At 37.2% G+C, this 57,671-nt stretch carries 46 protein-coding genes and 1 pseudogene (1 of these 47 running past the window's edge); 3 read left to right on the top strand and 44 right to left on the bottom strand.

Translation table 11 applies throughout. The features are described from left to right. Window positions 1-51 precede the first annotated feature (51 nt). The 8 genes from glmS to BIV16_RS09165 form a co-directional block, all read right to left on the bottom strand. The gene (glmS, locus tag BIV16_RS09130; RefSeq protein WP_075681942.1) at window positions 52-1,878 is read right to left on the bottom strand and encodes a glutamine--fructose-6-phosphate transaminase (isomerizing); all 1,827 of its coding nucleotides are present in this window, start codon (window positions 1,876-1,878) and stop codon (window positions 52-54) included. 266 nt (window positions 1,879-2,144) lie between these two features. After that, complete coding sequence (locus BIV16_RS09135; RefSeq protein ID WP_242940412.1) at window positions 2,145-3,515, bottom strand: LCP family protein; 1,371 nt, start codon at window positions 3,513-3,515, stop codon at window positions 2,145-2,147. A 97-nt stretch (window positions 3,516-3,612) separates the two neighbouring features. Next, the gene (locus tag BIV16_RS09140; RefSeq protein WP_075681944.1) at window positions 3,613-4,344 is read right to left on the bottom strand and encodes a glycosyltransferase family 2 protein; all 732 of its coding nucleotides are present in this window, start codon (window positions 4,342-4,344) and stop codon (window positions 3,613-3,615) included. Further along, complete coding sequence (gene cps2T, locus BIV16_RS09145) at window positions 4,320-5,513, bottom strand: beta 1-4 rhamnosyltransferase Cps2T (protein ID WP_330546275.1); 1,194 nt, start codon at window positions 5,511-5,513, stop codon at window positions 4,320-4,322. Before cps2T ends, BIV16_RS09140 begins: the two co-directional genes overlap by 25 nt. A gap of 54 nt (window positions 5,514-5,567) precedes the next feature. Then, a complete protein-coding gene (locus BIV16_RS09150; RefSeq protein ID WP_075681946.1) occupies window positions 5,568-7,193 on the bottom strand; it encodes a glycosyltransferase in 1,626 nt (541 codons plus the stop codon). 3 nt (window positions 7,194-7,196) lie between these two features. After that, complete coding sequence (locus tag BIV16_RS09155; RefSeq protein ID WP_075681948.1) at window positions 7,197-8,606, bottom strand: sugar transferase; 1,410 nt, start codon at window positions 8,604-8,606, stop codon at window positions 7,197-7,199. 44 nt (window positions 8,607-8,650) lie between these two features. Continuing rightward, window positions 8,651-8,854, bottom strand: coding sequence for a DNA-directed RNA polymerase subunit M (locus BIV16_RS09160; protein ID WP_075681982.1), 204 nt, complete (start codon window positions 8,852-8,854; stop codon window positions 8,651-8,653). A gap of 111 nt (window positions 8,855-8,965) precedes the next feature. Continuing rightward, a complete protein-coding gene (locus BIV16_RS09165; protein WP_075681950.1) occupies window positions 8,966-9,748 on the bottom strand; it encodes a hypothetical protein in 783 nt (260 codons plus the stop codon). A gap of 187 nt (window positions 9,749-9,935) precedes the next feature. On the opposite strand from BIV16_RS09165, the gene BIV16_RS09170 reads away from it, so the two are divergent. Next, window positions 9,936-10,073 carry a hypothetical protein gene (locus BIV16_RS09170; RefSeq protein WP_159435956.1) on the top strand — a complete coding sequence of 46 codons (138 nt, stop codon included), beginning with the start codon at window positions 9,936-9,938 and terminating at the stop codon, window positions 10,071-10,073. Here the strand turns inward: BIV16_RS09170 and BIV16_RS09175 are convergent. From BIV16_RS09175 to BIV16_RS09200, 7 genes and pseudogenes are all read right to left on the bottom strand, one after another. Continuing rightward, a complete protein-coding gene (locus BIV16_RS09175) occupies window positions 10,070-10,984 on the bottom strand; it encodes a helix-turn-helix domain-containing protein (RefSeq protein WP_075681952.1) in 915 nt (304 codons plus the stop codon). The two genes, BIV16_RS09170 and BIV16_RS09175, sit on opposite strands and share 4 nt — an antisense overlap. 369 nt (window positions 10,985-11,353) lie before the next feature. Further along, window positions 11,354-12,550: a UTP--glucose-1-phosphate uridylyltransferase gene (locus BIV16_RS09180; protein WP_075681954.1), complete on the bottom strand. Its 1,197-nt coding sequence runs from the start codon at window positions 12,548-12,550 to the stop codon at window positions 11,354-11,356. 146 nt (window positions 12,551-12,696) lie between these two features. Further along, window positions 12,697-13,032, bottom strand: a complete 336-nt coding sequence (locus BIV16_RS09185; RefSeq protein WP_075681956.1) for an EamA family transporter — start codon at window positions 13,030-13,032, stop codon at window positions 12,697-12,699. Continuing rightward, window positions 13,025-13,387: an EamA family transporter gene (locus BIV16_RS09190; RefSeq protein WP_242940413.1), complete on the bottom strand. Its 363-nt coding sequence runs from the start codon at window positions 13,385-13,387 to the stop codon at window positions 13,025-13,027. Before BIV16_RS09190 ends, BIV16_RS09185 begins: the two co-directional genes overlap by 8 nt. A gap of 11 nt (window positions 13,388-13,398) precedes the next feature. After that, window positions 13,399-14,298: an ATP-grasp domain-containing protein gene (locus tag BIV16_RS15745; RefSeq protein WP_278335613.1), complete on the bottom strand. Its 900-nt coding sequence runs from the start codon at window positions 14,296-14,298 to the stop codon at window positions 13,399-13,401. A gap of 285 nt (window positions 14,299-14,583) precedes the next feature. Then, window positions 14,584-15,705 (bottom strand): annotated as a pseudogene (gene rffA, locus BIV16_RS15750) (dTDP-4-amino-4,6-dideoxygalactose transaminase); the annotation flags it as partial. Between the two features lie 15 nt (window positions 15,706-15,720). Next, window positions 15,721-17,118, bottom strand: coding sequence for an ArnT family glycosyltransferase (locus BIV16_RS09200; RefSeq protein WP_075681960.1), 1,398 nt, complete (start codon window positions 17,116-17,118; stop codon window positions 15,721-15,723). Between the two features lie 261 nt (window positions 17,119-17,379). On the opposite strand from BIV16_RS09200, the gene BIV16_RS09205 reads away from it, so the two are divergent. After that, entirely contained in the window at window positions 17,380-18,300 is a 921-nt protein-coding gene (locus tag BIV16_RS09205; protein ID WP_075681962.1) for a glycosyltransferase family 2 protein, read from the top strand. 40 nt (window positions 18,301-18,340) lie between these two features. On the opposite strand, the gene BIV16_RS09210 is transcribed toward BIV16_RS09205, so the two are convergent. The 3 genes from BIV16_RS09210 to BIV16_RS09220 are packed head-to-tail and all read right to left on the bottom strand — an operon-like array spanning window position 18,341 to window position 23,165. Next, window positions 18,341-18,763, bottom strand: coding sequence for a GtrA family protein (locus BIV16_RS09210; protein WP_075681984.1), 423 nt, complete (start codon window positions 18,761-18,763; stop codon window positions 18,341-18,343). A 4-nt stretch (window positions 18,764-18,767) separates the two neighbouring features. Continuing rightward, entirely contained in the window at window positions 18,768-20,708 is a 1,941-nt protein-coding gene (locus BIV16_RS09215; RefSeq protein WP_075681964.1) for a glycosyltransferase family 2 protein, read from the bottom strand. A 6-nt stretch (window positions 20,709-20,714) separates the two neighbouring features. After that, complete coding sequence (locus tag BIV16_RS09220; protein ID WP_075681966.1) at window positions 20,715-23,165, bottom strand: glycosyltransferase family 2 protein; 2,451 nt, start codon at window positions 23,163-23,165, stop codon at window positions 20,715-20,717. A gap of 213 nt (window positions 23,166-23,378) precedes the next feature. Between BIV16_RS09220 and BIV16_RS09225 the strand changes: the two genes are divergently transcribed. After that, the gene (locus BIV16_RS09225) at window positions 23,379-25,421 is read left to right on the top strand and encodes a DUF5722 domain-containing protein (protein WP_075681968.1); all 2,043 of its coding nucleotides are present in this window, start codon (window positions 23,379-23,381) and stop codon (window positions 25,419-25,421) included. Window positions 25,422-25,493: 72 nt separating this feature from the next. On the opposite strand, the gene BIV16_RS09230 is transcribed toward BIV16_RS09225, so the two are convergent. From BIV16_RS09230 to BIV16_RS09355, 26 genes are all read right to left on the bottom strand, one after another. Further along, a complete protein-coding gene (locus tag BIV16_RS09230) occupies window positions 25,494-26,993 on the bottom strand; it encodes a glycoside hydrolase family 25 protein (RefSeq protein WP_075681970.1) in 1,500 nt (499 codons plus the stop codon). A 19-nt stretch (window positions 26,994-27,012) separates the two neighbouring features. Beyond that, window positions 27,013-28,638: a transglutaminase domain-containing protein gene (locus BIV16_RS09235; protein ID WP_075681972.1), complete on the bottom strand. Its 1,626-nt coding sequence runs from the start codon at window positions 28,636-28,638 to the stop codon at window positions 27,013-27,015. A gap of 90 nt (window positions 28,639-28,728) precedes the next feature. Beyond that, window positions 28,729-30,330 carry an IS66 family transposase gene (tnpC, locus tag BIV16_RS09240; protein WP_075680494.1) on the bottom strand — a complete coding sequence of 534 codons (1,602 nt, stop codon included), beginning with the start codon at window positions 30,328-30,330 and terminating at the stop codon, window positions 28,729-28,731. Between the two features lie 279 nt (window positions 30,331-30,609). After that, a complete protein-coding gene (gene tnpB, locus BIV16_RS09245) occupies window positions 30,610-30,972 on the bottom strand; it encodes an IS66 family insertion sequence element accessory protein TnpB (protein WP_075680044.1) in 363 nt (120 codons plus the stop codon). Beyond that, window positions 30,962-31,351, bottom strand: a complete 390-nt coding sequence (locus tag BIV16_RS09250) for a hypothetical protein (RefSeq protein WP_075680043.1) — start codon at window positions 31,349-31,351, stop codon at window positions 30,962-30,964. Before BIV16_RS09250 ends, tnpB begins: the two co-directional genes overlap by 11 nt. A 210-nt stretch (window positions 31,352-31,561) precedes the next feature. Continuing rightward, window positions 31,562-35,965, bottom strand: a complete 4,404-nt coding sequence (locus BIV16_RS09255; protein ID WP_075680548.1) for a GBS Bsp-like repeat-containing protein — start codon at window positions 35,963-35,965, stop codon at window positions 31,562-31,564. A 118-nt stretch (window positions 35,966-36,083) separates the two neighbouring features. Then, on the bottom strand, window positions 36,084-37,109 hold the full coding sequence (locus BIV16_RS09260) for an acyltransferase family protein (RefSeq protein ID WP_075680549.1): 1,026 nt from the start codon (window positions 37,107-37,109) through the stop codon (window positions 36,084-36,086). A gap of 33 nt (window positions 37,110-37,142) precedes the next feature. Beyond that, entirely contained in the window at window positions 37,143-38,132 is a 990-nt protein-coding gene (locus BIV16_RS09265) for an acyltransferase family protein (RefSeq protein ID WP_075680550.1), read from the bottom strand. A gap of 44 nt (window positions 38,133-38,176) precedes the next feature. Beyond that, the gene (locus BIV16_RS09270; RefSeq protein WP_075680551.1) at window positions 38,177-39,937 is read right to left on the bottom strand and encodes a DUF6077 domain-containing protein; all 1,761 of its coding nucleotides are present in this window, start codon (window positions 39,935-39,937) and stop codon (window positions 38,177-38,179) included. A gap of 257 nt (window positions 39,938-40,194) precedes the next feature. Beyond that, the gene (locus tag BIV16_RS09275; protein ID WP_159435936.1) at window positions 40,195-40,401 is read right to left on the bottom strand and encodes a hypothetical protein; all 207 of its coding nucleotides are present in this window, start codon (window positions 40,399-40,401) and stop codon (window positions 40,195-40,197) included. Then, window positions 40,364-40,483, bottom strand: a complete 120-nt coding sequence (locus tag BIV16_RS09280) for an AAA family ATPase (RefSeq protein ID WP_202969656.1) — start codon at window positions 40,481-40,483, stop codon at window positions 40,364-40,366. The genes BIV16_RS09275 and BIV16_RS09280 overlap by 38 nt, the downstream gene beginning before the upstream one ends. A gap of 188 nt (window positions 40,484-40,671) precedes the next feature. Continuing rightward, complete coding sequence (locus BIV16_RS09285) at window positions 40,672-42,141, bottom strand: hypothetical protein (RefSeq protein ID WP_143524743.1); 1,470 nt, start codon at window positions 42,139-42,141, stop codon at window positions 40,672-40,674. 17 nt (window positions 42,142-42,158) lie between these two features. Next, a complete protein-coding gene (gene murJ, locus BIV16_RS09290) occupies window positions 42,159-43,682 on the bottom strand; it encodes a murein biosynthesis integral membrane protein MurJ (protein WP_075680554.1) in 1,524 nt (507 codons plus the stop codon). 11 nt (window positions 43,683-43,693) lie between these two features. Further along, window positions 43,694-44,800, bottom strand: a complete 1,107-nt coding sequence (locus BIV16_RS09295) for an O-antigen ligase family protein (RefSeq protein WP_143524744.1) — start codon at window positions 44,798-44,800, stop codon at window positions 43,694-43,696. A 109-nt stretch (window positions 44,801-44,909) separates the two neighbouring features. After that, window positions 44,910-46,004 (bottom strand): glycosyltransferase, encoded by a 1,095-nt coding sequence (locus BIV16_RS09300; RefSeq protein WP_075680556.1) that lies wholly within the window; start codon window positions 46,002-46,004, stop codon window positions 44,910-44,912. Then, window positions 46,005-47,078: a Gfo/Idh/MocA family protein gene (locus BIV16_RS09305; protein ID WP_075680557.1), complete on the bottom strand. Its 1,074-nt coding sequence runs from the start codon at window positions 47,076-47,078 to the stop codon at window positions 46,005-46,007. Between the two features lie 4 nt (window positions 47,079-47,082). Beyond that, a complete protein-coding gene (locus BIV16_RS09310; protein WP_075680558.1) occupies window positions 47,083-47,982 on the bottom strand; it encodes a DapH/DapD/GlmU-related protein in 900 nt (299 codons plus the stop codon). A gap of 9 nt (window positions 47,983-47,991) precedes the next feature. Next, on the bottom strand, window positions 47,992-49,167 hold the full coding sequence (locus BIV16_RS09315; RefSeq protein WP_075680559.1) for a DegT/DnrJ/EryC1/StrS family aminotransferase: 1,176 nt from the start codon (window positions 49,165-49,167) through the stop codon (window positions 47,992-47,994). Between the two features lie 11 nt (window positions 49,168-49,178). Continuing rightward, entirely contained in the window at window positions 49,179-50,393 is a 1,215-nt protein-coding gene (locus BIV16_RS09320) for a nucleotide sugar dehydrogenase (RefSeq protein ID WP_075680560.1), read from the bottom strand. A 15-nt stretch (window positions 50,394-50,408) separates the two neighbouring features. Beyond that, entirely contained in the window at window positions 50,409-51,677 is a 1,269-nt protein-coding gene (locus BIV16_RS09325; protein ID WP_075680561.1) for a glycosyltransferase family 4 protein, read from the bottom strand. A 46-nt stretch (window positions 51,678-51,723) separates the two neighbouring features. Further along, window positions 51,724-52,242 (bottom strand): hypothetical protein, encoded by a 519-nt coding sequence (locus BIV16_RS09330; RefSeq protein WP_075680562.1) that lies wholly within the window; start codon window positions 52,240-52,242, stop codon window positions 51,724-51,726. A 168-nt stretch (window positions 52,243-52,410) separates the two neighbouring features. Further along, window positions 52,411-53,385: an ATP-grasp domain-containing protein gene (locus BIV16_RS09335; protein ID WP_075680563.1), complete on the bottom strand. Its 975-nt coding sequence runs from the start codon at window positions 53,383-53,385 to the stop codon at window positions 52,411-52,413. Between the two features lie 6 nt (window positions 53,386-53,391). Next, a complete protein-coding gene (locus tag BIV16_RS09340) occupies window positions 53,392-54,564 on the bottom strand; it encodes a diaminopimelate decarboxylase (RefSeq protein WP_083625203.1) in 1,173 nt (390 codons plus the stop codon). A 13-nt stretch (window positions 54,565-54,577) separates the two neighbouring features. Next, window positions 54,578-55,228 (bottom strand): sugar transferase, encoded by a 651-nt coding sequence (locus tag BIV16_RS09345; protein WP_083625205.1) that lies wholly within the window; start codon window positions 55,226-55,228, stop codon window positions 54,578-54,580. Window positions 55,229-55,252: 24 nt separating this feature from the next. Beyond that, window positions 55,253-56,527, bottom strand: coding sequence for a DegT/DnrJ/EryC1/StrS family aminotransferase (locus BIV16_RS09350; protein WP_143524745.1), 1,275 nt, complete (start codon window positions 56,525-56,527; stop codon window positions 55,253-55,255). Window positions 56,528-56,550: 23 nt separating this feature from the next. Next, window positions 56,551-57,671 carry the 3' portion of a polysaccharide biosynthesis protein gene (locus tag BIV16_RS09355; protein ID WP_075680565.1) on the bottom strand. It continues 742 nt past the right edge of the window, so 1,121 of the gene's 1,863 nt are visible here — the last part of the coding sequence; its start codon lies beyond the right edge, outside the window; its stop codon occupies window positions 56,551-56,553.

Raw genomic sequence — 57,671 nt, forward strand, 5'->3', positions numbered from 1 at the left:
ACTGGCATTACCAGAACTAGTGTTCCTTTATCAGAAACTTATTTTAGATTTTTATTCCACAGTAACCGATTTTGCGAGGTTACGTGGCTTATCAACGTCAAGTCCTCTTCCAACCGATACATAGTAGCTGAACAACTGCAACGGAATGATTGCAAGTGAGTTCGTAAAGTATTGGTTGGTGTGTGGAATATAAAGCACGCAATCTGCTGTTTTTTCCATCTCGACATTGTCTGCGTTCGTCACAGCTAACACATAAGCGCCTCTTGTACGAACTTCAACAATATTGCTGATGGTCTTTTTGTATAATTCTTCCTGTGTTACGACCGCAGTGACAAGTGTTCCATCTTCGATTAAGGAGATGGTTCCATGTTTTAACTCTCCTGCTGCGTACGCCTCAGAATGAATGTAAGAAATCTCTTTTAATTTCAAAGAACCTTCTAAGGAAATTGCGTAGTCGATTCCTCGTCCAATGAAAAATACATCTTTTGCAGACACATAACGGTTTGCAAATTTCTGGATTTTTTCTTTGTCTCCAAGCAAAAACTCAATCTGTGCCGGTAACTGCTGGAGATCTTTTAAGTATTCTGCGACCTGTTCGTCCGTGATTTTACCACGAACCTGTGCAAACTTGATGGCAAGCAAATATTCTGCTACAAGCTGGCAGCTGTATGCTTTTGTTGTTGCAACCGCAATCTCTGGACCTGCCCATGTATACATTACCTTATCTGCCTCACGTGCGATAGAGCTTCCTACTACATTGACAATGCCAAGTGTTGTGATTCCACGCTCTTTTGCAAGGCGGAGCGCTGCAAGAGAATCTGCTGTCTCACCAGACTGACTGATGATAATGACAAGTGCTCCCTCTTCCAGAATCGGGTTACGATAACGGAATTCGGATGCCAAATCCACTTCTACCGGAATTCTTGCCATTCCCTCAAAGACATACTTTGCTGTCACACCTGTATGGTATGCAGAACCACATGCTACGATATGAATCTTTTTGATTGCACGAATCTCATCATCTGTCATGCCAAGTTCTTCGATGACGACTTCATTTCCTTTGATACGAGGGCTTAAGGTATCGCGCACGGTCTTTGGCTGCTCGTAAATCTCTTTTAACATGAAATGCTCAAAACCGCCTTTTTCTGCGGCATTGATATCCCATTCAATTTTCTTGGACTGTTTTTCAATCGGTTCCCCATCTACATTGAAAAAGGTGATGGAGTCTTTGGTTAAGCATGCAATCTCTTCGTTTTCAATGAAATAAACGTCTCTTGTGTATTTTAAAACTGCAGGAACATCGGATGCGATTAAGTTACCTTCTTTTCCATGTCCTACAATCAAAGGGCTGTCTTTTCGCACGGAATACACCATATCCGGGTGGTCTGCAAAAATAATCCCCAGCGCATAGGAACCTTCCACACGATGCATCACTTTTGTGATTGCCTCAAGCGGATCTCCCTTGTAATAGTAATCTAACAAATGCGCTACGACCTCTGTATCTGTCTCAGAACGGAAGTGATAACCTTTGTCTGTCAGTTTTTTCTTTAACTTCATGTAATTCTCGATGATACCATTATGTACCACTGCGATTGTCTCATCCGCATTGTAATGAGGATGTGCATTCACATCGGATGGTTCACCATGTGTTGCCCATCTTGTATGTCCAATTCCTACACAGCCTGGCATTGTCTGTCCATCGTGTGTCAATTCACTCAATACCTTTAAACGTCCGGTCGCCTTTTTCACCTGAATCTTTTCTCCGTCATAGACCGCCATTCCAGCCGAGTCATATCCGCGGTATTCCAGTTTTGCCAATCCATCTAAAAGAATTGGTGCCGCCTGCTCATTTCCAATATATCCTACGATTCCACACATATTTTCTACTCCTATATTTTTGATTTTTAATTACATTTGTAGTTGTCATCTTTTTCCATACAGCTCTTTTTTTATAAGATTCTGGTGTCAAAAGGTTGTTCACCGTTTTCTTACTGGCAAAAAAGAACTGCAACTGTCGACATTATAACATACTCTCCCGGCAATTACAGTTCTTTTTTCATTTATTTCTGTTAACTTTTCTCTTTACGAAATTTCATCTGTTAGACTTTGTTTTCCATAATCCACATTACGGATAAAACTTTCCTCTACTTTGAAGTTTCCGAACTCTGGGTATCTTCTTCCGCATCTGGTGAATAATCCGCTGAGAACGTATTACCATCGCTCTCCGTCTTACCGGTATCATTGATAATCTTCTTACTCAGTTCCTCAATGGTAGAAGATGGCACATAATTATTTTCTCCGAACAGATAAGAATGTAATAATGAAACATTCGTCTCTAAGGTTGTCGGAACTACGATAGATCCTTTCTTTCCAAGTGTCATCGTACACTGTGAAAATGGGAATCCGGATGTGCTGGACAAGTCATACTGCGTTACAAATGCTGCAAGACCTAAAATCTCTTTTGACGTTAAACTGGTATCGATATCATCAAAAACAGCATCCACAATCTTATTAAGTGTGGTAAGTTTTGCATGTTTTGCTTTATCAAACATTGCATTTAAAACGATTCGTTGACGTTCTGCACGCTTGAAGTCATCTCCCTTGGTATAACGGACACGACAGTATGCGGTTGCCTGGATACCATCTAAGGTGCAGACTCCACCACCTTGTACATAGCTGGAAGACTTTCCGGTCACGCCCTGCATCTCGTCAATATAAACCTTCATGTAACCAGCCTCTTCCTCTGTAACTTCAATATCTACTCCGCCAAGCAGATCAATCACTTCAACCATCGCATTAAAATCAACGGCTACATAATCTTTGATATTTAAATCCAGATTCTGATTCAGCATTGCAACTGCGGATTCAACACCACCTTTTGCATAGGCAGCATTACACTTTTTAAAGGAATCATCATAAACATTCAAATAGGTATCACGGTAAACAGAAACTAATTTTACCTCTTTCGTATCATTGTTAATACTTGCAATCATGATACTATCACTGTTACCACCACCATAATTTCCATTGGATCTGTTATCAAGTCCAAACAGGGCAATGTTTGTATAACCATCTAGCAAATCCTTGGTAGCATCATCCAAATCATTGATGGAAAGCTTATCCTCATCCAACTTTCCGGTCTGGTTGATTTTTGCTAACTTCAACCAGAAGAATAAGACGATTAGCAATACAACAACTACTACAATCTCAGCAATCAGAATTCTTCTCTTTCTTTTTCTTCTCTGCTTCTTTGTCATACGCTTCTTGCCGGATGGATTCGGTCTGGAACCGTTCATCCCATCACTGCTGCGCACCGGACGTCCCTGCTGTGCTGTTCTTCCTGTTGATGCCTGTCCTCTATTTCCTGTTGTCTGACTCCGGCTCCCTGCCGACTGACCTCTGGATGCCTGACTTCTGGACGCCTGTCCTCTATTTCCCTGACCACGATTTGCAGATGCAGATCTACTTGCACTGCTGCTGCGAGCCGTAGTTCTTCTCTCTTCCTCTCTGCTCATGTTATTCTCCCATTTCTTTCCTGCTATTTTCCATAGCGACTGATTAAATATAATACAATTTCATTTGGGTGTCAATAAATACCAGGTAAAGGATTTCTTATCTTTTCCTTAATTTTTTCATCTGTGCCAATAACCGTTTTGCAAGCAATAAACGGATTTGAATCATTTTTAAAATGCCATGACGGGAAAAATCAGAATTATTCCGCTCATGCCTGCGGTATTTTAATAATGGTTCCTTTAAGAAAAATGATTTTCCAAAGTAATAATCACTTAAAATTCCAATCCATTGGTCATGCATCTGGATATCCCTTGGAATCGGAAAAATCTTAGAAAGCACCTCTCTTTTCAATGCCATTGCACAGCCCATATAGGTATTCTTGCAAAAGTTTTTAAATGATCCCGCACCGGAACCTCGATACGCAAAAAAAGATGGCATTAAAACCTGCTCTAACGATTCATTTCTGACTTCAACATCATGGATGACAAGTGAAACCTGCTCTTTTTCAAATTCCTGCATCACCTTTTCCACCTTGTCCTTTGCCCAGACATCATCCTGATCTGATAAAAACAAGTACGCGCCACGACACTCCTTTAAAGCATGCTCAAAATTGGCAATAATCCCTTGCTTTGGTCCATCCACGAGTCGGATTCTTGCATCCTTTTCCAGAAAAGAAGTTACAATCTCTCTGGTTCTATCCGTCGAACCATCATCCGAGACTACAATCTCATCCCGCTCTGATAAATTTTGCAGGATGGATTCTAACTGACTGGCTATGTATTTTTCTCCATTATAGGAGGCAAGTGCTACTGATATCCGAATTTGTTCCATAGTTCTTCGTACCGTCCTACAATATAATCCCAGCTATAATACGCTTTCATACGCGCTCTCGCCTTTTCGCAAAGTTCCATCCGGCGTGTTTCATCCAGCGACTCCGCTATCTTCATCAGATAGGAAAGACTTCCGGCATCCTTCGTCCAGTAAAGTGCACCGTCCTCTGCGACCTCCTCGTTAAAGCCTACCTTTAACAAAAGATTCAGCTCTGTTGTCGACAATGCCTCTAATAAAGATGGATTCGTGCCTCCCACCTCATGACCGTGGAAATACGCAAACGCATTTTTTCGAATCATTGTCAAAAGTTCCGAGTCATACACTGTTCCCACAAATTTGATACGGTCATCCTCGTCAAAATGTGTCTTTTGTTTTAATTCTTCGAAAAATTTATTTTGTTCCACATTTGTAATCAATACAAACTTTCTCTTTGTCTTTGATTTCATAAATTCTAAGAGCATTGTCTCGTAATTATTTTCCGGCACAAAACGTCCCACGACAAGATAATACTCTTTCTCTTTTAAGCCAAATTTCTGGTACCATTCCAAAAGTTTTTTTCGGCTTTCCGTTTTCTGTACCGTGGCATTTTCTGCCTCCTTGCTCTCGGTATTGGTTCCATAGGCAATAAAAGTGGTCTTTGGCTGATATTTCCCGTACTCCGCCTGAATATAATTTTCGATATTTTTCGAATCACAAACCAGAAGGTCTGCGTGTTTTACCATCAGTTTTTCGGAAAATTTCCAATATTTTCGAATGGCCGCATTCCATTTTGCGCGCATCCATTCATGCCCGTCGGGATTAACAAAAAGTGTTCCACCCATCCGCTTTAACTTTTTCTTTAAGGAACCGATAAACGGTCCGATTCGGCAGGCAAGCACATAAATGACCGGCTCTTTAATCTGTTCTTTTTTTATCACCGAAAGGCAATAACGGAATGCTGCAATGTCATAATAAACAGCCTTCGCCGGTCCAATGTTCGGAACCGGAATCTCAAAGCAGTCTGCCCCTAGATACTCAAAATTCTTTTTCTGATTCGACAGGCAGGCAACGTGATATTTCACATCATCCGATTTCTGGTTGCGCACCAGCTCCTCCACAAATGTCTCGAATCCGCCATATCGCGCCGGAATTCCCTTGCTTCCTATTATAAAAATATGTTTCATGTTCATAACCTTAACTTTCCGTAAAACAGGAAAGAATCTCGCCCCTTCTTTCTCTTTCACCTACTTCATGCTATTGGTGACATCTTTCAAATGATACGTCTTTTCGGGCTCTAATGCAAGATTTTGATTGTAAAAAGGATCTCCTTCCAGCAGATAATCATTCCAGCGTTCCCGCAAAACCTGTCTGGCTTTTTTTGCCTCCTGCTCATCCGGAAGCTCCATTCTAGAACATACCACACGGATTGTCGGGTCCAATATCACCTGATATCCCGCCTTTCTTAATCGAAATGCGAAATCCAAATCCCGATACGGTGTCGGCAGGGATTTATCGATTCCCCCAACCTCCTGATAAGCCTTTTTTTCAATCATGCAAAAGTCAAGAAGCCCCGCACTGATATTCTGCGGTGCAACTGCCCTCCGGTAATATCCTTTGAAAAAAGATGGCAGCCCCTTAAAAAGCGGCATCACATTTCCTTTCTCATCAAACGTCAACCCGCATGCGTACACTTTTGTTCCGCGGATTGCTTTTCCACAGACCATTCCGACTTTTTCTTTCTGAAAATACTGCATCATCTTCTGCTGCCAGTTTTTTGACGGATTCACAAAGCCATGCCCCTGCTTTACAATAAAAGCATTTTCTGCCTCTGCTTCCTCTCCAAACAAGGTATCCTTTTTCTGCTCCAATCCAATCTTTGGCAAATCATAGGATACCGCAAGCGTCTCTCTTCCTTTTACAGACTCCACTTTTGCCACGCAGCCAATACGCTCTAAGTGTGCCGCAACCGCCTGTTTTCCAGCTTCGTATGCGTAATCCTTACTGCCGGAATCTCCAGCCGTCGACAAAGAATGTACGCGCCAATGATACAAAATCTTTGGAATATGATAAATGCACTCTTCCGGTACAACCTCGGTGCAGCGCAGCACAAAATCATAATCCTGCGCTCCGTCGTAATCAGAATTCAACATTCCTGCCTTTTCTAGCAAACTACGATGAAACACTACAAAATGACAAATGTAGTTGTAATGATTCAACAGCTCAGGATTAAAATCCGGCTTGAAATGCGGTTCAAAATGCTGTGATAAATCTGCCGATACCTTATCCTCATCCGAGTAGAAAAACAACGGCATCCGCTCCGACACGACGAGATGCTTCTCATCCGACTGTTCTTCATAAACAAACTCATTTAACACCTTCACCACTTCATAAAGTGCATTCGGCGCTAACACATCATCGTGATCCAAAAGTCCGATATAATCGCCGGTTGCCGCACGAAATCCCTCGTTGGTATTCCCGGAAATGCCATAATTATGCTCCAGGTGAATCACTCGAATCCGCTCATCCTTTTCGTAAGGTTTCACAAGCGCCGTCACCTCGTCAGCAGGGCTTCCGTCTGCGAAACAAAGTTCCCAGTTCTCATAAGTCTGCGCTTTCACCGATGCAATCAGCTCTTCTAAAAACTCTTTTTTGGTACAATAAGCTGGCACTACCAGACTTATTTTCGGCAAATAGGAAAAAGCAGTTTCCCGCTCTTTTTCCTTTTCTTTTTCATCTGGTAAAAAGTGATGATACTGCTCTTTGTATACAAGATTAACCGGTTCACTTGTCTTTTCCTGAAATTTGACAGCGAACCCGATTATACCATGTTTCCTAATTAAATTGATAACTCGTTTTATCTTACTTTGCATATATTAGGACGCTCCTCTACCGGTCAGTACAACCTGAATCGTCTTAAAAATAATCTTGATATCAAGTCCTAATGACCAGTTTGAAATATATGTGGTGTCTAGGGCCACAACCTCTTCAAAATCTGTTACCTCATTTCGTCCACTAACCTGCCACATTCCCGTGAGTCCAGGCTTAATCCCAAGACGTGCCTTATGATGGAGTTCGTACTGTTCAAATTCATCTACGGTTGGTGGTCTTGTTCCAACAAGACTCATCTCCCCTTTCAAGATGTTCCAAAACTGTGGCAGTTCATCAATGGAAAATTTACGCATAAATTTTCCGATAGGAATGATTCTTGGGTCATCCTCCATCTTAAACATCTGTCCCTGCATCTCGTTTTGTGCTTCTAATTCCTTCTTTTTTGCCTCTGCATCCACAACCATTGTGCGGAATTTGTAAAACTTGAATTTTCTTCCATTTTTTCCAACACGGGTCTGCGCAAAAAAGACCGGCCCAGGCGACTGAATCTTGATAATTGGGGCAAAAATAAGAAATGCAATGCCCATTAAAACCAGACCTACCAGGCTGCCCAGTATATCCAGGCAACGCTTTGCAAAAAGTTCTCGTCTTGAAGCAATCTTCATACTCGTTGTCATAACAAGGTATCTTCCGCACTTCTCCACAACTTTATTCGGCCGCAGATATGACTCATGAACAAGTGAAAAATGCACCGTCACACCAAGTTCTAACAGTTCATCGGCAAGTGCCTCGCTGCTGGTTCTTGTGTTCCCAATGATAAATACCTCATCCACCACATTCATTTTCACATATTCCAAAAAGGAATCTGCACTGGCAACAACCGGAACTCCGCGCATTTTCCTGCCGCGGCAGTCCTTATCCACAATCACAATACCCGTGATTTCAAAATCACGATATGGAAGTCCTTCAAATTCTTTCAGACAGGAATATGCCTGATCTTCTGTCGTAACAATAATCATCGAGGACAAATTCTTCGCACGAATCATTCGTTTGCGAAGATATATTTTCAAAAGAACGTGGCCAATCATTTCAATTACGCCGCCTAAAATCCAGAATGTAAACAGTAACATTCGGGAATAGGTAAACGAAACCTTGACCGCATACATATAAACTACCAATCCAAGGAATACTGTTGTCACATGTGTTGCAACAGACCTTAGCTCTTTTAAGTTTCCTCTTCTTAAAATTCCTGTATAGGATTCACTTAAAAAAACAACGACAACATCAATCAATACCAATACAATCGCAAGACGCTCATAATCGTCATTTGCATACGGATTATCAAATCCAAGACGCATCCAGTACGCTAAAACTAGCGCAATCTGTAATGCAAGAATATCAATGATGGTGAAGTCGATATGCTTCATAAAGCTATTTTTTTCTCTTTTATACATTGATCCCTTATCCCTCTTAGTTTTTGTATGTGGCTTCTATTACATCACGATTTTGTGTCTTTTCTGTGTATATAGCGCCAGCTCTGCGAATAATCCAGCCGTTCCTGTTCCGACATGTCCGCATATTGGGCAAATGTCAGTTTCACTGGTGTCATCTGTTCTGTGCCGCATTTGAAGCATTCCACTTCTTTCCTTCTCGAAACTGTCCGAAGCCAACCGCAGTTCGGGCAGATATATACTTTCATCATAATCGTTCCCTCAATTCGATTTTTCCATACCTTATATGATACCATTAATGTAAAAAAAAGGCAAAGCAAAGCTTCACCTCTTTCGAAAAATTTAAGAAATATGTTCGTTTTCTATCTCTTTTTTACCTCAAAAGAATTCACCTTTATTGGAAACCCATTTAAATTGCTCTCAAACATCGCAAGAAATTCTTCTAAGTCCAGTTCTCTGCCTGAATTCTTACTGCTCTCTGAAATCCCGCCTTGTTCTGGCAGCCAGTACAAAAGGTCAACCATTAGTCCACCCTGCTCCTTGCACCGCACGAGCTGCACATATCCTTGATAAGGGCCTCTCTGGTTCATAAATTCCAACAGGGAAATAAAATAGTCCACCGGTTCAAATGCAAATTTCTGAATGTCTCCTTCTTCCCTTTGAATTTCAAAGAAATAGCCACCACAGGAAACCATAGCCGCTTTTTCATTCAGTTCCCAGCATATTTTATAGGAACGTTTTAGCTGGTACTCCAAATCCTGCTCATCATTCCAGCAAAACTCTGTCTCTTCCTTTGGAACTTTATCTAACTGTGCAAACTGAATCTTTCCACGCTCTATCATCTCCGGGAAGCCACAGTCCTGAAGCATAATTTCCAACAACTCATAAATACGCTTTCCTGTTTCCTCTTTCTGATAGCATACAATTACATTTGTATTTCTTTTCAATATTACATTTCTAAGCTGTGCAATCTCATCGGATGCAAGATAGCTGATAAACAGATACAATAATGTCCTCTTTGGGTTCTTCGTCAATCCCTGCTGTTCTTCTTCCATTTCCTTTTGTGCAAGCATCACGTTCTTTTTCCCTCTTCTTCTCACATAAAAGTAATGTCTGAACTCCGTTTCCTGTTCTGGTATCTCCACTTAATGCTGTTCCTCCTGTGATATTGGTCTGACGACTTACGTCTTTTAGCTATAAATATTTTGTATTATACGCTGTTATTGCAAAAAATCCCATGCGATATGACGTAAATTTATTTTTACATCAAATAGCATGGGGTTCTTTTTCTTCTCGTTTTATGATTAAGGAAAATATATGGAGGTTTTAATTATGAAAAAGAGAATTTTAGCATTTGCACTTTGTATGGTTTTGTTTGCTGCACCTGTTGTATCAAGCGTGGTGTCGGCTGGAGATGCAGGGATTTCGACGTATAAGTATATCTTTGATGATGTATATGAATGTGATTAAGTAATATCTACACCACATTTTTCTTTACACCAAGTAGCTGTTATATTTTTATACTCTGCTTCGCCTATACTATCAAATATAATAGCTGCTTGGTGGAAAAATTTTACAGCTTCTTCTTTCCTATCCAACTCCGCCAAGAAACTTGCTTTATTACAAATTAATAATGGAAAACATCGTAGACTTCCTGCCTTTATGCAAAAATCTATTCCTATATTTGCCACTTCTAGTGCATCTTCGAATCTCTTTCTGTCTCCCAACCAATTTGTTAAATTAAATACTATCATCGGATATTTTTTCTTCTTCTCATTTTCATCCATATTTCTTTTTTCAAGATATTCTTTTAACCAGAATCCCAACTTTAACGCTTCATTTATATGTTGCTGTTCTGCATGTAAACTTGCAATACAATTGATAATGGTAATCTCATCAAAAGTCAATAAATTATTTTCTAATGGAGTATAACCATCAAATTCTGGCAATGTAATATGAATCGCTTGCATATAGATTTTATATACACTCTGCAAGTCACCTCCCTGCGCCTTAAGCAGCACTCCCTTTGCATACCAATAATACTGCTGTTCAAAATCTGGTTTATTTTTCAATAATGGTTCTATCTCTTTCAAACATTTTTCCAACTCGTGATAATTTTTCTGTATGATTGACTCACGTATTTTCGTTGTCAGCTTATATACATTCATTTCTTCCACGCTGATAAACTCATTTATTGACTTATTTTCATACCCTAACCGTTCCAATAATGCATCTAATTTCTTGTAACCTGGTTTTTGAACCCCTGTCTCAATCCTCGATAATGATGCTGGGGTGCATATTCCATAACTTAGTTCTTCCTGCGTATACCCGCACCTTTCTCTCGTTTCTCGAATAAGTTCTCCTATGTAATACTTTGGCATATCTTACTCCACCTCTTCCTTTGTACTTCCTATTGTAGTATATTTTCCCACTTTTTCCTACTTTTATTCAAAACGCAAAGAAACAAGGCACCATACTGTATGCCTTGTTTCCTTTTCCTGTAAGTTTACGTTCTGTCAGTTCTATACTACTTTTGTGTTTATTCTTTGGTCTCCCATATCCACTAAGACCGATTGGATTATATATGGTTTTGTTATATTTTTCCATTCGATTTCACGTAAATTTTCAAAAATTTTATTATTTTTCTATACGATATATCTTCACTTACTCCAAATTTATAATTATTATATGTTTTTAAACGCAAAAATCCCTCCAGGCAACCTTGTATTTACCTGGAGGGGCTTTCTCTTTTATAACTCAATTCCATTCAGTTTTAACAGTTCTCTGGCTGTATCGATGGAATCAACACCCGTCTTATTTTTAATTGGTGCAAATTCCTTTGCTCTGTCTACCTCAAAGGACAGACAGTTTTCCATAAGGTGAACCATATCCAAAACAAGCGTTTCAAATTTGTATCCATTTGGCTGCTCTGGTTTGATATGATTTCCTTCTAAATCAATATATGGTATTTTTTTCTCTACCACGTGCAATGGCATTTTATTATCGACAATCTCTTCTAGCTTGTCAAGACGGAACAGATAATTTAAAATTACACCAAATCCGTACTCTAAGTCGCCTTTTTCATTGGTTGCCTCAGCCATTTCTTTTGTGAGCTCGTAATATTCCACGATAGATGGTTTTCCATCTTCCAGACAAAGCGCTCCAACCTTCTCATATGGATCTGCCTTGCGAACGACCTTTGCTCCACTCTGGCATCCGGCTTTTAACGTTGCACCAATAAAAACCGGATCTGCAATACGCTGTAATACATTATCTACTGCAAAGACATTCAACCATTCGATATTTCGTTTATGTAAGTCTTCCATCAGACCACATTTCTCCATGGACGAGAACCAGCCACCATTTCCATTCGGTGACATTGCAATCTTATCTGGTTCCTCCATATAAATTCTTCCTTCGTAGTCGACGGCAGGAACCATTTCCTGTACAAAAAATCTTACATATGATTTATCATATCCAAAATAAGAATGTTTCTCCCAGAACTGAATTGTCTCTTCATTGTTCTTCTCACTTGTCATAATGTAAAGCGGGACAAAAACTCCTGCCTTATCTATGACTTCCATCAGATTTTTCATCTGCTGCTCAAAAATAAAAAGTTCATGTGTCAAACCGATATTGAAAGTTCCCTTTGGATGTTCAAATCCAAGACGAGTGCCTTGCCCACCTGCAAGAAGTACTGCTCCTACTTTTCCTGCACGGATGGCTTCTAATCCTATTTTTTCAAATTCGTCTTTCTGCTCGGCAATCTCCTGTAAGTTCATAGCCCCAAGCGGTGCAAAAACACCACGCTTGTTTTCTTTATGCTGCAGCTTATCTAACAAAGACCAGTCTATTTCTTCTAGCGTTTGCTCCATTCTGGAACGCTGTTCCCCCGAAAGCTTGTCCAGATAATGGAGAAGATAAGTCTGTTTCTTGTCAATCTTCATATATAACCTCTACCTTACATAGTTTAGCCTTTTCCGTTTTTCAAAAAATGCTAGAAGTAGTATAACATACTTTTCCAATTTTAGCACCTTTATTTCTTTTTCTTAAAGGAATGTTAAAGAATTTTCATGTATACACCAGCTTTTCCCTACAAATTAAACACAACAATTCCAATCAGAATCAATGCATTCCCTAATATCTTCTTTTTTGTAATCTTTTCCTTCAAAAAAAGGTTGCCAAGAATCATCACGAAAAAGTAACCGAGCGATTCAATAATTGCCTCTTTCTTATAATCCATTCCACGAAGTGCCAGGATGGTTAGGATTGTGGAGACAACCATCATTCCATACCCGGCAATCACTTTGACATTCAGATATTCCCGCAAAAAGGATGCATGCTCCTCCGCCGCACTTGATTTTAAAACGATTTGGGAGCAGGATGCCACAAACACAGACAGAACCAAAATTAAAACATAACTATTCATCTTCACTATTCACAATCATTGTCCCGATAATGACAATGATGACTCCTATCGCATTTTGTAAATTGATTTTTTCCTGAAAAAATACAGTGGCAAAAAGAAGCGTCCACAAAAGCCCAATCGCACGGTTTGCGTATGCGACCGAAATCGGGAAACACTTAATCATTTGCTGCCAAAGGATTGCATAAATGCCTAATATGCCAATCTCTACCGCATAAAGCAGTAAAAACTGCCAGCTTAAAAAGGTCTGTCTGGATGCAAATTTTGCCACAACCGTGGAAAACGAATAAATTGCCACAATTGCCTGAATTGCTATTATCTGAAGAAAAAATTCGAATTTCTTTTTCGTCTGTTTCACATCACTCACCATTACATTTCATATTTCTCATCATCGTTTAGAAGCCACAAAAACTTGTCTTTCTTTTTGCAAGATAAGATATAATATCCTAATCTGCTTGAGCTGTCAACAATTGCATGAGCACCTGGTTTTTCTAACTCACTCACAAAACGAATACTCTCTGGTGCCTCGCATTTCACACGCTCTAGATTCTGCAAATCTTTCTCGTCAAAAATGAAACGAATGATAGCATGCTCAGGCTCCTTTTTTCTGGAAAAATCCGGTTCTATTCCCATTGCTGCTTCAATTACCATCTTCACAAAATCATAGCCGGTTGACAGGTAAACCAGGTCGGAACCGATGCAGTCACCTCCCATTCTTGCCCCAATCTCAATGATACGGACTTCACCTTCCGGTGTGATTTTGAACTCGGAATGGGTTGCACTATCGGTAATCCCCAAGGCATCCAGTGCTTTTGTAAGTTCTGCCTTTATTTTTTGCATCATCTCATCCGAAAGCCCCGCCGGCTCAATATGTCCATTTTCAATAAAATGTGGTGCACCTGTCGTGGATTTTCGTGTTGCAGTCAGAAAATGATGCGTTCCATGGTAAGTAATGCCTTCCATGCTGAATTCTTTTCCCTCGATATACTCTTCCACAATCGCTGCCTTTTCAAAAGAAACGGACATGGCAGCCTCTAGTGCCTGCTGCAACTCCTCTTTTCTTTCTACCTTCGTCACTGCCCTGCTTCCAGAACGATCCGTTGGTTTCACAATTACCGGAAATGTATTTATATTTGTCATTGCATCCTGAATATCAGAATACTTTTCAAATTTTGGTGTCGGAACGCCGGCCTTAAAAAATGCAGTTCTCATCAGAAACTTATTCGTGGATTTTTCTACACAGTCAAGTGAATTCCCCGGCAAATGCATCTTTTCTGCTACATAGTTTACCGTCACAGTTGCCAAATCTGATGCGATTGAGGTAATGCCATCAATTCCGATTTCCTGACACTTTTTTAAGATTTCTTCTTTTTCTATGATACTGATTGGATAAAAATAATCCGCTGTTTTTTCCCCGATATCTCCACATTTCCATGCAAAAACATGTGTCTCATAACCTAGTTCTTTTGCTTTTAAAATCAACGGATTCTGGAAACTGTTTGCACCGATGATGGCAAGTTTTTTCTTCTGCTGTGGTCTTTGATTCTTTTTTTTATAAAAGTCACGAACTGTCTGAATTACTTTTTCACAGTCCTCTTCTTTCATTCCATAATACATCGGAAGACGAAGCAGACGTTCGCTTTCTCTCGTGGTGTAAATATCTTCCCCGGCAAACCTGCCAAATTTCTTTCCTGCTTCCGAAGAATGCAATGGCACATAGTGGAATACTGCCTGTATTTCATGTTCCTTCAAATATGTAATAAGCGCCGTGCGCTCCTCTAGATCCTTTGCCTTTATGTAATACATATGGGCATTGTGCTCACAGCCTTCCGGAATATATGGTCTAGTAAGAAATCCTTCCTGCTCCAACTGTTCCAGACCCGCATGATAATGGTTCCAGGTTGCAAGACGGTTCTCATTGATTTCATCTGCGCAGTTAAGTTCCCCCCATAAATATGCTGCATTAATTTCACTTGGCAGATAGGAAGAGCCCTGATTTACCCAGGTGTATTTATCCACCTGTCCACGGAAAAATTTACTACGGTTTGTCCCTTTTTCACGCAAAATCTCCGCCTGTTCCACATCGTCCTGATTGTGAAGCAGGATGGCTCCACCCTCTCCCATACTATAATTTTTCGTCTCATGGAAACTAAAACAGCCAATATCGCCAATGGTTCCAAGTGCTTTTCCTTTATAGGTTGACATAACACCTTGTGCTGCATCCTCTATTACAAGAAGGTGATGTTTCTTTGCAATTGCTAAAATGGTGTCCATCTCACATGCCACACCAGCGTAATGCACCGGAACAATTGCCTTCGTCCGCTCTGTAATTGCTGCCTCAATCTTAGTTTCATCTAGGTTCATTGTATCTGGGCGGATATCCACAAACACAATAGATGCACCACGAAGTACAAACGCATTTGCTGTGGACGTAAACGTAAAGGATGGCATAATCACCTCGTCACCAGGCTTAATATCTGCAAGCAATGCTGCCATCTCCAGTGCCGATGAACCAGAAGTCGTAAGTAAGACTTTTTCACAGGAAAAACGCTTTTCCAGCCAGCCGCTGCATCTTTCCGTATAAGGTCCATCCCCACAAATCTTATGATGCTTAATTGCATCTTCCACATATTCTATCTCAGGTCCCACAAAAGGAGGGACATTAAACTCTATCATATCTATCATGCCTTTCTAAATTAAGTACAAATATTTTTTTAATAAAAATAGACAAAGTACCGGTCCAAGCATGCCACATAACAGTATCACACGATATACAACATCACGTATTTTCTCTTTCGTTGAAATTTTTTCCATAATTCCCTTCGTCGTCACAAAATCCACGAAAGTACACCCGCCCGTTGTCACAAAATACATCAGTGGAATTAACATTGGCATGATGTATCTGCCCTGTGGCTGAAAATCGTTGTAATACGAATAATACACGCTTAAAAGAACCGGAATCACCATGTTGATTCCAAATGTCACCTCAAGTAAAATGCGCTTCTTATCCCGGATTCTTGTCTTTCGAAAAGAGGAACTTCCGTATTGTAAGAGGCACATCAAGAGTGCGAATGCAATTGTAAAAATGTAGAGCCAGTACATTCTATTCAACGGAATAATTGCAAATGTACCCAATATACCAGAAAAGCTCATTAATGTTGTCTTAATCCATCTTCTTGTAATCAGCATTTCTGGCAGAGACTCTCCCACATTTTCCGAGTTTTCCAACTGTGATGGCTTAAATCCATCCATTGCATACTCTTGTGCATACTCATTCTCTGTCTGCATTCCCAGAAAATCGCCGTCATAAGTCATCGCATTATGAACAAACCACCACCCTGCTATTGCAACTGCAATTGCTGTGATTATAATACCTTTTTTCCAAAATGCATACCAATCTATATTTTTAGCGCCTTTTAAAAACCATGATACAATATATAAAATCACACTAGTAAGCAGGAATCCGTACGCATTATAATAGGATAATGCGCAGACTCCTATCCCCACTCCAAGCAAAATTACACTTTTCCAATTCCACTCACTCTCTAGCCCTGATATCCATGCATAGATAATCACAGAAATTGAGAAAAGTGCAAGCGAGTCATTGTTTAAATAACTGCCAAGATACACCACCTGCGGCAACATTGTTGCAGAAACAATAAATATCCATCTCTGCTTTGCACCGCAAAACAACTTATGACCAATTTTAATTACCATAACTGCCATTGCCGTTCCGCATAAAACACTCGTAAATCTTGCCGCCACATAAAGCGCCATCAAATCCGTTGTAAAATAAGATGCCATTTTCACAAAAACTGCGCTTATCATATAAGACAAAATTGGCATAAATGCATAGGATATCCCCCATATTCCATTTCGAATGGACGGATCTCCGCCATGTGGCAGTTTATGATTCTCCACCAAATACCGACAGATGTCCATCTTCATTTCCTCATCCGGGGCTCCCATCGCTGGAATCGAACAGGACCATGCCAAAAGCAGACCAAATACAAACACGACAAATAATCTCTCTAGATACTTTTCCTTTTTCTGATATTTTTTCATTTCAACAATATTTCCATTACCCATTTCACTCTATCTCCATACTTTACTACTTTCCTGCACCTCTAAGTATATATCCTTAATATGAAGAATTTTTTAAAATTTATATCTCATACTTTATCTCTATCTTTTTTGTGCTATAATGCTACGGTGATATATTATAAAACAATAAATTTTTAATTACAACAAACGATATCTTAGTATTTTATTAAAATTATATGACAAAATGTTACATTTCATATTGTTATCGTTATTTATCATTATATTGTAAGGAGTCTCTAACTAATTATGAAAAAATTATCTATTATTGTACCTGTTTACTATAATGCAGAAAATCTGCTTCCCCTATACAATGACCTCCGTGAAAAGGTCTTTGCGAAACTCACCTGGAATTATGAGCTCGTTCTTGTCGACGACGGTTCGAAAGATGCTTCTTATTCCGTCATGCAGGAGCTTGCAAAATTAGATTCCAAGATTGTTCTGGTAAAATTATCCCGTAACTTTGGCGAACATGCCGCCATTCTTGCAGGCCTTTCGAAATGCAGCGGCGACTGTGCTGTCAGAAAAGCAGCTGACCTTCAGGAACCATCCGAAATGATTCTTGACATGTTGGAAAAATATGAGACTGGAAATAAGGTCGTACTCGCAACACGTGCAGACCGCGATGAGCCAGCCACACAAAAGGCCCTCTCTTCATTGTATGCGACCATCATGCAAAAAATTGCACTTCCAACCATGCCAAAAGGCGGATTCGACAGTTTCCTAATTGACCGTCAGATTATTGACCTTCTCGTTGATATGCAGGAAAAAAACACTTCCCTTATGGGACAGGTACTATGGAGCGGTTTTCAGACTGCAACCGTTCCATATACCAGAAGAAAGCGAACCATTGGGACTTCAAGATGGACCTTTTCCAAAAAAGTGAAATTAGCGCTTGATTCCTTTTACGGTTTTTCCAGTTTTCCAATTAAGTTGGTCAGTGGCATCGGTATTCTAACTTCCTTTGCTTCTGTTATATTATTAATTGTAACCCTGGTTCATAAGTGCATGGGAATTATCACGGCGGAGGGCTATGCATCCTTACTTATCATTCTTTTGATGGGAATTGGACTTATTATGTTATCCCTTGGTGTTATTGGAGAGTATATCTGGCGAATCTATGATGCAACCAGGAAAAGACCTCCGTTTATTATTGATGAACAGAAATAAAAAAACGAGTTGCTGAAGGTTGTTCAGTAACTCGTTTTTCTTATGCATTCTTTTTCTTAAAAATTAACAGCTTGCTTGCCACATAATTTAAGACAATCACGATGACATTTGAAATAATCTTCATCCACATATCGTTGAACGACAGTACATCCACAAATACAAACATCAATGCAACATCTAGAAAACCTGTCAGCAATCTGCAGCTGAAAAAAGAAACAATCTCCTGTATAATCACTCCAACATCTGTGCTTTTACTCTCAAATACCCAAATCTTGTTGGTAACATAGGCAAATAATACAGACAAAATCCAGGCTACACAGGTGCTTGCAACCGTATTGATTCTGAGTGGGTGTGCGCAGACATAATAGGCAATAATATTAATAACTGTTGTTCCTACACCAAAAACCAGATATAATACAAGTTCTTTATATTTTTTCCATAAATCTATCATTTTTTCTTTCATTTTTCTAATCCATTCCATTTAAACTGTAATCATTTTTCACTCTTGAGAAGTTTGGATTATAATACGGATCTCCATATCTTAAAATATCGTTCCATTCTGTTCTCATATATTCAATCTCTGTCTGGAATCTTCGAACTTTTTCTTCGGAGTCTTCCTGTCCACGTGATTTTGACTCATAATGGTATGCTTCCACATATGGATCATATACAATGTCATATCCTGCTTTTCGCACTTTCAGGCACAAATCTACATCATTAAATGCAACAGACAGATACTCGGTAAAAGCACCAACCTCATCAAATACTGATTTGCGAATCATCATGCATGCAGCCGTCACCGCACTGTAATTCAATTGGATTGCTGCTTTATGAAGATACCCATCATGGATTCTACGACATCCCGTCAGCATGTTTGATGCTGCACCTCTTGCATGTCCACCAATTCCCACTACAATTCCTGCATGCTGTATAGAATCATCCGGGTAATAAAGTCTTGCACCTACAATAGCAACCTCCGGCCTCTGACAAGTTCCTAGCAATTCTTCCATCCAGTCTGGTGTCAAAATTTCAATATCATTATTTAATAAAATCAGATATTCTCCCTTTGCGAAACGTGCACCATAATTATTAATTGCGGAATAGTTGAAAATACCATCCGATTCCCATGTCACAACCTTAACTGGCATCACACTTCCATCCTGACGGTAAAAGTACTCTTTTCCAGGTACTTCTTTATCGGTACGAATCTTCTCATAATAAGAAAATGTTTCTTCTTTTTCACTATTATTCTCAATTACAATCACTTCATAGTTATGGTAGTTAGATTTTGCAATTGATTTCAGACATTTTTTTAAAGAATCGACTTCATCCTTACTCGGAATCAGAATTGAAATCATAGCTTCTTCCTTGACCGGATATTTTACACGGTAAAATCCAAGATTTGGTGTCAGTTCAACTTTTCCTGGAACATTCATTCTGTTTAAATGAGCCTGAACCACCTCTTGCCCAGCATTAAATGCATAGGATTTGCTGTCCTGGTTTGCTGCGGTAGAACCCTGATGCATTCTCCAATGATACAGGACTTTCGGAATATGCACCACCCTATGTGCCTGTTCTACACAGCGGAAAATAAAATCATAATCCTGTGCGCCATCAAACTCGCTGCGGAATCCTCCAACTTCTTGCACAATCTCCTTTTTTACTACAAAAAAGTGTGTAATATAATTATTGGAACGCAATAAATCCAGGCTAAAATCCGGTTTGAAATGAGGTGCATAATACTCTGCTAAATTCTCCGTCACCTTATCTTCATCCGAATAAAGGACATCTGGTGTACCTTTTTCTTCTAATTGAAAAGAACTAACCTCATTCCACTTCTGATTATAGGTCTCCCAATGAACACCAGACTGTACTATCTTTTCTGGTACAGTTATCGCTGATACCATTTCAAACAGTGCATTTGGAGCTAACAAATCATCATGGTCTAACAAGCCAATATAAGATCCTGTTGCAAGCTTGATTGCTTCATTTGTATTTTCTGCGATTCCGTCATTTTTTTCTAGCTTCTGATATTTGATTCTTGCATCTGTCTGTTGATATTTTTTTACATATTCTCCAACTTGCTTCTGATTGGACGCATCTGCAAGACATAACTCCCAGTTCGTGTAGGACTGATTCTGCACCGATTCTATCATCTGCGTCAAATATGTCTCCGGTGTGTTATACAGTGGAACCACAATACTAATACGTGGTCTATCTTTCCAAGAATCCGATTTTTTTCTTTGTTTTTCCAGCTCTTCTTTTCCCATCGAATGTTTTTTCAGCCATTCCATATAAGAAATGTCTTCCGGCTCACTTTTTTCCTTTAATCGAATGAGAAACTCATGGAATCCATAATGCTTTAGATAGCGGATTCCTTTTAAAATATTATATGGGGTTGGTTTCATTTTTTCTTATTCCTTTAACGAAAAATCTGCCTTATCCAATGTCAAATTAGGATTATAGTACGGATCTCCTGCTTCTAACTCCTTACTCCAACTTTCAATAAATCTTGCAACCTCAGAATTAAACCGTTCCACCTTCTCTGGTGTATCCTCTAATCCTCTTGACTTTGATTCATAATGATATAATTCTGCTGCCGGGTTATACACAATTAATTTGCCTAATGTGCGAACCTTCATGCAAAAATCAATGTCATTAAAAGCGACACGATATTCCTCTGTCAAGCCGCCTACTGCCTCGAAAATCTCTTTTTTGACCATCATACATGCAGCTGTTACAGCTGACAAATCCTGTGCACAAATAATTCTCGAAAAATAGCCATCATCAAATCTGGACAAACCTATGAATGCATGACCCGCCATTCCACCAAATCCAAGAATTACTCCTGCGTGCTGAATTGTATCATCCTCATAATATAATCTTGCTCCCACAATTCCCACATCATCGCGCATGCAATATCCTAGCATTTCTTTCAGACAATCTGGATTAATAATCTCTGTATCATTATTCAGGAGAAGAATATATTCTCCTTTAGCATTTTTTACACCATAATTATTAATTCTAGAAAAATTAAATTCACCTTCATAGTACAAAACTGTAACATTTTCTTTCTCTTCGATTTCTTTATAATAATCAAACGTTTCCTGTTCTGTACTATTGTTCTCAACAATAACGAACTCAAAATTTCGGTAGGTTGACTTTTCCTCTATTGAATCCATACATTTTTTCAAATCATCAACATGATCTTTATTTGGAATAACAATAGATATTAATGGCTGTCCTTCCCATAAAAATTTTGTTTTGTACATTCCATAAAACTGTCCATGTTCCACTTCTGCCGGAATCCCAATCCTGTCGTAATGCTCCTGAACCGCTTTTCTTCCGGCTTCAAAGGCATACATCTTGCTCTCTGGATTGGAAGCCGTAGAATTAATATGACATCTCCAATGATATAAAATCTTTGGAATATGCTTTATATTCTTTGCCACCTCCGTGCAGCGCAAAATGAAATCATGATCCTGCGCGCCGTCAAATTCCGAACGGAGCATACCGACTTTCTCGATAATTTCTTTTTTTACGACAAACAAATGACAGATATAATTCATGCTACATAAAAGGTCTATATTAAAATCAGATTTAAAATGTGGTTCAAAATATTTTTTCCCACTCATATCTACCTTGTCTTCATCTGAATAAATAATATCTATCGTAGCATCCTCATTTAATACTCTTGCACACTCAAACAGTGCATTTGCCGGCATAATATCATCATGGTCTGCTAACACGATAAACTCCCCTGCCGCCATTTCAATTGCAGCATTTGTATTCTTTGAAATTCCCTTATTCTCTTCTAATTCCTTGTATTCAATTCTTGAATCTTTCCGCGCGTACTCTTTCAAATATGGACTAAGTAAGCTTTTATCTTCCGAAGCATCCGCAAGACAAAGCTGCCAATTGGTATAGGTCTGTCCTATAATGGAATCCACCATTTCTTTTAAATACTTTGGTCTTGTATTGTAAAGTGGAATAACGATACTGAATGTTGGCTGATAAGCAAATGTTGTATTTCTCTGTTCTTCCAATTCCTCTTGCTTTACCCCATACTTTTGAATCCACTCTTTATATTTAAACTTTGCATCATCTACATCTTTTTCACCTAGCAATTTTGCCTTCGTTTTTATCAATGCAGCCGCCAATCCGTATCTTCTAAGGTAATTGATTCCTTTCACGAAAACACCTGGCTCTTTTCCATCTGCATTCAGACTGCGAATAGCTGTATCATATACAGATTCCTTCTCACCACACGACAAGAAAAGCTTTCCTCGATTAAATTTATTTACTGGTGCTTCAATTTTAAAACCACACATGTAATCATCATCAATCTCTTCAAATACAGCCTTTACATCTCTTCTGTAATTTCTAGTGATTTCATATTTAATCTCATTTCCTTTGTGATCTACCAGCCTATATTTTATCTCTCCATCTGCTACGGCCCAACCTGCCAGTATCAATTTTCCATCTACGTATTGATCTGTCTCCACATAACACTCTATACTATCACGTCTTCTTTGCAGCCAGTCTGACTTCAAAGCCATCGTTAATACCTTTTTGTCACCATTGACGCAGTAAATCCGTAATTCTTTTGCCTCTCTCCAGTTATCCGGCAAATGGACAATCCCCTGTATCTCCTCACTTACATTTGCCTTATAACGCAGGTACTTTTGTCTGACTGGTATTCCTGCCTGATTATGGTATTCTATTTCAAGTTTCTTTTTATCTAAAAATACTTCTAAGTATCTTTTTTCTGGGTTGTCATCACGATACCATCCAAAAAAGATAATCGTATTTTCTTCATATATATGAAATCTCAAATTTTCTAATATAAAATCGTAATTCTCCATCTTTTACCCTTTTCCATTCTTTTAAGCTAAGTTACGAGGATTATTCTAACATAAAAGTTGTATAAAGTCTATTTGCGCATATGATTTAATCTAAATAGCCGTTTTTCTCCATTTTTTTCCTGTTTTCGTATTATACCTGGATATCTTTTGAATCCCCACACATTCTGTGTTAAAATTAGTTGTAAATATTTAATAAATTTAGGAGGACGAGTTATGCACAAATTAAAACGTTTCTATGCATTATGCCTTACATTTATAATGTTCTTTTCATTATTTATTCCTGCACATAATGTATACGCATCTGATTCAGAAAATGAAACAGTTCCAATAGAGAACGATGCTTCCGAAACAGAAGACACTGTTTCTACCCCATCTGATGATATCAGTAATTTGAATGAAAATACTGCAGATGAGAGCTCAACTCAAATCATTTCAAAAGGAGCTTCCCAACACGCAACAACAGTAGTTTCATCTCCAACTGGGAAAAAAGGAATTATCGCATCTTATTGGACAGACCCTGGCACACCATACTACGATGATCCAATCGAACTTGGTGTTGATCACGCATTATTTAACATTGATGTAACTGAATTAGTCAGTACAAACGGCACTGGAGAGCCTTTCGTATACAATGGGAAAACCTACTACTATAACAATTACGAAGGACAACAGTTATACTATACATTCTTAAGAATGCAAGAAATTCGTGATAAAGGGATTACTTTAACAGCACAGGTAAACATGAGCTGGTCTGATGACCCTGCTCTGCAACAGCTTATTTTCCCTTCTGGTAGAGAAGCCGGCCATAATTATTATGCATTAAATACATCAACAGCAGAATCCCAGGAAATTCTTGCTGCAGCATTCCATTACCTTGTGACCAAGTGTCCTTATGTAAATAACTGGATTGTTGGCTGTGAGATTAACAGTCCTGAACAATGCAATTACTGTGGAACTATTGATGTCACAACAAATGTAATTATTGCTGCGCAAACCTACAACTTGATGTATAATGCCATTCAGGATGTAAATCCTTCTGCAAAAAATTATGTTTGTTTAGATAATATTTGGAACTTTGACAATGGAACCGGCATCCCATCCAAAACATTTCTAGAAGAATTTGCTAAATATGAAACAGATAAGAACTGGAACCTTGCTTTTCATCCATATCCTGTTCCATACGGCTCCACTGACAACCCATCTGATTGGCTTATGTGGTCAGAAAAATCTTCCCAAAATGGATATTTAACTCACAATGAATACACCGGTTTCCTTACTGGTGCAAACCTTGAAGTTTTGTCAAATTTTGTAAAAGACAACTATGGTTCCTCTCACCGTATCATATTAACAGAATTTGGATATGACTCAAGAGCTGGTGAAGCTAATCAGGCTGCATCCTTATATTACACATACAAGGCTGCAGAACGAGACAGTATGATCGACGCATGCATTTATCAACCATGGACCGACACTGGCTGGGATTTTAGAGAAATGGGAATTCTCGCTAAAGATGGTACCAAACGTCAAATTTATAACGTATTTAAATATATGGACAGCAATCCAGCCCTTGCCTCTGAAAGCTATTATTTAAATGTTCTTGGTATTTCAAATTGGACCGATAATATTATTTATAATTATTCAAGTACTACAAATGGTCCTGTCACTATCTCTGGCGTTTATATTCCAGACGATGACGGCAAACAAATAAGAGCTGGTGCTGTAATTGATACAAACAGTGAAGATCTAACCTATGAATGTACCGTAATTGACTATGATTATGCTGCTTATGGTACCTCTCCTTATCCAGAGGTAAAAACAACCAAAAACAAATATGATAACTGGATGACATATACACCATCCCACCCAGGAATGTATGGTTTTTGCTGGCGAGCTTATCGTAATGGTTCCATTGTTGCGGAGGCCGGTGCAACTCATGCATTTGGTACACCAAACGTCATCTCAAGTGCTAAAATTTATGTCCCTGATCGCAATGCTAATACCTTGAGATTTGGAATGGTATATGATGCATTAGATAGACAAAATGTAAGAATTCAATGGTTCTTATATCGCCCAGATGATAATGTTTACGAGGCAATTCTTGCAGATGGATTAGTAAAAGATTTAGGTGAATGGCAAGAATGGACAAAGAAACCTGGCCGATACTGGATTATGTGTAGAGTTACAGCCATCAATAACCCAAGTTCAAGCCTCTGTTGGGGAGTTGAAGTTCGTGACGGAGTTGTAATTGATCCGTAAACTTTTATAATATTATTAGATAATATCAAAAAAGCCTGTACAGATGTAACCATCTGCACAGGCTTTTTTTCACTAATCAATTACCTTCCCATCTCGAATCTCAACTCCCCAACACATTGTTGAAGCCGGATTATTTGTAGCTGTAACTCTACACATAATCCAATATCTACCGGATTTCTTTGTCCATTTTTGACATACTCCAATATTTTTTACTAAATCGTCCGCAAGAATTGATTCGTATACCCCTTCATCTGGCTTATACACAAACCACTGAATTCTTACATTTTCTTTATCCGTTGCACTAAACACCATTCCAAAGTCCAGCGTCTGTGCATTTCTGTCTGGCACATATATCATTGCATTAGATATCTGATTACCAGCAAAATAATGCGTTGCACCATATTCTGATATAATTTTACCATTCTTATAGGCTCTCCAACAGAAACCATACATTCCTGGATGAGATGGTGTATATGTCATCCAATTGTCTGTTTTGTCTGCTGTTGTCTTTACTGCTGGAAAAAACGCCGTACCATATGTTGCATAATCATAATCTATCACGGTACATTCATATGTAATATCAGAATCATCCGTGTTTATTATTGCTCCCGCTCTTATATTAATAGCGTCATCATCTGGTATGTAAACTCCTGTAATTATTGCATCATCTGAAGAATCATACCAAAAATCACAATCCACATTTCCTGTAATACCATCTACTTTTCCGCTCTCAGTATACTGCCAGTATTCATAATCACCTGCATATGTCGTCTGTTTTGTATAGTTTGCCAACCAGATTTTATGTGGAATGTTTCCCGCATTTAAGCTATCCTCCAACATACTCTTATTTGCATAAACCATTGGCGTATATCCTGCCTGCTGGATCCTATCGCAGAATGCATTCACAATAGCCGTTGCTTGCTCTCTTGACAAATTCGCATTTTGCAATCTTCCCGCCTTTACATATTCATAATCAATTACAATAGGCATTGTAATATCGTACCCCGAAATCTTAGACAATGCAAAATCCGCTTCCTCAATTGCTTCGGCCTCCGTAATCGCCTGGGAGAATATATATGCACCAACCTTCATTCCGGCATTTAAGGCGTTCTGTATATTATCTTTTCCACTTGAATCCTCAACGAGATTTCCTCCGGAATATCCTCTATAACCAACTCTTATAAATGCATACTCCATTCCGGAATTATTGACACTATTCCAATTTATATTTCCCTGGTAACGGGATACATCTACACCATTTCTTATTTTGCAGTCTTTAAACTTATCATTATGTGTATAACCTTCATATGAAAATGCTTCATATCTTGGTGAATAAAAATCTGCCATCCGCTCCTCTAAAAGCTTTACATATTCCGGATCATCCGGCAACGATTCTATTCCATTCATAAGGCTTTTTTCAAGTTCCTTTGAATCCATTTCGTCTTGATTATTTAACACTTCACTTGCATCTGTCTCTAATTGAGTGTCTGGCACCTCACTTGCGTGCGTAAGAACCGTGGCAAAATTTAAGATACCAATACAACCAAATATAAAAATTATTTTTCGTTTCATATTTACCTTCCTTTTATTTCTAATCAATTACTACTCCATTTCTCACTTCAACCCCCCAACACATTGACGATGCCGGATTATTTACAGCTGTAACTCTACACATAATCCAATAACGACCTGACTTCTTAGTCCAGCTTTGCCATTCTCCAATATTTTGTACCAAATCGTCTGCAAGAATTGCTTCATATACATTGTCATCTGGTCTATATAAAAACCATTGTATTCTTACATTTTCCCTTGTCGTTGCATCAAATACCATTCCAAAATTAAGTGTATCTACATTCCTGTCAGGAACATATATCATCGCACTGTTAATTTGGTTACCTGCAAAATAATGTGTTGCACCATATTCTGAAACAATTTCCCCATTTCTATAAGCTCTCCAACAAAATCCATACATTCCCGGATGGGATGGTGTGTATGTCATCCAATTGTCCGTTTTATCCTGCGTTCTCTTCACCTCTGGGAAATATGCTGTGCCATATGTTGCATAGTCATAATCTATCACGGTACACTCATATGTAACATCTGTTAATTTTGTATCAATGACTGCACCTGCCCGTATATTAACAGCATCGTCATCTGGTATATATACTCCCGTGATAGATACTGTTTCTTCTGGCATTACAACAGTATCTAAATTACATTCTGGAATTGATGTATAAATTGTCCAAATATTTTCTGGATTGTGACTTGAATTTCCTTGTGCCACTCTGCTATCGCTAATATTAAGGTATGAATAGGAACTATCCGATGCGTTTCCAACATCATCCCACGTACAGTCAACATTATACCAGTTTCCGTACAAATACACCTTGTTCCACTCATGGTCGCTGCTTGTAACTGCTATTGTCTCTATTCCAGCACCGTTACATAGTAACTGCATCGCCTGCGCATATCCTGCGCATACTGATTTTCCTTCTAAAAAAACGCTTACACAACTTTGATCATATTCACATGTAGAATATATAGTGTTATCCATAATCAAATCATATGCTGCTTTTTCTTTCTCTAAATCTGTTTCATTCCTATTAATAATGTCCATCCAGCTATTTATAACCGTTTGAAATTCATTTCTATAATTAGCCCTTTGTGCACCACTAACCATATCCATATACATACCGATACACATGTATCCTTGACCATTGACTATATAGTTTCCATACTCACTTGACAGGAAAAAATATTGTGGATTAGAATTTCTAAAAATCTGCGCAATAACAAACGCCTCATCCTTTTCCAATCCCTCGTATGACACATAATTTGTATACCCAGACACATTGTTTCCAGAGGTATCTTGTCTGTAATTGGCATCATTCGAGGATACCAAATAATTCATACATACACTATCTAATCTATCGTAAAACGCCTTCTGCTGCGAATTCAATTGATTATAAAAATATGAGTTACTATAATCCTTCCATGATGAAATTTCTGCTGTTGATGCATAATTCTTCTCAATCTGGTCTACTTGTCCATCTGTCGCCTCATAAAGAACTGCCTGCTGATAGCCATTCTTTTGCTCCGTATTCACTTCATCTGCAAACACCACATTCCCTGTATCTGCTGTTACCAGTGTAAATACAATCAATGCAAATGCCAGAAATTGTCTTCTTATTCGTTTCACTTTTTCACAAAATAACATACCCCATATCTCCTTTCCATTTATATGTTCGTAAACGCACCATAGTCGGTACTAATACTTGATTAGCCGCTCCAAAGAGCGGCGTTGGTTTTAAAGTTGCTTTCTGCATTCCTTTGGTAGCTTGTCTGACCAAGGAAGCAGATCTTCACAAAAACTTGCATCATGGTCATCCATGTGCTTTGGAATCTCTGTCAGAAGATATTCAAAGTAATTATAAGGTTTTAGATCGTTAGCCTTTGCAGTTTCTGCAATGCTGTAAATGATTGCACTTGCTTCTGCCCCTGCGATGGTATCAATCATAACCCAGTTTTTCTTGCCTACACAGAATGGCCGAATTGCCTGTTCTGCCGAATTGTTATCGATTGGCACTTCTCCATCTTCAAGGAATGTTCTCAAATACTTTTCCTGATTCAAGGAGTAAGTAAATCCATTTGCTGTCTTACTCTTCGGCGGAACAGACATGAGATTCTGTTTTGCCCATGCAAAATAAGCATCCACCAGTGGCTTTACAGTCAACTGACGATGTTTCAGGCGTTCATCCGGATTCATGTCCCCAAGCTTGTTCTCCTCGCGATAGATTGCTTGGATTTGCTTCAATGCCAGATATGCAAGAGACATTTTCTGGTTTGCCTTTGGTAGAGCCTTAACAGCCTCATCGAAGCGACGTCTTGCATGTGCCCAGCACCCAGCGATTTTCAGGTCTTCGCGTTCTTTTTCAATCGTATGGTAGACCTGATAGCCATCCGTCAGACAAATTCCTTGAAAATCTTTAAGAAAAGCTCGTGGATGACTGGCATTACGAGATGGTTGGTACTCGTACAAGATGATCTGCTTATTCAGATACATCTTTCCTGTACGGTATACCCACATGTAATGCTTATTTCCGGTAGTTCTGTTTTCTTTTGAAACAAGAACCGGAGTCTCATCTGCTTGTAAGACATGATAGTCATACATTTTCTCGTGCAGATAATCATAAAAGATTGAGAGATATCTCTCTGCACATAGAATGGTCCAATGAGCCATATCCGCGCGATCGATGTTAAGACCCATTCTTTGGAATTCCTGTTCCTGACGATAAAGAGGTGCTGCATTAACATATTTGGCATTCCAAATGCCTGCTAGCAAAGATGGTGAAACAAGACTGTTTCTTAGTAAATAAGCAGGATGATCTGCCTTTTTGAAATGATTGTCCTTTTTAGATTTATACACGCCAACGTGATGTTCTTCGATTTCAATCTTCATTGGGGTAAAACGATAGCGATGGTATACTTCATCTTCAAGCTGATACCAGCCATCTTCTCCGAATTCGTCGATTAACTCGTCTTCCGTCATCTTGTGTTCAACCGGAACGATTGGAAGACCTTTGATGTCAGCAGCGCGTTTCCCCTTTTTCTTTTTACTATGAGGTTTCGATGTTTCTTCTTCCTCTGAGCATTCAAGGGCTGCAACAGCTTCTGCTTCATTAAAATAAACGATATTGCCATCAACCTCTAAGAAGCTGATCTGGTTATCTACATCAAGTTTCTCAGATGACTTCCCAAAACGGTTATTGTTCAATACAGCGACCTGTTCCAACAACAGTTGCAGTTTCCGATCAATATCTTTGAGTTGTGATTGTTGTGCCAAAAACAGTTGAATAAGGGTAGCCTTGTCAAAATTATTCAATTGTTCTTCTGTATATTCCATCGCCATAATGTACCTCTTTTCTAAGGTCTATTATAGCGGATATGGACTTAAATTGCGAATGTTGTTCGTTTCAAAATTCGGCAAATTGCCTATGCCTGTAAGCTCCCACAAGGGATTTGTAGACCTTGTAAATGCAGAGTTTTCAAAACAATGGATATAAATTACAATTACCTAAAAGCGCAATAACACGCTAATAATGCAGAATACTGGACTTACAGATGATTGTAATTACCATATTAGAACCCAGGAATGATGCCCCTGAAATTTCTACCTTTTGCACAATCATTATGCCATATGTTCTGGCGGTCGGATCTCTTGAACCGTTTTCTTTGGAAAAATTGTTAGACCTTCCATGAGCCAACGAAATTGCTGACTGGTAAGTGCTCGTACTTCGGATTCATTTCTTGGCCACACGAAGTTCCCTTTCTCTAGGCGCTTATACAAGAGCAAGAATCCGTCCTTTTCCCACACCAATCCTTTGATTCTGTCAGTCTTGCGACCACAGAAAAGGTAAAGCGTATCAGGAACGTACGGGCTACTTCCTGTTTTGGATTCGATGATAGAAGCTAATGAATCCAAGCCAAAACGGAGATCCGTGTAGCCGCAAACGATATAAATCTGTTTAAAACAAGTGGCATCATTCAACATGGGCAAGCACCCCAAGAACTTTTGATAAAAGTGAAGATGATGTGTTTTCTGTAACACGAAGAGTCACACCATGCGCTGAAAGTTCAATAAATGATTCATCGCACTCTTGATTTGTTTCTGCAAAAGAATAATTACCATTTGTCATTAGATTGGTAGGAACAGGAACAATCGCTTGTTCAACAACCTCGCTTGGAAGCGAATCCAAACAGGCTTTGCGAACCTGAGTCATTCGGTAATAATAGTTTGCGGTGGTAATAGAATGTTCCTGACACCATTCGCTGACAGACATTCCAACAGGCCGATTGTTACAATCTTGAATCATTTGAGCCCATTCTTGTATACGACAATTGCGTGATGCTATAGATGTTTGAGATTTCATAATAGAAGCCCTCCTTGTGTCAAAAAAGTTTAGACTAAACTTTTTAGACTAAACTTTTTTGATGAATATTAATTGTTGGGTCTATTTTCTCAAATTTTCATAGCGCAATCTATATACGCACTATGGTGCGTTTACATATGTTCATTCTACCGTCTCTGCCTCATTTTTGCAATACAAAAAAGGCCGCTAACAAATTAGCGACCCATTTTATTAATATAGCATCAATTTTGCAATATAATCATTTTTTAAGCTATAACCATAATTTTTAGCTGACGCCCACCCCTTGCCATAAGGATTTTCCTGAATTCCAAGCCACTCAACATAAGGTGCACAGCCTCTTGATACATAGGAAAACCTATTATCAACACAAGGATTATTCAGTGGTTCCGTAGATGCATAAGCTTTCAAATGTTGTACCTGTGCTCGAATTCCCTCTCGCACACTACTATAACTATTTCCCGGTACTCCACCTGTTGCCCCCAGTCCAGCAAAATTGTACTGTGTAATGCTCACATCTCCACCAAATCGCAAAAATCCTGTTTCTTTCATTGCTTGACAAAATGCAACTTCTGCCTTTATTCCTTCTGCGTTACATTCCTCCAGATATATCTGGCAGAAATTCTCAATTGATGGTGCATCTGACCCTGCATAGTATCCTGGATATGCAGCGTTACTATTATAATAGGCCAACATTTGAGCTAATGTTATTGCTGAGGATCCGACTATATTATAATATCCAGACACAGATGTCACGGCGCAACTGGTTTCACCAACCATTTTGCTAATACCTGCTTTATCTGACACATATACATTTACCTTGTAATTTCCAAGGTTATTTTTATGATTTGCCGGGTCTACATACACACTATAATTTCCACCCGATGTTTTCGTCGGTGTATACCATACTAAATCGCTTTGATCTGCTGCACTCCATATAGGAACCATAACAGATGTTATATCTGCCCCCGATGCTACACCTGATATATTTACCTGAAATGTACCACTTGATGCATTCTGATTTACAATTTCAATTTTTTTCTCACTAGGTCCTGTTACAACAAATGAAGTGGTTCCTACATTAACCATAGCCCCGCTCTTGTATGTTGCATACGCATGCACATAATACATCCCCTCTGTTCTATGATTACTTAACGGAACATTCGCATACCATGTATCCCCAGAAAGTGTCCCTTGATAAAACACTAAATCATCCTGGCCATTCGTATCACTCCACACAGCGAACTGTACACCTGCAAGACTTTCTCCTAATGTTCCTGGTATATGCCAGCCAGATATAGAGAATATGCTACCATCGCCATTTGGTGATGCAGACACCTGAGCTGAAGGTGCGCTCATATTTACTGTCTGCATATTTACACATTCTAATGTTCCGTTTTGACTCAAAACATATGTATGGACGTTATATTTGCCAAATCTACTGTTGTGATTTGCGACATCAAAATGTGCTTTATATGTGCCATCTGCCTGTGCTGTTGCTGAATACCATCTGATATCACTTTGATCTGAAGCACTCCAGATAGCATAACGCACATCTCTTATTAAACCACTCGCATTCACACCAGACGATACGACATCAAATGTTCCTGATACCGTGTTTACATTTTGGATTTTTACATTTTTCACTGATACTTCTGGAACAACAAATGATGTGCATCCTACGTACTGCATATTTCCAGTAATATCTGTTGCATATGCGTGAACATAATAGGTACCTGTTGTTTTATGATTCGCAATTGGAATATTAGCAATCCACTTATCTTGACTTAAGGATGCATCATAAAACACCAAATCATCCTGTCCATTTTTGTCACTCCATACTGCATATTGTACTTTCGCCAAACTTTTTCCTAAAGTTCCTGGTATATGCCAACCGGTTACTGTATAGTTAGCATTTACATTATCTGATATGTTACTTACTGTTGCCTGTGGTCTTGGAATCTTTACTGTGAATGGATTGCTTACACTTTCCATTCCACTTACACCATTTTGTACATACACATACACCTGATATGTTCCAAAATTGCAATTGTGATTTGCAATATCAACATGTGCTACATATGTTCCATCCGCCTGTTTTGTTGCAAAATACCAATGCATATCACTTCGATCTTCTTTACTCCAAACAGGTACTACAACATTTGATACACCTGCAATTGCCTTTGGATTTGACACTACAACATCAAATGTTCCTGATACTGTATTTATATTCTGTACATATGCATTATCAACTCTTGCTGCCTCAACATCAATTGTATTTTCTGCAACTTTTTCACGAACTCCATTGGCATATGTCGCATAAGTATGAATATAGTATTTTCCCAATGTTTTGTGGTTAAATAACGGAACATTCATCTCCCATCTGTCACCTTTAAGGCCTGCTGTGTAAAATACGAGGTCATCCTGACCACCTTCTGCACTCCATACTGCATACTCAACTTTACTTAAACTTGCGCCAAGCGTTCCAGGTATATGCCAGCCAGATACCTGGATATTTGTTTCAGACGCATCAATACTCACAGAAACATCTGATTCACATTTTTTAATATTTACAGATGTTGTCCCAATACAACTTGATACTCCTACGCTATCATAGATATATGCATGCACCTGATAAGTTCCATATTTACATCCATGATTTGCAATATCAACATTAGCAGTATAAGAACCATCACTTTGTAACTGTGCTGTATACCAAACAATATCGCTCTGGTCTGCTGCACTCCATACTGGTATCCGAACGGTTGAAACCGAATAATTCGAGTGTATTCCAGATACTCTTACCTCAAATGTTCCCGACACATTATTTACGTTATCAACACTTAAACTTGCACTCACAGCCTCCGCTACATTAAATGAGGTATCGCCCATATAATAGGAAGAACCATCCGTTTTCATTACATAAGCATGAACCGCATACGCCCCTAAAGTTTTATGATTGCTTAATGGTACTGTTGCTTTCCAATCCCCATTACTATCCTTAGATGCTGTATACCAGACAAGATCATCTGCACCATTTGAAACACTCCATACTGCATATTGTACACCATATACATCTGGAATATTTGATGCATTTATTTCACACGTTCCATTTGCATTTAACACCGCTGATAAATTTGCTGTTCCTGCTGGATAGTCAACATAACTTCCCTTTTTTTTCACTCCATAATAAGATGCGATTCCAGTTGCATCTGCTATTCCCAAACGTTGTAACTTTTCATCACTATTTAAGAAATTATTAGCATCTGATGCATTTGAAATAAAAGCATGTTCTACAATAATTCCCGTAAATCCTGATTTTTTGCTATTTCGAATAACAGAATAGTAATCTGCCAGGGAGCCATCATCATAAGTTGAACCATTTTCTGAATTTTTTATTTTTGTCCCTCTATTACCGAGACCAAGCGCTGTTAGGTTATTTAAAATTGAACTTGCAATTCCACCTCCTACAACTCCTGCTGTTGGAACATAATTAGAATTAGGATAATACACTTCCGCTCCAGATGGTCCATCTGTTGAATGTGAATTGATATGAATACTTACAAATACGTCTGCCCCGACACTTTTAGCGTACGCAACCCTATCTTCCAGTCCAACATATGTATCTGATGTCCTGGTCATATAAACATCAATACCCTGATATGTTTCCAATTCTGCTTTACAATACTGCGCAATTTTTAATGTTAAATTCTTTTCTGACAAACCATTTCCATTTGCCCCTGAATCATTTCCACCATGTCCAGGATCCAAAACTACAACAATATTGCCATTTGCCGACTTTCCATATGATTTTCCAACAAAATCCTGCTGTTCCTTGACATCCTCAATTGCTTCCTGTATTGAATTCTGTGATGTCACATTTCCCTCTTGATCCATGGTCACAACATCGTACTTTACTTCATCCGAATCGTCGTCATCATCAGTCACTATCGCATCTGGTGCTGTTGTAACTTCTGTATTTACACCATATGTGATATCAATCCCAATATCTTTTAACGTAATCGTGTTAAATCCATCCTCATATGTACATTCCAGTGAATCCAAGGAATATGTTCCTGTCTGTGTTGCATCCTGATATTCTATCGTAAACCGGATTCCTTCATCAATAATTTCTGATGCATTTACCTCAAACTGTTCCCCGGTCTCATTGCAATGGTATACTAATTTTGCCGATGTAATCACTTTTCCCGATGTATCAAAACCGACAATCACATTTTGTGAATCAGGAGTCTGAATGTATGGCTGATCTAATACTACATATTTTAAAAGAAAATCTGCATCCGTATCTTCATTAACTACATTCTCTTCATCCGTTACTGCCTCTCCCTCTACACTCTGTTGCAGATTCTCTTCTGTTTCAACGGATTCTGATTCTAACTGTACATTATCAATATTCTCCGTATCTTCCGATATTTCCTCTTGAATGTCTGAAGATACTTCTGCAGTAGTGTCGTCCACACATTCTGTAGAATTCTCTTCTTCCACTCCTTCCTCTGTGTAAGCCTCCATTGCAAACACATTTTCCAATGGCATACTCATAAAAACTATCATAAATGCCATTAGAAACGCTGTAATGCGCTTTGCAAGTTTCTTCATTTCATTTTCCTCCAATTGTAATTTTATATACCTTATATTAGCACCTTTTTTCTTATTTATCTACGGTATAACCCCTAATTAAGAAAAATATAAGGGGAATACAAATATTCCCCTTATATCATGCCTCATTTTTTACTTTTTGAAACCATAACATACATCTGTCATTTGCAACATATAGAATTTTTGCAAATAAAGCTATAACAACACAACATGTTATAAACAAAATATAACTTCCTGTTCTTGTTAGTGTTGCCAAATCAAAGGTTGCTGTCATCCTGTCGATAATTACATGATGCACTAAAAATATTGCATATGAGTATTTACTGATACATGCACAACTTTTTCTTACCGCTCTAAAATCTAAATACCTTGAAATAAATACAAGAACACAGAACGATGCAATTCCAACATATGTTGTCTGAAAACTTGCTAACCATGACGGTGCAAATATTGTATTCAAAACCAATACACATACTGAAGCAAGCAGAACTGGTATATTTATTTTCTTAATATATTTTACAAAATACATACCAAACAAAATTTCCGGCAGTCTTGTTGTAATCAATTCTACTCTGTTAAGAGTGCCATTATAAATCCATACGCTCCAAATATATAGTAAAAAAGCTATAATTGCACAACCTATTGGATGTTTCTTTACTCCCCATCTCAATAATGGAAAAACGAGATATATTAAAACAATACACCCCAAAAACCATTCGCCCAATATATAAAAATTAGGTACAATACCGGTCAGATAACCATCAAATCCTATAATTGTATAAATAATATTTCTTTTTGGAATTGTGGTATCAAAGCCCTTATTTACATAAAATAAATATATAAAGCCCACAAAATATGCCAGCCAGAACATAGGATATATAGCCAAAAAGCGCTTTTTATAAAATGTCTTCAATTCAAGTTTTTCATCATATACATGCATGAGCGCAGCCCCAGAGACTATGAAAAATAAAGCCACACCAAAATCCCCTATGTATAAATTGCATACTTTGTATGTTACCACAATCTTGTCCCATGCTTCTGGCGGATACGAAATAAGATATACTGCATTAAAGTGCGTAAGCAATATTGCCACTACAGCAATTGCACGTATAAAATCTAAATAAAATAGTCGTTCTTTTTTCATTATTACTCCCTAAAAGTCCTTATTATAATGGTCTCATAAATTAAGACACTTTTTCCTCCTTTGAATTCTCTCCTCTATATAATAGTGCATTACCATAGCTGTCAAAACACTCACAACAACTGTAAGAACCGATAGTATCCAAAATTGTTGTATACATTCCATAAACTTAATCAATACCACATAATGCACTAAGTAAACAGGATAACTTATTTTTCCAATCTTTTTTAATAGCTGGCATTTTTCAAGTATATCCTTACTTCTGCTCCCTGACTCAATTAATATTATTATACAACACCATATAAAAGCAATTAACAAATACTTATTTTGCAGCCACCCTGACGGGGAAACATCAAAAATAATCTTTTTCATAAATGGAGTAAGCATAAAAATAATACCGAAGCAGGCAACAACCCCCATATCTGCAATCCAATATCTTCTTCGTTTCTCTGTTATCCTCTTCACCACTGTTGCCAAACAAATTCCCATTCCAAATACAGGTATATACCATCTAATTGAAATTGAATTCTCTATATAGCGACTATATGGAAACATGAATTCAAACAATGCCGAAAACAATACTATTGTTAACAAATAAACAGAATCTTTCTTAATTGATTTTCTAATCAAAATAAACAAAGGAAAAATTATATATAGCTTTATAATGACCGGCATATACCAAAAATGTCCAATCCCTTCTACAATAAAGATATGTGCCAATAGCTGCCGTCCCGACGTAATAAAGCCACTTAAATATGCTCCCACTAAAACCAAAAGATAACACGGATAAATTCTCAATAATTTTTGTGAATAGAACCTTAGAATCTTGAATTGCTTATCTCTATTTTTTTCATATGGATATATCATGAGAAAGCTACTTAAAATCATAAATAGCCACACACCTATCTTTCCACATCCCGATACATAACTTCCTACTTCGGACACAGAAACAATATGTGCAATAAGCACGAATAAACATGCTATGCCTCTTAAGGAATCAATATACCCCACTCTTTTTTGATCCATTTCTTTGCCTCGTTCAAAAATTTCTCCATTCCTATATGCTTTCTCTACTCTTGCGCACCATCAACATTCAATTTATAAACTGTATAGATATCTGTTTCAGCAATAACCGTAGCCCCCATATCTTTTAACTCATTTAAAGCATTTTCATCTTTGTTCCAAACTAAATATTCAAATGCATTTTCTTTCATATAGGAAAGAACATCGTCTAAACTCTCTCCTTGATAAATATACCCTATTCTAAACTGTGCACTGTACTGCTGCATATAAAGATATGTTGTCAAATCTGCAACAAGCCATGTATCCTCACTTGTATATTCGCTAATTGCATCGCCTAAATCAACCGTCTGAGCAGGCAATTTATAGATATTATTAAACCATGAATACTGACCAATTTTCCAGTATGGTTCTCCGCAACAAACAATCATTATAGATGCTACCAAGATTCCTATATACTGCTTCCATCTAATTTTCAAATCCTCAAGTACACATGTCAATGCATAGGCCATAAAAATTTCAACAAATAATATATAATACAATCTTACATACACACAAGACGCTTCTAACAAGCCATATGATATATAAAATACAATCGGATTGAAAATGAAAATATATAAACAAATAATATATTTTTTCAAAAATGAGTGTTCATCATTCTTTTTCTTTCTGAATAGAATATATAACAAACATGGATAATATAACCACTGCATTTTTGAATGACTCCAATATACATTGTATGTTTCTAGTGCCATATCAACTGCATTCGGGAACAATTTTGAAATGTTTTCTGGACGAAAACTATCAAGCAACGATAACTGCATTCCATAAAATACAGCTATCATTGCAAAACATAGTATCATAATAACAAGAGGAATCTTCTTTTTTACCTTTTCCTCATTTAATATAATACTTGCTAAAATCATTAAGATTGACAGACCTACTCCCATCAAGCTCATCGAGATTGTTGCTATTACGATAAGTGCCAGACCAAATACCTGCTTTTTTCCATATCTGCTTGTGCAAATCAGATAATAAAATAAAAACGGCAGCATAATTGATGCCATTACAGCTTTTCCATGCCAGACACATATTGCAAGCCGAAGTGTCAAAACATACCATGAATATCCGCCAAAAATAATTAAAACACACATCCAGAATACAAAAACCGCTGTTTTCTTTTGATTATTCTGAAACAGTTTTCTTCCAAGCAACGTATACACCATATATGCCATTGGTACAAGCCACACGGGCAATATCGTATGTGCAATTGCCGCAACGTGAATTCCTGTTATCTTTCCTAAAAAGGCTATATAATAATTCCATGAGGTTAATAAAAGTTTCCAATTCCCCTGTATAAACTGATTTTTCTGAACGGCATACTGTGATGCACTTATGTATGTTGTATCATCAGCTCCATTATATGTTAAACCAAAGATGTATGTAAAAACCTGAAGTAATATAATCGAAATTATCACAACATCATACAATGTTATATTAACCTTTAGTTCTAATAAGCTATTCTTTATTACTTGGAATTTTCTTGCAAATATCACCGCCAACATTCCAACAATGATTACTCCGTAAATAAGAACTAATGTATTAAAACTTGCATTTGCCAAATCCAATGGGACACATATTATTTGAAACAATGTCCATAAGATAATATTTCCCCACATATACTTTTCAGCAAAGCTTTTCTCTCTATTTCCCTTTACTAGTTCTGTACCCATAATTCCAATACATGTAGGAACCACAGCTAAATAGCCTGCTAAAATTACAAGACCTATTACTAATCTAATTTTTTCCATGAATACATCAATCCTCTCTAAATTTTTGACATCACCTTTTTCAGACTCATTCTTATTTCGTACCTACTTTAAACTCGCTCTTTAAACATTAATATTCAAATTTCTTTACAAATTCCCGTTCCAATTCTATCTCCGTATACACATATACATCCATAAATACATATTCTTTTAAACGCTGCATGAAGATTGGCGTATACTTTTCTTTTTTTAGTCTGTGATTTCGTATCTGATTCACAACATTCGGATTATTGTTTGAATTACAGACTAAATTCAATCAAAAACCACTGATTATCCTTATTAATCACAAATCCATCCGCCGTATTCACAATATCATCTTTTGTATCTTCAAATTCTTCCAATACCCTTGCTCCCCGATATGGCTTTTTTGCAATCTCATCCATATCAAGAACCGGCATCTCTTCCCCATTATAAAAATAGGTTAACGGTACTTTTTCCCGTATCATTTAATCCCGCAATCACTGTTATTCCATCCAACTGAATCTCAGCTTCTTTTATTTTTGCAAAATTTTCAATCCTTAATTTCATCTTACCATCCTTCGGATATAGATATGCCTTTTTATATCGTTCTCATTTTCAATGACAAGTATACCATTTTCTATTATTAGTTGTCTAGAATGTCTCTTCGGATTAATTTGACACCTTTTAGCTTTCTTATGTTTTTTTCAACAAGATAACCACAATTTAGCAACTACCATTTAATTCCCTACATTTTCTTACAGACAAATTCCTCCCAGGATCCGCACGTTCTGTTCCTTAAGCATCTTAATCTCTCCAGAAATCTCGTCATAAATAGACTGACCGCTCTGTTCAATCAAAACCGCTGTTCCGATTTCTACTGCTTCGCGCAACGCTGCTGCCGAATAACAAACATTTTCTCCGTAAACGACTTCAATTCCCACATTCTGCATCTTCTCTGTAAATGCTGTAATCCATGCTTTCTCTACATGTTCAATCTCCGTTCCTGTCAGGAATATTTTCTGAATGTTTTCTGCCCTGCATGCAAGTTCCAGATTGGAAACAAGAATATTCTCTGACGCTTCCCTGGATATTTTCTTTCTCTTACGGTTTTTCAGGTTCAACAGGAATTCATCTACCTTTGAAACCTTTTCTTCTTTTCTGATGCATCCTAGTAAACGCACTCCGTACAGGTCTGATAACTCTTCACTGTTTTGTAATGTACTTGAGAAAACTACTTTTGCGCACACCCACAATACCACAAAAAATACACCAACAACAAAACCAAGAATCAGATATTTCATACTGAAGGATGGTTTCGTCGGAGGCGCCTGAACTACTACTTCAGTATCTGCTTCCTCCCCTTCCTCTAATGTGTCTGCTGCAACCGTTATGTCCAATTCCGACAGTTGTTCTTCTGACATCGCATTGGTCAATACATTTAACTGATATCGATAATCGCTTAATTGCGTCTGTGCCACACTCTGCTTCGATGCAAGATCACTATCTGTCTGTGTAATTACATTCTCCGATAACAATTTTAATCTATGGCTGCCTACTGTATCGGAAATCACCGAGGTCTGTCCTTCGATGCAATTTTCTACTACTGCTGCCATCTCCTTTAAAGTTTCTTCGTCTGTATAAACCACCTGCACAGAAAGAATGCTATTCGACTTTATTTCTGCTTCCAAATCATCTACTGAAATCAATTCTTCGATATATTTTTCATCCAGATCAAGTCCAAGTTCATTTTTTATTTCAGATGTAATTGCACCACTCTTAATATATTCTGCATATGCCGCCGTCACTGCTGTGGTGTAGTCTGATTCGATATTCTCGTTAATATTCCATGAATAATCAGAATCTATGTAATACTGCATTACTAATGCCTTTTCCTGGTATGGATCAATATTCATCAACACAGAATTTTTCAAATACTTCCGGCTTTTTTCCATTGCCTTTTTTATACTTTTGGCATCCTGTATCTGTTGTAACTCGTCTTTTGTAAAATCAGTTGAACTACTTGCTTCAACTTCTTCTGTTAACTCCTCCGCTGCCTTTTGCTGCGCAACTTCCGCATGATATGTTTTCATTCCTTTTACATAATGCATACCTGAAATTAAAACAGCGAAAATAATTCCGCTTATTATCCAGAAACGCCATGCCATTACAATCTGCCAAAATAACTCTCTTAAAGATATCTCCTTCTCAAATTCTTGTCTTTCCATAATGATAACCTTCTCCTCTACTTTTTTATCTTCTTTTTTAATATCCCTATTACCCATAGTATTTCTTCACATCTAAGTATTATTAGCATTATACTATAAACCAATAATCCAACTATGGTTGCGGAAACGAACCTGACAATCGCAGAATAATCAACTAATACCGTTTGCATTCCCATAAGCACCATACCAGTTACAATTGCTGCCAACAACATTTTTACCAATTTTATTTTCATGTCTCCCAATCTAAGTGTCCCTATTTTTTGATGCAGGAAAAACATATTCAAACCTACGGACACTATTTCCGCAATTACCGTTCCTAATATAATTCCTGCAAATCCTATAAACTGTACACAAAGAATACTAAATACAATGTTAACAACTACTGACAAAATACTTATTACCATTGGTAGCTTTGTATCTCCAAATGCCAAAAAAGCCTTTGTAAATAATCTTTCTATATTTATTGCTATCCAACATGCTGCATACAGAATAATTGCAACTGTTGTCAATGACAACGCTTTACTATCAAAAGCCCCCCTAAAATAAACAATCTTCACAATATCTTCTCCAAATATAACAGTAATGATACTAATTGGTAATAATAGCAAACATAATACTGCTATTCCCTGCTTTATTGTACCCTTTATAGCATCTACATTTCCTTTTACAGCTTCATTTGAAAATTCAGTAAAAAATACTGTTATCAAGGATTCAGAGATTATACTTACTACCAAATCGCTTAAATTTGAGCTATATGAAAGTGCCGATACAGCTCCTTCCGTAGTTCCCGAAGCAAGCATTCTATCCACTAGCTGATTAATTTCTACTGTTGTATTACTGAGCAGAACGGGAATCGCAACTTTAATTAGCGTTATCACGTCATTGTCATGAACATCAAATTGCACCCGAATTTTTACACTCTTTCTTGTTCTATATGCCAAGAAAACAAACTGTAAAAAATAAGCGACAGGAATTGCAATAAGTAATGACATAACTCCCCATGAAGCATGAAATCCAATTGCAAAAACAATCGTTGTAACACTATATATGATTCCGGAAAATGCCCCATAACCATATATCTGTTCTGCATCCAATATGCTCTTCAACAATCTTGCTAATAATGAGAAAACCATCCCCAGTGACAAAATTCTTAAATACAATGCTACTTGTTGTAATTGTTCCCCTTTATATCCAGGAGCCGTAACTTTTGCTAGCAACGGTGCTCCCAATAAAACAATAACACTTATCACCAACGCAGCCACAGTCGTTACCGTAAGAACCTTTGAAGAGAAATCCGATGCCTCCTTTTCTCCACGGTTAACTTTTTTTTCAATATAACGTGGCAAAAAAGCTAACGCAACAGCGGTTGATAACGCATATAGCACATTAAGTACAAATCCATTCGCTAAATTATACGCATCCATTGTACTATCTGCACCGAATAGATATGCAATAACAATTGTTCTTAAAAATCCTATTATTTTTCCTAAAATAGTTAATATACTAATTAATAAAGCTGATTTTATAACTTTTTCTTTCATGTCCTAAGTAACTAATCTCCTACATATCTTTCCTGCGTATTCAAATATCTCTTTTTCCCCATATAGGATTGTCCAATAACAATTCCCATGCATATATATAACGTAGGATTCTGCAAAAATGTTCCAGAAATTATCAATCCTGCTGCATTTGCCAGGTAAATACATAACAACATACGCTCTGTTTTTCTACTATTACGAAACATAGCAAAAACTCCCAGAGCAAGAATTAACAATATCCCACCACCGACAATGCTTCCAAATGAGATTAGAATCTCAATAACAATATTATGTGGATAATTTCCACCATCCGGCCACATTCCGCAAACTCCCCAGCCTGCAAAAGGTCTCTCCTGAAACAACTCAAAATAATAACTATATAAACTGTTACGTCCCTCAGATTTCAGGAACTCTCCACTCAACAACTTTTGAATCCCACGGAACCGAATTGTTCTACTCGTATCAATTCCACTATTTACAACCAATAAAAGTACTATAACTCCTATTCCCACCAATAGCATTCCCACAAAAATCAAAGAATACCTCTTCGTATCAGGCTTTATGTCCCAAAGTACCTTGCATACTAAAAATAAAGCAAAACACACATTTGCGCCCCTGCACCCATATAAAATATTTACTCCCACTCCTGCCATAAGACATACAATATCTTTCAAACAGGCATGTTCAAATACCTCATTACATAATATGGTACATGATAAAAGCATTGCATACGAGAGTGCCATATCATATTCTCCAAGATATACATGCCACACCTTAAACTCAAGGACATAAGTTACAAATAAAATTGTTACTGCCGGTTTTGCTAATTTATATAACCATGTATAAATTTTCTTTCTATCCCTAATTCCTCCGAATGCATATCCTAGCGGAATACATACTCCCATCAGCCAAATCATATTATATAGCAAAACCGAGGTTTGTGCATACCCGTAAAGATAACTGCATAAAAAAACAACTAAAGCACCTAATTCTCCAAGCATGAATTTCGCTGTTTCTCTTTGCACATAACACATACAAATCATTCCTATTGCAAATGCCAATACTCCATAATTTGCAATTAGCAAAATCTTATTACCAAACAATCCTTTCTGAATAAACAAATTCAGTATCTGCCAAACATAGTATAATATAATTGCCAAACAAAATATATCATCTCTATCCTGTAAAATTTTGTGCTTTAATTTAATCTTCAATACAACCTACTCCGCTTCATATCTCATATACTTTGTCCAAAACTTTTACTGCTTCTTCCCATTTATATGTACTGCTGATTTGTAACATATTTTCTCTAAACTGGTGACATTTCTTTTCATTTTCTTTTAAAAACAAAACTGCCTTTTTTACATCCTCAGCTTCTCTTGTGTCTGCAGTAATTCCTATCTGCATTTTGCGCACCTTATCACCCATTCCAAGGGATGCTGTCATTATCATAGGTGTTCCTGTAACAATTGCCTCGTAAAACTTCACAACTTCAGCATCTCCCTGGTAATTAGGATTATTAGGATTGTAGCCACAGTATAACACATCTGTGTTTTGATATAATCGATTTGACTCACTCATCCCGTCATATGGACCGTGTACAAATACATTATCGTATTTTTCCTGCAGTCTATTTAATTCCTCTAAATCAATTCCACCTCCATTAATATCAATCCTAACATCCGGCATATCCTTACACGCCTCAAACAATGCCTTAAATTCTGGTATTTGACCACGTACGCAACCATGATACCCTATTCTGAATATTTCAGACGGCGTTTTGTCTAGAGGTTGCAGACATTTTTCATCTGGATAATTTTTTAAAGGAAGTAAATGGTTCGTAACATCTGTAGGATATAATTTTAAATACCCATCATTCTCATATAAAGAATAGTGACTATTCTTTATAAAATATCCTACTAACCCTTTTATGATTTTCTGTTTGAACTTACCACCACATATGTAATATTCATGCATATCAAAAACATATGGTTTTCTTTTTCCACATATCTGATATGCCATCATTCCATCTAAATCATTACAATGAACATAATCAGTTTGATGTTCTTTCAAATACTTTTTGCATTTTAAGGCATATCTTAGGAAAGCACCAGCCTGTTTATATCCCGAACCTGCTACGGATGGCTCCTTGAAACGGACAATGTCTATATCATCCTTCGAATCCATTGCTTTTAATTTTGAATCTTTATTTCTATCCCAACACAAAATCGTTACTCTATTGCCTTGTTCAATCAGATAACGTGCCTCTTTATATACACGCACATCCATTTCGAATGCATTTGTAAGCAGCATTGTAATATTCATTTAAAATTCTCCCTGCATATCAATACTTGCAAAATCTTCTAATGGTAATTTCACCGGTGCTCCTGTTTTCTGACTTTTATATATTGCTAAAATCATTTCCAAAGCATTTCTTCCTGCAACTGCATCCACATATGGTTTTCTGTCATTCTTAATTGCATCTATCATATCTGCAAATAAGCTTGTATGACCATTGCCATATACATTACAGGTTTCCTCTTCTAATCCCTTATTTTTTTCGTCTGCTTCTGATTCATCTGCAAAATCCCATACGTCAATATTATTTGTTGATTTTCCACCTAGCTTAACGGTTCCTTTTTCTCCAAATAAATATAATGTTTCTTCTAGATTTTTAGGAAATACATTCGTAGTTCCCTCAATTGTTGCAATTGCGCCATTTTTAAATTTGACAACTGCCATTCCAATATCTTCTGCCTCTAAATAGTCATGAAGCTGCTGTCTGGTAACACCATAAACCTCTTCCACTTCATCTCCTAACATCCAGCGTAAAAGGTCAATCCCATGAATGCACTGATTCATTAGTGCTCCACCATCCTGCGCCCATGTACCACGCCATGGGGCCTGTGTATAGTATTCTTTATTACGATTCCATCTTACATGAATAGAACCATGTGATAATTTTCCAAAACGTCCACTTTCAACTGCCTTTCTCATTTCCTGAACTGCAATATTAAATCTATTCTGGTGACATGCAGATACCTTAACATGTTTTTCATTTGAACGTCTTATAATTTCATTTGCATCTGCAATACTCATTGCCATTGGTTTTTCAATAATGACATTAACTCCATGATCAATGCAGTATAAAGCAATTTCTGCATGTAACCCACTCTCTGTCGCAATACTAACCAATTCAAGTTCATTCTCATCTATCATTTTCTTATAATCAGTATATTTTTTAATACTTTGGTCTTTTTCAAGTCCATGTTTTTCCATTAAGGCAGTAATATGGTCTTGCTTTACATCGCACATTGCCACTAATTCTAGTCCATTATTTAATACTGCCTTTATATGATTTGTAGCTATTCTTCCACATCCAATTAATGCATATTTCATCTTATTATATACCTCTTCTACTGTTTTCTTTTATCTGCTCTATAAACTTTCTATGTTCAATCGCAAAATTTCCTGTAACTGTCATATCTTGCTCAACGTCTTTTGTTACAACTGCCCCTAAGCTAACTCTGGCATTTTCGCCTATTTTAAGACGGTTAGATACCGTTGCATTTATTCCAACCCATGCGTTATCACCTATTCTGGTATTACCTCCAATAACTGCCCCGGCTGCTATTAATACACTATTTCCAATAGACACTCCATGACCAATATGACACATTGCATCTATTCTAGAATTTTCACCTATATGTGTAATATCATCTTTCCATATTCCCTGTGCAATATGTGTCCCTGACATAATTTCCACGTTCTTTTCAATCACAGTATTTCCCATATTATCAAGTCCACACATTTCACCATTCCTACTTCTTGCCTCTGAAAAACTTCTTCCTCCAATGACAACATTAGAATGTATTATACATCCATCCTCGATGGTAACATTCTCATTTACCATAACAAATGGTTCAATCGTAACATTATCCCCTATAATAACATTGTTCTCTGCCACAACAGCCATTGGACTTATTTTACAGTTTTGACCTATATGTGTCTTCTTGTCCTCTTTCACTCTATTCTGATTCATTTTATGAAACAATTTATGAAAACAAAACTTAGGTTCTTCTGATATAAAAATCCCCCTTATATGTTCCGGCAATCTATCCTTAAGTTCTTCAGTACAAATAATGCATGTAACATATGGACTTATTTTTTCAACAAATTTAGGATTTTCCATAAAGGTCAAGAAGTCTTTTTCAACCTCTGCTGTGCAATAGTTCATTTCCTCAAACTCACCATCAGCTATCAGTTTTCCATCAATTTCTTCCACTATTTTTGAAAGTTTCATAACCTATTTTCACCCTTCAAAATTATTAATTACGTCAATAACTTTCTTTCTTTCTTCCTCTGTTAATTCAGCAAACATCGGTATTGCAAGACTATGTGCTGCCAAATATTCTGCATTAGGCATATCACCTGCTTTATATCCTAAATCCTCAAATACTCTCTGCAAATGAAGTGGCACTGGAAAATATACTCCAGTTGCAATCCCTGCTTCCTTCATTGCATCTCGCAACTCATCTCTTTTTTCTGTCACAATTACATATACATAATAAATGTGTAGATTTTCGTTTTTGCAAACCGGTTTCAAAATTACAGGGTTATTAATTTTCTCATTATATTCCTCTGCATACTTTCTTCTCGTCTCATTCCACTCTTCCAAATGAGGTAGTTTTACCCGAAGCAGCGCAGCCTGTAACGCATCCAAACGAGAATTATGGCCTAATACAAAATTATAGTATTTTGGTAAATTTCCGTTAAAATCAACTTTTTCCTCCGAAACCTCAATATTTTTTCTTTTACCATATGTAAATAAACCATTTAATCCACTTCCATGAACTCTCAATGCCAAACACTGCTTGTAAATTTCTTCATTGTCTGTCGTAATGATTCCACCATCTCCAGCACAGCCAAGATTTTTTGTAGGGAAAAAAGAAAAACATCCTACATCTCCGAGCGAGCCCGCTTTTTTCCCATTGTATTCTGCACCTGCTGCCTGTGCTGCATCTTCAATCACCATTAAATTGTGTTTCTTAGCGATTTCTCTTACCTTATCCATATTTGCACACTGTCCATACAAATGAATCGGAATAATCGCTTTTGTCTTATCTGTAATTTTCTCTTCAATTGCATCTACATCAATCAGATAGGTGTCTTTTGTACAATCTACAAATACTGGCTTTGCCCCAACAACTCCTACCGCTTCTGCCGTGGCAAAGAAACTCATCGCACATGTAATAACCTCATCACCAGCTTTTACTCCACAGGCCTGTAACGCAATCACAAGTGCATCTGTTCCATTGCCAACTCCTACCGCATATTTTACACCACAATATGCTGCAAATTCTTTTTCAAACTCTGTTACTTCCTCTCCTAATATATAATTACCCGAGTGAAGTACTTTTAAAGCTGCCGCATCCAGCTTCTCCTGTAAATTTGCATATTGTCTGTCTAAATTCATCAAAGGTATCATTTTTCTTCCTCCTAATTCGCACCGTAAATATCTCTTGTATATACTTTTTCTTCTACTTGTTCTAATTTTTCATCCATACGATTCGCAATAATGCAATCACACTTATCGCAAAATTCCACAAAATCCTGCACAACAGGAACTCCATCGAAATCCGCCTTCTTTAACGTTGGTTCGTAAATTACAACTTCCACACCATGATTTAAGAGATTTTCCATAACCCCTTGTACAGCCGATTCTCTAAAGTTGTCGGAGTTTGCTTTCATAATCAATCGATATATTCCAATTACTACATCTTTTTTTTCTGGATAACCAGCTTTTTTCAGAACCTGTTCTGTTACAAATGCCTTTCGTGTCTGATTAGCATTTACAATAGCCTTGATTATATCATTTGGTACATCCTCAAAATTTGCAAGCATCTGCTTTGTATCCTTTGGTAAACAATAACCACCATATCCAAAAGATGGATTATTATAATGTTTTCCAATTCGAGGATCAAGGCTCATTCCCTCAATAATCTGTTTTGCATTTAATCCTTTGCTCTCGGCATATGTATCAAGCTCATTAAAGAAAGAAACTCGCATAGCAAGATATGTGTTAGCAAACAACTTCACAGCCTCTGCCTCCGTTGTATGTGTGTACAATACTTCAACATCTTGTTTAATTGCGCCCTGTTTCAATAAACTTGCAAACAATTCTGCCTTCTCCTGAAGTGCTTTCTCTCCTTCTGGTACTCCAATTACGATTCTACTTGGATACAAGTTGTCATATAATGCTTTTCCTTCTCTTAAAAACTCCGGCGAGAATATGATATTAGAATAATTTAGTCTTTCACACACCATTTTTGTATATCCAACCGGAATTGTAGATTTAATTACAATAGTTGCCTTTGGATTCACCCTTTTTACTATATTGATTACACTCTCAACAGATGAAGTGTCAAAATAGTTTCTCTTTACATCATAATTTGTTGGTGTAGCAATGACTACAAATTCTGCTTTTGCATAAGCTGCCTCAGCGTCTAACGTTGCTGTTAAATCAAGTTTCTTTTCCTTAAGATACTCTTCAATCTCTTTGTCCACGATAGGTGACTTTTTTTCATTTATCATTTGCACTTTATCTGCAATGACATCAACCGCATACACCTCATTATGCTGTGCCAGCAAAATAGAATTTGATAACCCTACGTATCCAGTCCCTGCAACTGCAATTATATGTTTTTTGCTCATATCTCTTCTCCTCTTCTACTTACCCTTTTTTTCTGTCAAAATAACTATAATCTGTATTAGTTTATCTGTCAGTACACTAAAATCAAATTGTTTTGCCGTTTTTCTTGCATTATCTCCATATTTTTTTCTGGCATCTTCTGACATTCGGCAAATATCAGTCATATCCTTTGCAAAATCTTTTGGTGTACGACCTGATGCTTCAATTCCGCACTGCTCGTTTTTTATGATACTATATCCAACATGCACTGTTGAATATATTGGCCGTCCCGCAGCCAGATATTCGAACATTTTATTATAGCTACAACCATATTTCAATGTATCCATATCATTCCAATGAATAATGTTAACATCACTTTTCTGTAAAATCCCCGGAACTTGGCTTTTTTTCACAACACCCTTATATTTTACATTTGTAATTTTTTCAGATTCAATCCGTTTTTGTATTGATTCCACATAATCCCCTGCACCCCATAACAAAATCTGAATATTTTTATCTTGGAGTTCCTTTGCAGCATCTAATAATGTGTCAATTTGATTTGTTCTGCGGATTGAACCTGTATAGACAAAATTAAACTTCTCTACATTATCCAAATCTCCATCTGTAAATGGATATTTTTTAGCATTTTCCTCAAATGCACTTACGTCTACACCATTGTTAATGTAATAAATTTTATTAAGATCTATATTTCCACCATTTTGCACATCCCATTTGTGATCACGGATATATTGCTTTCCACCTTCCATTGTAAAAACAACCGCATCTGCTTTTGTATAAATCCACTTTTCTAATTTGTATAATACCTTTGACACTAGATGTTGTTCTGTCAGTGCTCCCATATCTATCAGCTCTTTTGGCCACAAATCCCTAATTTCAGCTATGCAAGGACATTTCATTTTTTTCCCAAGCTGGATTCCTGCCACACTGGTAAGCGGATGAACACTTGAAGCCAATATTATGTCTGGATTTCCTTTCTCTTTTGCATATTGTACTGCAACTTTTTTTGCATTTCTGTAAAAACTCAATATATTCTTTATTCTGCTTATTCCATTTCCAACATAGGGACTTGTTTTTACTATAACAAATGTAATGCCATCCTGTTCCTGAATTCCATATCTATCCTTTATCTCTATGGATTTTTCTGAATTATGTACCACATCCGCACAAAAAATAATTGGATGATAGCCCTTTTTTAACAGCTCTTTTGCCATCCAATAATGGCGTCCGCCTTTTTGTTCCAACATGGTTGCTGCATAATGATTTAATATCCAAACCTTTTTTTTCATTCTCTATTCTCCAAATATTCTTTTTCTTAACATTCTCTGAAATCAGCTATTTTAATTCTGATGCTAAATAGCATAATAATTGCTCATAGTTTTCCATCATGAAAATCGGGTTGCGATTTCTTATCGTAACAGAATCCATATACACTTTTTTCCCTTCATCATCGAATGGAAATTTAGATACTGTATAAGCATACGCTTTTGATATCTCATCATTTTCTGTGCAAAACGCCCAATAGCCCATCAAAAATTCAGAGGATTGCTGATACGGTCCGTACCCAATTTGATCTGTGTGATATTCATAACGATAAAATCCATTTCTTCCATCCATATAATTGGTCAATCTATAATACGGACATTCATCTGTTGGTTTTTTCAACACCTTATCTATGAATGTTTTCGATATACCATTTGATAATTTTTCATAACAGGATATTTTTTCCTTTTTTATGTGATTAAAATCTGACAGTAGAACATTAACTTTATACTGTTTTTCTAGCAGTTCCATGATTGGTTCTAATCGCTTTTCAAACCAATCAAAACAACTAATCAATATTGCTTTTTTCATCACAGACTCCTTTCGTTTATAAGGAAAAAAGCATACTATTTCCACCAATTCTCAGACTTCCAGTACTTAAGTTTAAACTAGAAATTTTCTTCTATCTCCAAAATCTAAAAGAAACAGTTTTTTCTGATTCTTATAAAAAATCCAGCTTAATACTTTATCAACTGTCTTTTATATACTATCTATTTTTTGAATTACAACGCTATCGTACATCATCATTACTACATTATCATCATAGTTTCCAAAACATGGTTGATTTTCTATTCCATTAACATTATTGTTAATCAGCTTTACAAAATCAACTCCAGCACCATATGCATGTAAATATCCCCCTCCAAAACGAGGATTGATTTCTGAAAGATAATATTCTCCGTTTCGATACCATAAATCCATATCCATAGGACCGTTAAATTGAAAATGTTTTAGTGCTTCAACAACAAAATCATTTAACTTTTCATCTTTAAATGATATGGTTTTACTTGCACCACCGATTTTAGTTTCCAATTTTCTTTTACTAAATAACGAAACTACTTTTTTGCTGATAGTATCGACATAAATATCCGCATCTATGTCCAATGCATCGCCCATAAATTCCTGAATAATTAAAGTTGGATCTGCATTAAATGCTTTCTCTAGATTATTCATATCTGATATCTTACGAGCGCCCACTGAACCGCTTCCTCTTCTTGGTTTAACAAATACCGGAAACTCAATTTTGTTTTCCGTCAACCCTTTTTTAAATGATCCGATATCCCCATAGGTTAATACAGTTTTTATTTTCTGATTCTGTAAGTATCGAAACATTTCAAATTTATCAAAGCATATTTCTGCTGTTTCTTTATAAGGAGCCAATACTTCTACGCCTATGGCTTCAAATTCACTTCTATGTTCTGCAAGTAGCATAATTTCTGGATCAATCAATGTAGTAACCATTTGTATTTCTTCTTTTTTACAAATTTCAAGAATTGTTGGAATATATATATCATCCGTTATTTTGGGAACAATATAAAATTTATCTGCCATATATATAGCTGGTGCAATTACACTCATATCAGTTGCAATTATTTTTGAATTTTCTGACATACTATTTTTAAAATCTTTCAATAATTCTCCACGTCTACCTACACTACACATTAAAATATTCATCTTAAATCATCTCCTTGTATTACTATGAATGTTATAATAATCATCTACAGTTACTTGTTTTCTCACACATTCAACTTTTTTAGAATCAGATACGTAAACATCAGGATAATAACGAATAAACATTCCTCCAAATGTCATCGTATAAGCTCCTACTCTGTGATAAATTATTTTATCACCTATTGATAATTCCTTCTCATTCTCAATTACCATTAAGCGATCATGATCCATACAAGTATATCCGCATATTATTTGCCTATTATTTATTGTTTCCCTTTGAGTTTCTAATGAGTACATATATCCCTTTTTAATCCATAATGGATCTATATGTATCCTACTTCCATCTGTAGTAACAATTCTCGCATTTGCCGTATTTTTAACATCTATTACGGATGTAACTAAGTCTACTACTGAACCAATAATTGCTGATCCCGGTTCAACATATAACTTTGTTTTCCTTACATCAACTATAGGCTCAAATATTTGTTTAATAGCATTAATGTATTCAGCCTGAGTTGTTTTTCCTGGTACACCTCCAAAGAATCCTCCTCCCATATCAATGTATGAAATATTTAATTTATATTTTTTTATAACATTCACGGCATATTTCGCTAACGATATGTATACATCTTTACTTCTAGTTATACTGTTACAATGTAGATGTAATCCTACTGAATCACTTTTAGTTTGTACTATTTTTATAGCCCGCTCTAATTCTTCGTTATCATCAGAAAAGCCAAATCTGAAACCATCCTCGACATATTCAATATCTTTTTTATCAAATATCTTTGGATTTGGGTTTACTCTAATTCCAATGTTACTTTCCGAAGTTTTATTAATTTCATTAATTAATTTTAAATCATTTTTAGAATCAATATTTACAATAGCACCTTTTTCCAATGCCTGTATAAATAAATCATTCCCTTTAATAGGTCCGTTATAAATGATTTGATCATCACTAAAACCACATTTTAGAGCCAGACGATATTCTTCGTCAGAAACCACTTCAGCATATACATTTTTTGAATGTAAATATTCTATCAACCACGGTAATGAATTAGTTTTAACGGAATAAGCGAGCTGAGAATTTGGCCATATAGCATTTAAAGCTTGCTCAAAATCATTAATATTTTTATCTAATTTCTCCTTATCTATCCTAAAATAAGGTGTTTTAAGCTCCATATAACGTACCTCCTTAGTTTGTCCCATCAAAATCTTCCATTGTTTCAGAAGTGTCTGAACTAATACCTTCTCTTTTCACCACAGTTCGTATAGTCTGGAATATAATTTTCCAGTCACCCAGAAAGGAAATATGATCAACATAATATACATCTTTATCAAATTTATCTTCCCAAGTAATTGAATTTCTGCCATGTACTTGTGCATATCCGGTAAACCCAGGTCTCACCTCATGCCGTCTTGCTTGATGTTCATTGTATAATCCCAAATATTTAACTAATAATGGTCTTGGTCCAACAACAGCCATATCTCCTTTTATAATGTTTATTAATTCTAATAGTTCATCAAGACTTGTAGAGCGCAACATCTTACCAAATCTTGTTAATCTTTGATCATCTGGTAATAGATTTCCACCTTTATCTTTTTTATCAGTCATTGTTCTAAATTTATACAAAACAAATATTTTTCCATTAAGTCCTGGTCTTTCCTGTTTAAAAATAACAGGAGAACCCAGCTTAATTCTAACTAAAACAGCTGTTATTAAAATCACTGGTGATAATATGATTAATGCCAGCAAAGCACATATAAAATCTTGTGGGCGCTTTATATATTTTTCATAAATACCTTGCTTATGTTTTCTTTTATCCTGCTTTTTCTTATCATTCATATCCAACTTCCTACCATTAATTGTCTATTCAAAACAAGTTCTGATCACTTCAATAATTCTGTCCTGCTGCTCCGGTGTCATTTTGTTATCACTTGGCAGGCATAATCCTCTGTTAAAAATATCCATACTTATATCCAATGGCAGCCCATCTTTCTCGCTGACTGCACCACCCGCTATATATGCATTCGTTTTCGCTCTTCCATTACCTTCTCTTGTTACAAATCCATTCATACGATAAATCGGCTGCATATGCATTGGCTTCCAGATTGGACGCCCCTCAGCATTGATACTGCTAATCGTCTCTAATATCTCTGTCGGACAGCTTTTTCCATGCTCCGGAAGATAAAGTGACTCTTGTTCGCCTCGGACCTGTCTGCACATTGCATCCCTATCAATCAGCATACAGCTAAGCCAGAAATTCGGCACACTGTTTTCGGCATCAAACGGATTCATTGTTACCGGTAATCCTTCAAACCCCTTCTGGTAACGCTCATAGATTGCTTTTTTCTGAGCAATATGCTCTTCAAGGTATGGAAACTGTCCTCTCACAACTCCCGCAATCACATTACTCATTCTGTAATTATAGCCAACTTCCTCATGCTGATACCACGGTGCGTTCTCTCTTGCCTGTGTCGACCACTTTCTTACTTTCTCTGCATCCTCTTTGCTGTCTGTCAAAAACATTCCTCCGGCTGAACCGGTAATTATTTTATTTCCGTTAAATGAAATCGCATTAAAGTTTCCAAATGTTCCCGTCTGTTGTCCTTTATAGGACGCACCTAACGATTCCGCCGCATCTTCAATAATCTTTGCACCATGCCTGTCTGCAACCGCTTTGATTTGCTCTATCTTTCCCGGTGTTCCATATAAATGGGCAACTACAACCACTTTTACATCTGGATAAAGTTCAAACCCTTTTTCCAATGCCACAGGATCCATATTCCAGGTATCATATTCTGTATCAACAAATACAGGCTCTCCGCCTTCATATACAACCGGATTCACCGTTGCGGAAAATGTCATGTCAGAGCAAAATACCTTATCTCCCGGTTTTACTCCGGCAAGTTTTACAGCCATATGAAGCGCCGCTGTTCCTGCCGACAATGCCACTGCATATTTACAGCCCACCTTTTCACAGGCAAGACGTTCCACCTCGTTGATATTTTTCCCTACCGTAGACATCCAGTTTGTCTCATAGGCTTCTTTCACGTACTCCAACTCATCTCCATGCATGGTCGGAGACGATAACCATACTTTCTGTTCCAATGGTTTTACTGTATTTGTTTCTTTTTCTAACATTTCAGAACCCTCTTTTATCATCTTTATAAATTCATCGGTGTATAAGTCGGAACGATTCTCTGTACCCAGTCTCTAATATCATCCGGCTCCTCTACCACGTACTCTTTTAATTCTTCTAACTGCTCCATAAATTTGTCTTCATCCATCTTGATTGGCTTTCCAATATGAATCAGCTTATTCTCTGTATCCTGCATGCCCTCTTCTGCCATCAGCATCTCTTCATACAGTTTTTCTCCCGGTCTTAATCCGGTAAATTCTATTTTGATGTCATCATCCGGTCTGTGTCCCGATAAAAGAATCAGATTGCGTGCAAGGTCTACGATCTTAACCGGCTCTCCCATATCAAGGACAAATATCTCTCCACCCTTTGCGTAAGCTCCCGCCTGCAATACAAGCGAAACAGCCTCCGGAATCGTCATGAAATACCGGATGATATCCGGATGTGTCACCGTCACAGGTCCTCCTGCTTCAATCTGCTTTTTAAACAGCGGGATTACACTGCCGTTGCTTCCCAATACATTTCCAAAACGAACTGCAACAAATTCTGTCTCGGAACGGTTGTTGTAGGTCTGAATAATCATCTCGCAGATTCTCTTGGTTGCACCCATAATATTGGTCGGGTTTACCGCTTTGTCTGTTGAAATCATCACAAAACGCTTTACCTTCCATTTATCCGCTGCCTGAACTACCTTCCATGTTCCCAGAACATTATTTTTAACAGCCTCATTTGGACTATCTTCCATAAGTGGAACATGTTTATGTGCTGCAGCATGATAAATAATATCCGGTCTGTATTTTTCAAATATCTGATCTATTCTTTTCGTATTACGCACAGATGCAATTAATACCACCAAGTTTAAATCTGGATAATTATGACGTAATTCATTCTGTATATCGTATGTAGTATTTTCATATATATCGATAATAACAAGCTGCTTTGGCTGATGTGCTGCAATTTGGCGGCATAATTCACTTCCTATGGAGCCACCTCCACCTGTTACAAGAATCACTTTTCCAGATACATAGTCCATAATTGAATCCAAATCGACCTGAATCTGTTCCCTTCCAAGTAAATCGCTGACATCCACATCTTTTAATTTACTTACACTTACATCACCATTTACAAGCTGATACATTCCAGGCA

Source organism: Roseburia sp. 831b (assembly GCF_001940165.2).
Taxonomy (GTDB): domain Bacteria; phylum Bacillota; class Clostridia; order Lachnospirales; family Lachnospiraceae; genus Roseburia.

Coding starts and splice junctions, on each gene's coding strand:
- BIV16_RS09135 (WP_242940412.1), bottom strand. CDS start 3,515: ATGAGCAGAGAGGAAGAGAGAAGAACTACGGCTCGCAGCAGCAGTGCA.
- BIV16_RS09330 (WP_075680562.1), bottom strand. CDS start 52,242: ATGAAAAAAGCAATATTGATTAGTTGTTTTGATTGGTTTGAAAAGCGA.
- BIV16_RS09220 (WP_075681966.1), bottom strand. CDS start 23,165: ATGGAGAATTACGATTTTATATTAGAAAATTTGAGATTTCATATATAT.
- BIV16_RS09300 (WP_075680556.1), bottom strand. CDS start 46,004: ATGAATATTACAATGCTGCTTACAAATGCATTCGAAATGGATGTGCGT.
- BIV16_RS09170 (WP_159435956.1), top strand. CDS start 9,936: ATGAAAAAGAGAATTTTAGCATTTGCACTTTGTATGGTTTTGTTTGCT.
- BIV16_RS09155 (WP_075681948.1), bottom strand. CDS start 8,606: ATGTATAAAAGAGAAAAAAATAGCTTTATGAAGCATATCGACTTCACC.
- BIV16_RS09255 (WP_075680548.1), bottom strand. CDS start 35,965: ATGAAGAAACTTGCAAAGCGCATTACAGCGTTTCTAATGGCATTTATG.
- BIV16_RS09285 (WP_143524743.1), bottom strand. CDS start 42,141: ATGGAAAGACAAGAATTTGAGAAGGAGATATCTTTAAGAGAGTTATTT.
- tnpB (WP_075680044.1), bottom strand. CDS start 30,972: ATGTTGAATGATGCCACTTGTTTTAAACAGATTTATATCGTTTGCGGC.
- BIV16_RS09185 (WP_075681956.1), bottom strand. CDS start 13,032: ATGAATAGTTATGTTTTAATTTTGGTTCTGTCTGTGTTTGTGGCATCC.
- BIV16_RS09270 (WP_075680551.1), bottom strand. CDS start 39,937: ATGGAAAAAATTAGATTAGTAATAGGTCTTGTAATTTTAGCAGGCTAT.
- BIV16_RS09225 (WP_075681968.1), top strand. CDS start 23,379: ATGCACAAATTAAAACGTTTCTATGCATTATGCCTTACATTTATAATG.
- BIV16_RS09335 (WP_075680563.1), bottom strand. CDS start 53,385: ATGAATATTTTAATGTGTAGTGTAGGTAGACGTGGAGAATTATTGAAA.
- BIV16_RS09320 (WP_075680560.1), bottom strand. CDS start 50,393: ATGAGCAAAAAACATATAATTGCAGTTGCAGGGACTGGATACGTAGGG.
- BIV16_RS09305 (WP_075680557.1), bottom strand. CDS start 47,078: ATGAAATATGCATTAATTGGATGTGGAAGAATAGCTACAAATCATATA.
- BIV16_RS09215 (WP_075681964.1), bottom strand. CDS start 20,708: ATGAAACCAACCCCATATAATATTTTAAAAGGAATCCGCTATCTAAAG.
- BIV16_RS09200 (WP_075681960.1), bottom strand. CDS start 17,118: ATGGGTAATGGAAATATTGTTGAAATGAAAAAATATCAGAAAAAGGAA.
- glmS (WP_075681942.1), bottom strand. CDS start 1,878: ATGTGTGGAATCGTAGGATATATTGGAAATGAGCAGGCGGCACCAATT.
- BIV16_RS09310 (WP_075680558.1), bottom strand. CDS start 47,982: ATGAAACTTTCAAAAATAGTGGAAGAAATTGATGGAAAACTGATAGCT.
- BIV16_RS09160 (WP_075681982.1), bottom strand. CDS start 8,854: ATGATGAAAGTATATATCTGCCCGAACTGCGGTTGGCTTCGGACAGTT.
- BIV16_RS09210 (WP_075681984.1), bottom strand. CDS start 18,763: ATGAAAGAAAAAATGATAGATTTATGGAAAAAATATAAAGAACTTGTA.
- BIV16_RS09260 (WP_075680549.1), bottom strand. CDS start 37,109: ATGAAAAAAGAACGACTATTTTATTTAGATTTTATACGTGCAATTGCT.
- cps2T (WP_330546275.1), bottom strand. CDS start 5,513: ATGAACATGAAACATATTTTTATAATAGGAAGCAAGGGAATTCCGGCG.
- BIV16_RS09275 (WP_159435936.1), bottom strand. CDS start 40,401: ATGATACGGGAAAAAGTACCGTTAACCTATTTTTATAATGGGGAAGAG.
- BIV16_RS09150 (WP_075681946.1), bottom strand. CDS start 7,193: ATGCAAAGTAAGATAAAACGAGTTATCAATTTAATTAGGAAACATGGT.
- BIV16_RS09140 (WP_075681944.1), bottom strand. CDS start 4,344: ATGGAACAAATTCGGATATCAGTAGCACTTGCCTCCTATAATGGAGAA.
- BIV16_RS09250 (WP_075680043.1), bottom strand. CDS start 31,351: ATGAAATCTCAAACATCTATAGCATCACGCAATTGTCGTATACAAGAA.
- BIV16_RS09180 (WP_075681954.1), bottom strand. CDS start 12,550: ATGAAGATTGACAAGAAACAGACTTATCTTCTCCATTATCTGGACAAG.
- murJ (WP_075680554.1), bottom strand. CDS start 43,682: ATGAAAGAAAAAGTTATAAAATCAGCTTTATTAATTAGTATATTAACT.
- BIV16_RS09205 (WP_075681962.1), top strand. CDS start 17,380: ATGAAAAAATTATCTATTATTGTACCTGTTTACTATAATGCAGAAAAT.
- BIV16_RS09345 (WP_083625205.1), bottom strand. CDS start 55,228: ATGAATGATAAGAAAAAGCAGGATAAAAGAAAACATAAGCAAGGTATT.
- BIV16_RS09325 (WP_075680561.1), bottom strand. CDS start 51,677: ATGAAAAAAAAGGTTTGGATATTAAATCATTATGCAGCAACCATGTTG.
- BIV16_RS09340 (WP_083625203.1), bottom strand. CDS start 54,564: ATGGAGCTTAAAACACCTTATTTTAGGATAGATAAGGAGAAATTAGAT.
- BIV16_RS15745 (WP_278335613.1), bottom strand. CDS start 14,298: ATGCATTTGCCGGGGAATTCACTTGACTGTGTAGAAAAATCCACGAAT.
- BIV16_RS09280 (WP_202969656.1), bottom strand. CDS start 40,483: ATGAAATTAAGGATTGAAAATTTTGCAAAAATAAAAGAAGCTGAGATT.
- tnpC (WP_075680494.1), bottom strand. CDS start 30,330: ATGGCGATGGAATATACAGAAGAACAATTGAATAATTTTGACAAGGCT.
- BIV16_RS09265 (WP_075680550.1), bottom strand. CDS start 38,132: ATGGATCAAAAAAGAGTGGGGTATATTGATTCCTTAAGAGGCATAGCA.
- BIV16_RS09230 (WP_075681970.1), bottom strand. CDS start 26,993: ATGAAACGAAAAATAATTTTTATATTTGGTTGTATTGGTATCTTAAAT.
- BIV16_RS09235 (WP_075681972.1), bottom strand. CDS start 28,638: ATGTTATTTTGTGAAAAAGTGAAACGAATAAGAAGACAATTTCTGGCA.
- BIV16_RS09175 (WP_075681952.1), bottom strand. CDS start 10,984: ATGCCAAAGTATTACATAGGAGAACTTATTCGAGAAACGAGAGAAAGG.
- BIV16_RS09350 (WP_143524745.1), bottom strand. CDS start 56,527: ATGTTAGAAAAAGAAACAAATACAGTAAAACCATTGGAACAGAAAGTA.
- BIV16_RS09315 (WP_075680559.1), bottom strand. CDS start 49,167: ATGATACCTTTGATGAATTTAGACAGACAATATGCAAATTTACAGGAG.